Origin of the sequence: Mesorhizobium sp. M0140, assembly GCF_040322475.1 — a bacterium.
Classification (GTDB): domain Bacteria; phylum Pseudomonadota; class Alphaproteobacteria; order Rhizobiales; family Rhizobiaceae; genus Mesorhizobium.
Window position 1 is genome coordinate 56,837 of the sequence record NZ_JAMYTM010000007.1, and the last position, 55,970, is coordinate 112,806.

52 protein-coding genes, 2 tRNA genes and 2 pseudogenes (2 of these 56 running past the window's edge) are annotated in these 55,970 nt (G+C 62.5%); 34 read left to right on the forward strand and 22 right to left on the reverse strand.

Annotated elements, in window-relative coordinates; genetic code table 11:
- Positions 1-401, forward strand: partial view of a FecCD family ABC transporter permease gene (locus tag NKJ37_RS09300; protein ID WP_352773746.1) — the end only. 697 nt of this gene lie to the left of the window's left edge; 401 of the gene's 1,098 nt are visible here — the last part of the coding sequence; its start codon lies beyond the left edge, outside the window; its stop codon occupies positions 399-401.
- Positions 402-408: 7 nt separating this feature from the next.
- On the forward strand, positions 409-1,200 hold the full coding sequence (locus NKJ37_RS09305) for a heme ABC transporter ATP-binding protein (RefSeq protein ID WP_352773747.1): 792 nt from the start codon (positions 409-411) through the stop codon (positions 1,198-1,200).
- A 115-nt stretch (positions 1,201-1,315) separates the two neighbouring features.
- Here NKJ37_RS09305 and rirA read toward each other — a convergent pair whose 3' ends face one another.
- Positions 1,316-1,780 carry an iron-responsive transcriptional regulator RirA gene (gene rirA / locus NKJ37_RS09310; RefSeq protein ID WP_352627958.1) on the reverse strand — a complete coding sequence of 155 codons (465 nt, stop codon included), beginning with the start codon at positions 1,778-1,780 and terminating at the stop codon, positions 1,316-1,318.
- Between the two features lie 276 nt (positions 1,781-2,056).
- On the opposite strand from rirA, the gene NKJ37_RS09315 reads away from it, so the two are divergent.
- From NKJ37_RS09315 to NKJ37_RS09325, 3 genes are all read left to right on the forward strand, one after another.
- On the forward strand, positions 2,057-3,352 hold the full coding sequence (locus NKJ37_RS09315) for a DUF445 domain-containing protein (RefSeq protein WP_352773748.1): 1,296 nt from the start codon (positions 2,057-2,059) through the stop codon (positions 3,350-3,352).
- A 110-nt stretch (positions 3,353-3,462) separates the two neighbouring features.
- On the forward strand, positions 3,463-3,891 hold the full coding sequence (locus tag NKJ37_RS09320) for a phasin family protein (protein ID WP_352773749.1): 429 nt from the start codon (positions 3,463-3,465) through the stop codon (positions 3,889-3,891).
- 192 nt (positions 3,892-4,083) lie between these two features.
- Entirely contained in the window at positions 4,084-4,581 is a 498-nt protein-coding gene (locus tag NKJ37_RS09325) for a MaoC family dehydratase (RefSeq protein WP_352773750.1), read from the forward strand.
- Between the two features lie 25 nt (positions 4,582-4,606).
- Here NKJ37_RS09325 and NKJ37_RS09330 read toward each other — a convergent pair whose 3' ends face one another.
- On the reverse strand, positions 4,607-6,079 hold the full coding sequence (locus NKJ37_RS09330) for an MFS transporter (RefSeq protein WP_352773751.1): 1,473 nt from the start codon (positions 6,077-6,079) through the stop codon (positions 4,607-4,609).
- Between the two features lie 128 nt (positions 6,080-6,207).
- On the opposite strand from NKJ37_RS09330, the gene NKJ37_RS09335 reads away from it, so the two are divergent.
- Positions 6,208-7,101, forward strand: a complete 894-nt coding sequence (locus NKJ37_RS09335) for a LysR family transcriptional regulator (RefSeq protein WP_352552407.1) — start codon at positions 6,208-6,210, stop codon at positions 7,099-7,101.
- A 49-nt stretch (positions 7,102-7,150) separates the two neighbouring features.
- Here the strand turns inward: NKJ37_RS09335 and cml are convergent, their stop codons facing one another.
- Positions 7,151-8,347, reverse strand: a complete 1,197-nt coding sequence (gene cml, locus NKJ37_RS09340; protein ID WP_352773752.1) for a CmlA/FloR family chloramphenicol efflux MFS transporter — start codon at positions 8,345-8,347, stop codon at positions 7,151-7,153.
- A 232-nt stretch (positions 8,348-8,579) separates the two neighbouring features.
- The gene (locus NKJ37_RS09345; RefSeq protein ID WP_352773753.1) at positions 8,580-9,983 is read right to left on the reverse strand and encodes an aminotransferase-like domain-containing protein; all 1,404 of its coding nucleotides are present in this window, start codon (positions 9,981-9,983) and stop codon (positions 8,580-8,582) included.
- Positions 9,984-10,087: 104 nt separating this feature from the next.
- Between NKJ37_RS09345 and NKJ37_RS09350 the strand changes: the two genes are divergently transcribed.
- Positions 10,088-10,978, forward strand: a complete 891-nt coding sequence (locus tag NKJ37_RS09350; RefSeq protein ID WP_023812234.1) for a DMT family transporter — start codon at positions 10,088-10,090, stop codon at positions 10,976-10,978.
- A gap of 18 nt (positions 10,979-10,996) precedes the next feature.
- Here NKJ37_RS09350 and NKJ37_RS09355 read toward each other — a convergent pair whose 3' ends face one another.
- Positions 10,997-12,037, reverse strand: a complete 1,041-nt coding sequence (locus tag NKJ37_RS09355) for a zinc-dependent alcohol dehydrogenase family protein (RefSeq protein ID WP_352773754.1) — start codon at positions 12,035-12,037, stop codon at positions 10,997-10,999.
- Positions 12,038-12,135: 98 nt separating this feature from the next.
- Positions 12,136-12,597 carry a winged helix-turn-helix transcriptional regulator gene (locus NKJ37_RS09360; RefSeq protein ID WP_023812232.1) on the reverse strand — a complete coding sequence of 154 codons (462 nt, stop codon included), beginning with the start codon at positions 12,595-12,597 and terminating at the stop codon, positions 12,136-12,138.
- 99 nt (positions 12,598-12,696) lie between these two features.
- Here NKJ37_RS09360 and NKJ37_RS09365 point away from each other — a divergent pair, with 99 nt between their 5' ends.
- Positions 12,697-13,938, forward strand: coding sequence for an MFS transporter (locus NKJ37_RS09365; RefSeq protein WP_023812231.1), 1,242 nt, complete (start codon positions 12,697-12,699; stop codon positions 13,936-13,938).
- A gap of 2 nt (positions 13,939-13,940) precedes the next feature.
- Here the strand turns inward: NKJ37_RS09365 and NKJ37_RS09370 are convergent, their stop codons facing one another.
- Genes NKJ37_RS09370 through NKJ37_RS09380 form a run of 3 tightly spaced genes read right to left on the reverse strand, consistent with a single transcriptional unit; the run spans position 13,941 to position 15,754 of the window.
- Positions 13,941-14,414 carry a DUF4262 domain-containing protein gene (locus NKJ37_RS09370; RefSeq protein ID WP_023812230.1) on the reverse strand — a complete coding sequence of 158 codons (474 nt, stop codon included), beginning with the start codon at positions 14,412-14,414 and terminating at the stop codon, positions 13,941-13,943.
- Positions 14,404-15,054 (reverse strand): maleylacetoacetate isomerase, encoded by a 651-nt coding sequence (gene maiA, locus NKJ37_RS09375; protein ID WP_023812229.1) that lies wholly within the window; start codon positions 15,052-15,054, stop codon positions 14,404-14,406. Before maiA ends, NKJ37_RS09370 begins: the two co-directional genes overlap by 11 nt.
- Before the next feature lie 4 nt (positions 15,055-15,058).
- Positions 15,059-15,754, reverse strand: a complete 696-nt coding sequence (locus tag NKJ37_RS09380) for a fumarylacetoacetate hydrolase family protein (protein ID WP_023812228.1) — start codon at positions 15,752-15,754, stop codon at positions 15,059-15,061.
- Between the two features lie 175 nt (positions 15,755-15,929).
- Here NKJ37_RS09380 and NKJ37_RS09385 point away from each other — a divergent pair, with 175 nt between their 5' ends.
- Entirely contained in the window at positions 15,930-16,613 is a 684-nt protein-coding gene (locus tag NKJ37_RS09385) for a response regulator (RefSeq protein ID WP_023812226.1), read from the forward strand.
- A gap of 120 nt (positions 16,614-16,733) precedes the next feature.
- Here NKJ37_RS09385 and NKJ37_RS09390 read toward each other — a convergent pair whose 3' ends face one another.
- The 3 genes from NKJ37_RS09390 to NKJ37_RS09400 form a co-directional block, all read right to left on the reverse strand.
- Positions 16,734-17,288 carry a tetratricopeptide repeat protein gene (locus NKJ37_RS09390; protein WP_031213515.1) on the reverse strand — a complete coding sequence of 185 codons (555 nt, stop codon included), beginning with the start codon at positions 17,286-17,288 and terminating at the stop codon, positions 16,734-16,736.
- Between the two features lie 433 nt (positions 17,289-17,721).
- Positions 17,722-19,062 (reverse strand): hybrid sensor histidine kinase/response regulator, encoded by a 1,341-nt coding sequence (locus tag NKJ37_RS09395; RefSeq protein ID WP_023812224.1) that lies wholly within the window; start codon positions 19,060-19,062, stop codon positions 17,722-17,724.
- Between the two features lie 14 nt (positions 19,063-19,076).
- Positions 19,077-20,261, reverse strand: coding sequence for an FIST signal transduction protein (locus NKJ37_RS09400; protein ID WP_050592709.1), 1,185 nt, complete (start codon positions 20,259-20,261; stop codon positions 19,077-19,079).
- A gap of 264 nt (positions 20,262-20,525) precedes the next feature.
- Here NKJ37_RS09400 and NKJ37_RS09405 point away from each other — a divergent pair, with 264 nt between their 5' ends.
- The 5 genes and pseudogenes from NKJ37_RS09405 (at position 20,526) to NKJ37_RS09425 (ending at position 27,532) form a co-directional block, all read left to right on the forward strand.
- Positions 20,526-21,023 carry a (2Fe-2S)-binding protein gene (locus tag NKJ37_RS09405; protein ID WP_023812222.1) on the forward strand — a complete coding sequence of 166 codons (498 nt, stop codon included), beginning with the start codon at positions 20,526-20,528 and terminating at the stop codon, positions 21,021-21,023.
- Between the two features lie 125 nt (positions 21,024-21,148).
- The gene (locus tag NKJ37_RS09410) at positions 21,149-23,497 is read left to right on the forward strand and encodes a xanthine dehydrogenase family protein molybdopterin-binding subunit (protein ID WP_023812221.1); all 2,349 of its coding nucleotides are present in this window, start codon (positions 21,149-21,151) and stop codon (positions 23,495-23,497) included.
- A gap of 90 nt (positions 23,498-23,587) precedes the next feature.
- Positions 23,588-24,385: an FAD binding domain-containing protein gene (locus NKJ37_RS09415; protein ID WP_023812220.1), complete on the forward strand. Its 798-nt coding sequence runs from the start codon at positions 23,588-23,590 to the stop codon at positions 24,383-24,385.
- Positions 24,386-24,658: 273 nt separating this feature from the next.
- On the forward strand, positions 24,659-25,681 hold the full coding sequence (locus tag NKJ37_RS09420) for an acyltransferase family protein (RefSeq protein ID WP_023812219.1): 1,023 nt from the start codon (positions 24,659-24,661) through the stop codon (positions 25,679-25,681).
- 247 nt (positions 25,682-25,928) lie between these two features.
- Positions 25,929-27,532: pseudogene (locus NKJ37_RS09425) on the forward strand (L-lactate MFS transporter).
- A 28-nt stretch (positions 27,533-27,560) separates the two neighbouring features.
- Here NKJ37_RS09425 and NKJ37_RS09430 read toward each other — a convergent pair.
- The 3 genes and pseudogenes from NKJ37_RS09430 to NKJ37_RS09440 all read right to left on the reverse strand — a co-directional run.
- Complete coding sequence (locus NKJ37_RS09430; protein ID WP_023812216.1) at positions 27,561-28,058, reverse strand: GNAT family N-acetyltransferase; 498 nt, start codon at positions 28,056-28,058, stop codon at positions 27,561-27,563.
- Positions 28,055-28,813, reverse strand: a complete 759-nt coding sequence (locus NKJ37_RS09435) for a copper homeostasis protein CutC (protein ID WP_023812215.1) — start codon at positions 28,811-28,813, stop codon at positions 28,055-28,057. The genes NKJ37_RS09430 and NKJ37_RS09435 overlap by 4 nt, the downstream gene beginning before the upstream one ends.
- A gap of 130 nt (positions 28,814-28,943) precedes the next feature.
- Positions 28,944-29,294: pseudogene (locus NKJ37_RS09440) on the reverse strand (cupin domain-containing protein); the annotation flags it as partial.
- A 284-nt stretch (positions 29,295-29,578) separates the two neighbouring features.
- Here NKJ37_RS09440 and NKJ37_RS09445 point away from each other — a divergent pair.
- From NKJ37_RS09445 to NKJ37_RS09460, 4 genes are all read left to right on the forward strand, one after another.
- Positions 29,579-30,067: an Hsp20 family protein gene (locus NKJ37_RS09445; RefSeq protein ID WP_023812212.1), complete on the forward strand. Its 489-nt coding sequence runs from the start codon at positions 29,579-29,581 to the stop codon at positions 30,065-30,067.
- 69 nt (positions 30,068-30,136) lie between these two features.
- Positions 30,137-30,592, forward strand: a complete 456-nt coding sequence (locus NKJ37_RS09450) for a hypothetical protein (RefSeq protein ID WP_023812211.1) — start codon at positions 30,137-30,139, stop codon at positions 30,590-30,592.
- Positions 30,593-30,636: 44 nt separating this feature from the next.
- Complete coding sequence (locus NKJ37_RS09455; protein ID WP_023812210.1) at positions 30,637-30,933, forward strand: DUF982 domain-containing protein; 297 nt, start codon at positions 30,637-30,639, stop codon at positions 30,931-30,933.
- Positions 30,934-31,145: 212 nt separating this feature from the next.
- Positions 31,146-31,391, forward strand: a complete 246-nt coding sequence (locus NKJ37_RS09460) for a hypothetical protein (protein ID WP_023812209.1) — start codon at positions 31,146-31,148, stop codon at positions 31,389-31,391.
- A gap of 381 nt (positions 31,392-31,772) precedes the next feature.
- Here the strand turns inward: NKJ37_RS09460 and NKJ37_RS09465 are convergent, their stop codons facing one another.
- Positions 31,773-32,021: a hypothetical protein gene (locus NKJ37_RS09465; protein WP_023812208.1), complete on the reverse strand. Its 249-nt coding sequence runs from the start codon at positions 32,019-32,021 to the stop codon at positions 31,773-31,775.
- 443 nt (positions 32,022-32,464) lie between these two features.
- Positions 32,465-32,539: transfer RNA gene (locus NKJ37_RS09470), tRNA-Asn, on the reverse strand.
- Positions 32,540-32,762: 223 nt separating this feature from the next.
- Here NKJ37_RS09470 and NKJ37_RS09475 point away from each other — a divergent pair.
- Positions 32,763-33,020, forward strand: coding sequence for a hypothetical protein (locus NKJ37_RS09475; RefSeq protein ID WP_023812207.1), 258 nt, complete (start codon positions 32,763-32,765; stop codon positions 33,018-33,020).
- Positions 33,021-33,044: 24 nt separating this feature from the next.
- Here the strand turns inward: NKJ37_RS09475 and NKJ37_RS09480 are convergent, their stop codons facing one another.
- Positions 33,045-33,248: a hypothetical protein gene (locus NKJ37_RS09480; protein ID WP_128304002.1), complete on the reverse strand. Its 204-nt coding sequence runs from the start codon at positions 33,246-33,248 to the stop codon at positions 33,045-33,047.
- A 220-nt stretch (positions 33,249-33,468) separates the two neighbouring features.
- Between NKJ37_RS09480 and NKJ37_RS09485 the strand changes: the two genes are divergently transcribed.
- From NKJ37_RS09485 to NKJ37_RS09520, 8 genes are all read left to right on the forward strand, one after another.
- A tRNA-Cys gene (locus NKJ37_RS09485) sits at positions 33,469-33,542 on the forward strand.
- Positions 33,543-33,632: 90 nt separating this feature from the next.
- Complete coding sequence (locus tag NKJ37_RS09490; protein ID WP_023812205.1) at positions 33,633-34,301, forward strand: protein-L-isoaspartate O-methyltransferase family protein; 669 nt, start codon at positions 33,633-33,635, stop codon at positions 34,299-34,301.
- A 181-nt stretch (positions 34,302-34,482) separates the two neighbouring features.
- Entirely contained in the window at positions 34,483-35,874 is a 1,392-nt protein-coding gene (locus NKJ37_RS09495; protein WP_023812204.1) for a TolC family outer membrane protein, read from the forward strand.
- A gap of 214 nt (positions 35,875-36,088) precedes the next feature.
- On the forward strand, positions 36,089-36,907 hold the full coding sequence (locus NKJ37_RS09500) for a PopZ family protein (protein ID WP_128304003.1): 819 nt from the start codon (positions 36,089-36,091) through the stop codon (positions 36,905-36,907).
- Positions 36,908-37,127: 220 nt separating this feature from the next.
- Positions 37,128-39,911, forward strand: a complete 2,784-nt coding sequence (locus tag NKJ37_RS09505) for a valine--tRNA ligase (RefSeq protein WP_128304004.1) — start codon at positions 37,128-37,130, stop codon at positions 39,909-39,911.
- Positions 39,912-40,268: 357 nt separating this feature from the next.
- Entirely contained in the window at positions 40,269-41,489 is a 1,221-nt protein-coding gene (locus tag NKJ37_RS09510; protein WP_128304005.1) for an OmpP1/FadL family transporter, read from the forward strand.
- A gap of 307 nt (positions 41,490-41,796) precedes the next feature.
- Complete coding sequence (gene ilvD, locus NKJ37_RS09515; RefSeq protein WP_352773755.1) at positions 41,797-43,521, forward strand: dihydroxy-acid dehydratase; 1,725 nt, start codon at positions 41,797-41,799, stop codon at positions 43,519-43,521.
- Positions 43,508-44,368: a tetratricopeptide repeat protein gene (locus NKJ37_RS09520; RefSeq protein ID WP_031213511.1), complete on the forward strand. Its 861-nt coding sequence runs from the start codon at positions 43,508-43,510 to the stop codon at positions 44,366-44,368. Before ilvD ends, NKJ37_RS09520 begins: the two co-directional genes overlap by 14 nt.
- Before the next feature lie 49 nt (positions 44,369-44,417).
- Here NKJ37_RS09520 and NKJ37_RS09525 read toward each other — a convergent pair whose 3' ends face one another.
- The 4 genes from NKJ37_RS09525 to erpA all read right to left on the reverse strand — a co-directional run bounded on the left by NKJ37_RS09525 (position 44,418) and on the right by erpA (position 46,363).
- Positions 44,418-44,717, reverse strand: a complete 300-nt coding sequence (locus NKJ37_RS09525; protein WP_023812198.1) for a hypothetical protein — start codon at positions 44,715-44,717, stop codon at positions 44,418-44,420.
- A gap of 89 nt (positions 44,718-44,806) precedes the next feature.
- Entirely contained in the window at positions 44,807-45,601 is a 795-nt protein-coding gene (gene xth / locus NKJ37_RS09530) for an exodeoxyribonuclease III (protein ID WP_023812197.1), read from the reverse strand.
- 17 nt (positions 45,602-45,618) lie between these two features.
- Entirely contained in the window at positions 45,619-46,014 is a 396-nt protein-coding gene (locus NKJ37_RS09535; protein WP_128304007.1) for a VOC family protein, read from the reverse strand.
- 1 nt (position 46,015) lies between these two features.
- Complete coding sequence (erpA, locus tag NKJ37_RS09540; protein WP_013531288.1) at positions 46,016-46,363, reverse strand: iron-sulfur cluster insertion protein ErpA; 348 nt, start codon at positions 46,361-46,363, stop codon at positions 46,016-46,018.
- A 90-nt stretch (positions 46,364-46,453) separates the two neighbouring features.
- On the opposite strand from erpA, the gene NKJ37_RS09545 reads away from it, so the two are divergent.
- The 7 genes from NKJ37_RS09545 to NKJ37_RS09575 form a co-directional block, all read left to right on the forward strand.
- Positions 46,454-47,668, forward strand: coding sequence for a deoxyguanosinetriphosphate triphosphohydrolase (locus NKJ37_RS09545; protein WP_023812194.1), 1,215 nt, complete (start codon positions 46,454-46,456; stop codon positions 47,666-47,668).
- Between the two features lie 75 nt (positions 47,669-47,743).
- Positions 47,744-49,501 (forward strand): arginine--tRNA ligase, encoded by a 1,758-nt coding sequence (argS, locus tag NKJ37_RS09550; protein WP_352439903.1) that lies wholly within the window; start codon positions 47,744-47,746, stop codon positions 49,499-49,501.
- Positions 49,502-49,604: 103 nt separating this feature from the next.
- Entirely contained in the window at positions 49,605-52,961 is a 3,357-nt protein-coding gene (locus tag NKJ37_RS09555; protein WP_352629405.1) for an SPOR domain-containing protein, read from the forward strand.
- A 131-nt stretch (positions 52,962-53,092) separates the two neighbouring features.
- Entirely contained in the window at positions 53,093-54,112 is a 1,020-nt protein-coding gene (nagZ, locus tag NKJ37_RS09560; protein WP_128304010.1) for a beta-N-acetylhexosaminidase, read from the forward strand.
- 62 nt (positions 54,113-54,174) lie between these two features.
- On the forward strand, positions 54,175-54,975 hold the full coding sequence (locus tag NKJ37_RS09565; RefSeq protein WP_352773778.1) for a segregation and condensation protein A: 801 nt from the start codon (positions 54,175-54,177) through the stop codon (positions 54,973-54,975).
- On the forward strand, positions 54,972-55,739 hold the full coding sequence (scpB, locus tag NKJ37_RS09570; RefSeq protein WP_128304011.1) for an SMC-Scp complex subunit ScpB: 768 nt from the start codon (positions 54,972-54,974) through the stop codon (positions 55,737-55,739). Before NKJ37_RS09565 ends, scpB begins: the two co-directional genes overlap by 4 nt.
- A gap of 169 nt (positions 55,740-55,908) precedes the next feature.
- Positions 55,909-55,970 carry the start of a twin-arginine translocase TatA/TatE family subunit gene (locus NKJ37_RS09575; RefSeq protein WP_023812188.1) on the forward strand. 160 nt of this gene lie beyond the right edge of the window, so the window shows 62 of its 222 coding nt (coding positions 1-62); its start codon is at positions 55,909-55,911; the stop codon falls past the right edge of the window.

A 55,970-nucleotide genomic window follows, 5' to 3' on the forward strand; every position in this document is an offset into this window, starting at 1 on the left:
TGCTGGCGCTGGCGGCGATGCCGTTCCTGGCACGTGGACTCAACGCGCTGGCGCTTGGCGAGGCGACCGCCGGTCATCTCGGCATTCCGGTGCAGCGGCTGAAATACACGGCCATCATCGGCGTCTCCGCCGCGGTCGGCGCATCCGTCGCCGTCAGCGGCGGCATCGGCTTCGTCGGCATCGTGGTGCCGCATCTGCTGCGCCTGCTGATCGGTCCGGACAATCGCTATCTGCTGCCGGCGTCGGCGCTGCTCGGCGCCTCGCTGCTGCTGCTGGCCGATGCGGTCGCGCGTACCATCGTGGCGCCGGCCGAATTGCCGATCGGCATCGTCACCGCGATAGCAGGCGCGCCGTTCTTCCTTTGGATCCTGCTGCGCAAGCGCGGCATAGTCGACCTGTGAGGCTTGGATGATCGAGGCAAGGGACGTTTCGGTTGATATCGCCGGCAAGCCTATCGTCGCCGGTGTCGATTTCCACGCGCGGCCCGGCGAGATCGCTGCCATCGTCGGCCCCAATGGTTCGGGCAAGACGACCTTCCTCAAGGCAATTTCCGGCGAACTCGCCTACACCGGGCGTGTCGCGCTCAACGGCCACGATCTCTCGGCGATGAAGCCGGTCGAGACCGCGGTTCATCGGGCGGTGCTGCCGCAGGCGACGACGCTGTCGTTCCCGTTCACGGTGCGAGAGGTGGTCAAGCTTGGACTTGTCGGCGGCCGTTCGGGCGTCTTGCCGGGCGAGGATGCGCGGCTGCCGGAACGGGCGCTGGCACGTGTCGATCTCGACGGCTTTGCCGGACGTTTCTACCAGGAGCTTTCCGGCGGCGAGCAACAGCGCGTCCAACTCGCGCGCGTGCTGTGCCAGGTCTGGGCGCCGGTGCTTGAGGGCAAGCCGCGCTACCTTTTCCTCGACGAGCCGGTTTCCAGCCTCGACATCAAGCACCAGCTGATCATCATGAACATTGCCCGCGACTTCGCCAGAAGGGGCGGCGGCGTGGTCGCCATCCTGCACGACCTCAATCTGACGGCCATGTATGCCGACCGGATCTTCGTCATGCATCGCGGCCGGCTCGCCGCCACCGGGTCGCCGCGGGATGTGCTGAGCGATGACCTGATCGAAAAAGTGTTCGACTGCCGGCTAAAAGTCGGCGTCCTGCCGGCGGGGAACATGCCGTTCGTGCTGCCGCAATCTTCGGTCGGTTGATATTCAGGTGAGGCCGGCATTGCGCGCCAATTGTGGGCGCGCCAATTGTGGAAGTCGCCGCCGCCCCTCATTGCCCTGCCGGGCATTTCTCCCCGTAGAATGGGGAGAAAGACGCTCAGGCAGCTGGGGCGCGGCGCTCCATCAGCATGTCGATGCCGAGCAGGTTGCGCACATTCGGCCGCGCCGCCACCAGATCGGCGATCGTGTAGCGCTCCAGCACCGCGAAGAACGCGTTCAGCGCCTCGCGCAACGCCGAGTTCAGCGCACAGCTGTCGACAAGCGGGCATTCGGCGGCGTCGTTCTCGAAACACTCAGCCATGGCGAAGCTCTCTTCCGTCACGCGCACGACATCGAACAGGCTGATGGCTTCGGCGGCACGGCCAAGCTTGACGCCGCCATTCCTGCCTCGCACGGTCTGGACAAGGCCGTGCTCGACCAGGGGCTGCAGGATCTTGAACAGGAAAAGCTCCGACACCGAATACGCGGCCGCGATCTCCGGGATGCGGCTCAATCGGTCATCATTGGCCGCGCAATACATCAAGATGCGCATGGCATAATTGGTCTGGCGCGTAAGCCGCATTTTGTCCTCACAAGGTACTGGTGCGGTGCAACCACGCCAGATCTGGAAATTCTTGCTGATGCGGCTTTGACCCGAATTTCCGGATTCGCCACATTGGCTCGGGCGGAATATGGCCTATACCTTGGAATAATTCCAGACTAGCTTCGTGCGATAGATGAATTTTCTCCTCAACTTTGTGTGCGCAGCCGGAGAAGATGCCGGACGAAACCCGCTGTCGCGGGTATTTCGGCGCTCGGAACACTAAATAGGCTGAGATCGACGAGGAGCGGCTCACCCATGTCACAATCGGCTTCGCCCCTGGCGCCGGTCCGTTTCGATGCCGAAGCGGATGCCAAGCTTTCCGCGTTGCGGCGGACGAAATTCCTCGCGGCCGCCGCGCTGGCGCTTTGCGTGGCGGTGTTTGCGCTCGCCAAATCGTTCGAGCACATCCACCCGTGGCTCGGCTTCGTCGCTGCCTTTGCCGAGGCGGCGACCATCGGCGGGCTGGCCGACTGGTACGCGGTGGTGGCGCTGTTCAGGCGACCTCTGGGGCTGCCGATCCCGCACACCGCCATCATACCCGAGAACCAGAACCGCATCGCCGACAATCTCGGCCGCTTCATCGAGGTCAACTTCCTGGCGCCTGAACCGGTGCGCGAAAAGCTCGCCGAGGTGGATTTCTCGGCACTCGTCGCCGACTGGCTGGCCGATGCGGAGCGCGCCGCCGACCTGTCGCGCTTCGTCGTGCGGCTGGTGCCGCAGACGCTCGCCGCCGTCGAGCAATCCGGCCTGCGTGGCTTCGTCACCAGCCGCATGCTCGAACAGATCGAAAAGGTGCCGCTGGCGCCGCTCGCGGCCGAGCTGCTCTCCGCGCTCACCGACGACCGCCGCCACCAGAAACTGTTCGACGAGTTCACCAAGGTGATCGGCAGGTTCCTCAATGACGAACAGGCGCTGGCGACAATGCGCGAGAAGATCCGCGAGGAACTGCCGTCGCTGTTCAACCTGTTCCGCGCCGACGCCTATCTCCTGAAGAAGATCGTCGCCTCGGCCGGTTCGCTGCTCGACGAGGTGAGGGCCGATCCCGATCACCCGATGCGCGCCGAATTCGACCATTTCGCTCAAGGCTTCATCGAAAAGCTGAGGACATCGAAGCAATATGCCAAACGTGCCGAGAAGCTGAAGCGCGATTTCCTGGCCCGGCCGGAAGTCAGGGGACTGGCCGGCGACATGTGGGCAAGCCTCAGCCAGTTCATCGAGCAGGACGCCAAGGCGCCGAATTCGGTCATCCGCGCGCATCTTGCCAACATGTTCGTCGAGGTCGGGCGGCATCTTGCCGGCGATGCGCAGATCCGGGCCGACATGAACCAGGGGTTCGTGGTGGCGCTGGCGTCGTTCGTGGAGAGTCAGAAGAACGGCGTGTCGACATTCATCGCCGACCAGGTCAAGCGCTGGGACCTTGCCCAGCTGACGCGGCTGATCGAGATGAACATCGGCAAGGACCTGCAATACATCCGCTTCAACGGCATGATCATCGGCGGCCTCGCCGGTGTCGTGCTCTATGTGGCCGAGCGGCTGTTCCTCGTGAATTGATGCGCGGCCCGACTGGCGCTCATTCCTCCGCGTTCATGGACTCGCGGCATGCGAGTGCTATTCTCCCGCCGAGGGTGCCCGCATCATGCGGCAAAGGGGAGCAAACGAGCATGGCAAAACAACCGGAATCCGATTCCTTCATGGACATGTTCGGCAGGTTCGGCCGCGACCTGAAGGTGCCCAATGTCGATGTCGAGGCGATCCTCGCCCATCATCGCAAGAACATCGAAGCGCTGGAGAAATCGGCACGAGCCGGTGCCGCCGGCGCCACCTCGCTGTTGTCCCGGCAGCGCGAGATGCTGCAGGATACGCTGCGCGAGGTCACCGATATCGCGCAAAGCTACAGGGCGCCGGGCAATCCGCAGGAACTGATGGCCAAACAGACGGAGTTTGCCAGAAAGTCTTTCGAAGTCGCATTGAAGAATGCGGGCGAAGTGGCTGAACTGGTCAAGAAATCCGGCGCCGAATCGGTCGACATCCTGCGCACCCGCATCAAGGAGGCGATGGAGGAAATCCGCGCCGGCTACGAGAAGAAGTAGCGGATGTGGCCGGGGCCGGCTCATTGCTGCCGGCAGCGCCCTGAAGCCCGGAAAGCCCGATTTGACCTGCGACTGCGCCGGCGGCGTGGCACGATTGCGGCCGAAATCGACGGAACGGATTCGCGCAGAGCGAATTGACAGAGGCCGTCAGTTCGTGGTCCGGAGGCTCTGGAAGCGATCGGGAAACCAGGAATGAACGAAATACGGCCTAAAACGCCGCCTACCTACGAGCAGTTGAGGACGATGGCTGGGCTGGAACTCGGCGTGTCGGAGTGGACGACGGTCGACCAGAACCGCATCAACCAGTTCGCTGAATGCACCGGCGACCATCAATGGATTCATGTCGACCCTGAAAGGGCGCGGCGGCAAAGCCCGTTCCGCACGACGATCGCGCATGGCTATCTGACGCTGTCGATCATCGGCGCACTGGCGCTCGGCATGGGCATCGTGCCCGAGAATACGCAGGCCGCCTTCAATTATGGCTTCGACAAGGTACGCTTCCTGGCACCGGTCAAGGTCGGTGCCCGCATCAGACTGCGCATCACGCTGCTGTCCATGGAGGACAGGGGCCCCGGCCAGTATCTGATGAAGGCCGCCAACACGGTCGAGATCGAAGGCGAGGAAAAGCCTGCTTTGATGGCCGAAACGCTGGTCATGCTTTATGAACGCCGCAAGCGGGCAGGGGCGTGAGAGGCTGTTCACCTGGAGCGCAAAATCAGAGGTCTTGTGATACTTCCACCAGCCTCTGCCGCTTGAACTCGGCGCGGGCCGAGAGCAGTGCGAGGAACAGTGCAGCCAGCGCCAGCACCGTGGCCGTCTGAAATGTGACCTGCATTCCCCGTGCTGCGGCCTCGGAACTCAGAAGTCCAATGCCTTCCTGCCCTTTGGCCGATGCGACGGCGAATATGGCGCCCATCAACGAGGCGCCGGTGATCAGCCCGAGGTTGCGCGAAAGGTTGAGCAGGCCGGAAACGACGCCGCGCTGGCCGGCGCCGACACCGGTCATGACGGCTGCATTGTTGGATGTCTGGAACAGGGCATAGCCGATGCAGGTGACGGTGATCGCAACGACATAGCCGGCAATGCCGAATCTGATCACGGCGAGCGACAGCAGGAACGTGCCTGTCGCGAGGCTGAGCAGGCCTGCGACCATCATCCGGTGGGCGCCGAAGCGGTCGGCCAGGCGTCCGGCCACCAGCGCCGACAAGGTCGAGACGAGCGGCCCGGTCGACAGCGCGAGGCCGACCATTGCGGCATCGAGCCCAAGTCCTCGCGACAGGTAGAACGGGGCCACCACCAGGGTCGCCATCATCACCGTGGCGACAACGAGGCTCATGGCCAGACTGGCGCTCAGTTGGAGGTCGCGGAAGCTGGCAAGCTGGATCAAGGGGTTTTTCACTCTCGCCTGCGCGACGGCGAAGAGAAACACGCCGATGCCGGCAGCGATCAGCAGGCCGATGTTGAGTGCGCCGAAATTGCCTCTGCCCAGCGTCATGGCCAGTGCATAGGCGGCCAGCGTCAAGGCCAGCAAGGCGGTGCCCACGACATCGAACGTGCCTCGGTCGACCTGCTGCGCTGTCTTGCTGTGTGCCGGCAGGGCACGCCAGGCGAGAGCGAAGGTGAGCACACCCAGCGGGACATTGACGAGGAAGATCGCTCGCCAGCCGAAGCCGGCGATCAAAAGGCCGCCGAGCGAAGGGCCAAGTGTCGTGCCGATCGCGGACATGGCGCCGAGCAGGCCCATGGCGCTGCCAATTCTGTCTTTGGTCACGGTTTCGGCGACAAAGGCCAGCGTCAGCGCCATCATCAGCGCCGCGCCAAGTCCCTGCACGGCGCGTGCGGCGATCAGCAGCCACAGCGTCGGCGCCAGGCCGCAGAGCACCGATGCCGATGTGAACAGCGCGATGCCGGCAAGCAGCAACGGCCGGCGCCCGAACATGTCGGCCAGCCGACCGGCGCTGACGATCAGTGTGGTGATGGCGAGAAGATAGGCCAGAACAACCCATTGCACGGCCTGGAACGTCGCGCCGAAATTCTGCATCAGCGACGGCAGCCCGACGCTGGCAATGCTGGTTCCCAGCGACGACAGCAGCGTGGCGAGCGACAGGCTTGCCAGCGCCCAGCGGGCAGATTGGGTTTGTGGCTGCGCCGACACGTACTCATTTCGATTTTGCTCAGCGATTGCCACGGCGATCTCCTTCCATCAGTCCCACAACCGGAACTGCTGGAGATCTAGTTCCTTGGCCAATGTGGCGGAAGGCGCAGCATTTGCATCTTATTCGTGCGTTTGGCGCCATATCATGCCATGATCTGCCGATGACATCACCCGATCTCAACTTACTGTTCGCTCTCGACGTCCTGCTGACCGAAGGCAGCGTTGCGCGTGCCGCCAGCCGCCTGCGCCTCAGCCCCTCGGCGATGAGCCGGACGCTGGCGCGGCTGCGCGAGGCGACGGGCGATCCGCTGCTGGTTCGCGCCGGTCGAGGCCTGGTGGCGACGCCGCGTGCGGAAGAACTGCGACGACAGGCTGGTCGTGTCCTCCAGGATGCGGAGGCGCTGCTGCGTCCTGCCACCTTGCTCGATCTCCGGAGCCTGGACAGGGTCTTTACGCTGCGCACCAATGAGAGCTTCGTCGAAGAATTCGCACCTCGTCTCGTTGCCCGCATCCAGGCCGATGCGCCCGGCGTGCGGCTCCGCTTTGCACCGAAGTCCGATAGAGACGTCATGTCGCTGCGCGATGCGGCGATCGACCTGGACATAGGCGTCGCTGGCGAGACCGGACCGGAGGTGCGCATCCAGGCATTGCTTCGCGACTGCTTCATCGGCGCCGTGCGAATGGGCCATCCGTTGAGCGAGGGCGCGGTGACGCCAGAGCGCTATGCCGCAGGCGGGCACATCAGCGTTTCACGGCGTGGCCGCGAGAAAGGGCCGATCGACGAGGCTTTGAACCGGCTCGGGCTGCAGCGGACAATCGTGTGCATGGTGTCCGGGTTCTCGGCAGCCCTTGCCATGGCCCGCACATCAGACCTGATCGCCAGCGTTCCGGAGCGGCACACCGAGGGCGCACGCGTCGGCATGCACAGTTTTGCCCTGCCTGTTGCCACGGCTGGGGTCACCATCTCCATGCTGTGGCACCCGCGCCTGGATGCCGATCCGGCGCAACGCTGGCTGCGCGACTGCGTGCGGGAGATCTGCGCGGCGTCTCGCTGACAACGATGAGAAGCCTGCGCCAATCGCCCAGGCTTCTCATCCGTCCCGTTTATTCGGTTTGGCGTTTTCGCAAATATCTCAGCGCGCTCAGTGTGAGCGTCGCCATGACCGAACAGTAGCCCACCAATGGCCACGCCGTGTCTCCGCCGAGCACGATGACGAACAGCGTGCCGAGGGTGCCGACGACAAGACTCTGGATGCAGAAGTAGAGCGCGACGGCGGTTCCCGCGACATCGCCGAAGGCCTCGAGTGCGCCGTTCGCGGTGACCGAAACAGTGAAGACGATGCCCACGGCAATGATCCACATCGGGCCGACGAATGTCTCGAAGGACGGCGCCGCGAACAGTTGCCCGGCCGCCAGCAGAGCCGCGCCGAGCAGCAACATCGCCATGCCGCGCGCGACGCTGCCCGCGATGTCCCAGTGTGCAATGAACCTTTTGGCGAAGCGGGTGGTCACGATCATGACCAGTGCCGCGGTGGCAAAGGCAAGGCTGAAACCGAGTTGTGAAAAGCCGGCGCGATCCATGAGCACCCGTGGCGCTGTCGAAAAGAACACGAAGAAGGCGCCCATGGCGGCGCTGAAGCCGAGCGTATAGGTCCAGAAGGCTAAGCTGGAGAGAATGGGACGAAACGCCATTCGCCTGTCGTTGCCATTGATGGGCCGTGTTTCATGCCATCTCGGCCATGCGTTGAGGGTGGCGGCTACCGCCAGACCGCCGAGCGTCAGGAAGATCGCGCGCCAGCCGAGATTGTCGGCGATCAATGCACCGGCAACCGGCCCCAACGCCGGCACGAAGGCCAGCATCGAACTGAACAGGCCGTAGATGACGGCACTTTCAGGCCTCTGCGCATAAACGTCGCGAACCGTTGCAAAGGTCGCAACGAGAATGGCGGATACACCGATGGCCTGCACGACCCGCAAGGCGACGAACACCATGGCCAGCGAGGTGCAGGCGAGCAGGACGGAAGCGCCTGCAAATAAAAGCGCGCCGCCGATCAGCACCGGACGCCTGCCGATCCTGTCGGAAATCGGGCCGAAGACGATTTGGCCGAGCCCAAGACAGATCATGTAGAGGCTCAGCGTCAGCTGGATGACATCAGGCGATGTCTTGAGGATTCCCGGCATCGCCGGGACGATCGGGAGGTAGATATCCATGGCCAGCGAGGCCAGGATGTCGAAGGGCGCCATCAGCACCATGGCTGCTGGCAGGGAAGTGGTCCATGTCGGGTTTTTTGGACAAGGCATGATTGAACATCCGCTCAAATGGCTACATTTGGCGGCGATCTGCCGTTCTCACTGAAAATGGGAAATGACGGGCCGCCGCAACAACGAACTGCTGTTGCGGCCTACTTGTCTGCTGACTTGCTGGTTCCCATAACCACTATCCCGGAATGATTGCGCGGACATTCTCTCGAGTGCGCTCGCGGTTCCCTAGCAGCCGAAGGTTGCCCAGGCAACAGGATCAGCTTGATGGGCATCAACGCGCCATCGCAGCTTCGATCACCGTGAAAATCCGCTCGTCCGTGCATTGGGCGACGTTGAAGCGCAGGAAGCGGCTGGCCGTTCCGGACAGGCTGAATGCGTTGCCGGGCGCCAGCACGATGTTGTCGGCCAAAGCGCGGCGGGCCACTTCAGCCGCATCGACGCCATCCGGCAGGCTGCACCACAGGAACAGGCCGGCCGGCTGGTCGATCCAGGGTGAGATACCGATCGCCTTCAGACGAACGCTGGTCTCGCCCATGGCGCGGGCAAGCTTCGCGCGCAGCAAATCCATATGCTTGCGGTAGCTGCCGTCCTTGAGCAGCGTCAGCACCAGTTCGGCCGCGAGCCGGCCGCCGCCGAAGGTAGTGGCGATCTTGAGGTCGGTCAGGGGCTCGATCCAGTCGCGCGGTGCAGCGATGAAGCCGCAGCGAACCGACGCCGAAAGCGTTTTGGAGAAGCTGCCGATGTGGACAACGCGGTTGAGACCATCGAACGCCGCCAGCCTGGGGGCGGGCGCATGTTCGAAATCGGCGAAGATGTCGTCTTCGACGATGGTCAGATCCGATTGGTCGGCGAGCTTGAGCAGCCGATGGGCGGTGACTGGCGACAGCACCGCGCCGGTCGGGTTGTGGATGGCGGAATTGGTGATGTAGAGGCGCGGCCGGTGCTCGGCCAACGCTTGCGCGAACAGATCGATATCCGGCCCCGACGGCGTGTAGGGAACGCTGACGACCTTGGCCCGGTGGGCGCGCAACAGAGCGTGGAAGTTGAAGTAGCAGGGGTCGTCGACCAGCACGGTGTCGCCGGGCTCGATCAGGAACCGGCACAACAGGTCGATGGCCTGCGTGCCTGATTCCGTCAGCATGATCTGCTCGGGAGAGGCCTCGATGCCGTGCCCGGCCATACGCCGCGCCAGCAATTGCCGTAGCGGTGGCAGGCCGAGCGGCGTGCCGTAATCGGCCAGTGCGATATCGTCGGCACGCGCTACCGTGCGCAGTGCCCGGCGCAGACCTGCCTGCGGCATCCACGAGGCCGGCAGCCAGCCGCAGCCGGGTTTCAGCATGTCGTCGCCGGCCTCCAGGGACTGGCGTGAGATCCAGAGGGGGTCGACCGCGCGGTCGAGGCGGGGACCAATCTCGGCCAGCGACAGCGGCGCCAGCGATCCGGCGGCATAGAATCCGGAGCCCGGCCGCGAGCGGATCGCACCTTCGGCGGCGAGCCGCTCATAGGCTTCGACCACGGTGGATTTGGACACTCGCATGGATTTGGCAAAGGTGCGGATCGACGGCAATTGCGCTCCCGGCGTCAGGCTGCGCGCCGCGATCCGCTGGCGGATCGTCGCCATGACGCCTTCGACCAGCGTTCCGCTGCTCTCGCTTCCTGTTGTCTGTTTGTCCATCCGTACTGCTCTTCTAAGCATGACAGTTGTGTGTAATTGTACCGCATTGTCTCTGGCGATACTACCGGCTCCGCGCGATACGGAGCCGACAAACGGAGCATACGATGGACAAGACCGCGAGCGGCTGGATGAATGGATTCATCGGCGTGTTGATCTTCAGCGGCTCGCTGCCGGCAACGCGCGTGGCGGTCAGGGATTTCGATCCGACATTCCTGACTTCGGCCCGAGCGGCGATTGCCGGACTGCTTGGCCTGGCACTGCTGCTCCTGTTTCGGCAAAAGCGTCCGGAGCGCGGCGACCTGCTGTCGCTGGTGATCGTCGCGCTTGGCGTGGTGGTCGGCTTTCCCTTGCTGACCGCACTGGCGCTCAAGCACGTAACCACGGCCCATTCCATCATCTTCGTCGGCCTGCTGCCGCTGGCCACTGCGATTTTCGGCGTGCTGCGCGGCGGCGATCGGCCGCGCCCGGCGTTCTGGCTGTTTTCATGCATCGGCAGCGCGCTGGTCGCGGGTTTTGCCCTGACGCAGGGCGTGACGGCCTCGCCGGTGGGTGATGGTTTGATGCTGGCCGCCATCATCGCCTGCGGTCTGGGCTATGCCGAGGGTGCCGCGCTGTCACGCAAGCTTGGCGGCTGGCAAGTGATCTGCTGGGCGCTGGTGCTGTCGCTGCCGATCATGCTGGTGCTGACGCTGATGACCATGCCGCCGTCGTTCGACGGCGTCGGCGTCAGTGCGTGGATAGGGCTTGCCTATGTCTCGCTGTTCAGCATGCTGATCGGCTTCGTGTTCTGGTATCGCGGGCTGGCGCAAGGCGGCATCGCCGCGGTCGGGCAGTTGCAGCTGCTGCAGCCATTTTTCGGACTGGCACTGGCAGCGACGCTGCTGCACGAGCAGGTCAGCCCGCTGATGGTGGTCGTCACGCTTGGCGTCGTGCTTTGCGTCGTCGGCGCCAAGCGATTCGCGAAGCAGGAATTGCCACGACGCGCGATCGCCTGACGACGGTACCGTCCTGGCCTAAAACTTCGTGACCACCCCAATACCAATGCCCTCGAAGCCGCCCATCGCCATCAGGGCCGCGGGCGCCTCGTCGAGGCTGATCCTCTTGCCGACCAGCAGTTCGGGCTTCAGCTTGCCGTTGCGGATCATGTCCATCATCGCCTGGTAGCGGTAGGCCTGCATGCCGTGGCTGCCGAGGATTTCGAGTTCAAAGGCGATCACCTTGTCCATCGGCACCTGCGGCCGGGCATGCTCGCCCAGCATCAGGCCGACCTGCACATGGCGGCCGCGCCGGCGCAGATTGGATATCGAATTGAACGAGGTGGTGGGGTGGCCGAGCGCGTCCATCGACATGTGCGCGCCGCCATTGGTGATCTGCTTGACCGCCTTGACCACGTTCGGTGTCGTGGATGCATTGATGGTGGCGACGGCGCCGATCTTTTTGGCGAAATCCAGTTTCTCGTCGGTGAGATCGATGGCGATGACATTGGCGCCCATTGAACTGGCGATCATGATCGCCGACAGGCCGACGCCGCCGCAGCCATGCACCGCGACCCATTCGCCCGGCTTCACCCGGCCCTGGTCGACGATGGCTCGAAACGAGGTGACGAAGCGGCAGCCGAGGCTGGCGGCGGTGGCGAATTCCATCTCGTCGGGCAAGCGCACGAGATTGGTATCGGCGTGTTCGATGGCGACATATTCGGCGAACGAGCCCCAGCCGGTGAAGCCAGGCTGTGTCTGGTGTTCGCAGACCTGGTGATTGCCCGAATTGCACTCGAAGCAGCGGCCGCAGCCGACGGCGAACGGCACGGTGACGGGCTCGCCGGCTTTCCAGCGGGTGACCTGCTTGCCGGCGGCAACAACGACGCCGGCCAGCTCGTGGCCCGGCACATGCGGCAGCGTGATGCCGTCGTCATGACCCATCCAGCCATGCCAGTCGCTGCGGCACAGACCGGTCGCCTCGACCTTGATGACGACGCCATCAGCGGCCGGCTTCGGATCAGGAACGGTCTGGATCCTCGGCGCTTCGCCGAATTTCTCGAAGACGACGGCTTTCATCGGTCACTCCACCCTCTGTGCTGCAGGAAACGATAGCCGATTCCCTGTCTGGTCGAGCAGAAATCGATTCCGCCAGGCCTGTTGGCAGGCAGCAGCTCTTAACCGGTTCCGCGGTTGCGAAAGTCGGCAAGCCGGGTTTCGCCGGGGGCAAGCTGCCGCCCGTCCTCGGCATGTACTTCCAGTCGCTTGATCGGCCGGCTGGTGAGATTGTCGACCATGAAGGTATAGGGTTCGCCCGGTCCGGCGAAGTAGGTCTCGCCCCATTGCCGCAGGGCAACCAGGACATAGAACAGGCCGCGTCCCTTTTGCGTCAGCACATATTCATGATGCGCGCTGCCGTCGGGTGCCGGGACCGTTTCGAGGATGCCATGCGCGACGAGATTGCGCAGCCGCGACGACAGGATGTTCTTGGCGACGCCGAGGCTCTTCTGGAATTCGCCGAAGCGCCGCAAGCCGTCGAAGGCGTCACGCACGATGAGCAGCGACCACCAGTCGCCAATCGCGTCCAGTGGTCGCGCTATGAAGCAATCCGCTTCGTGGTGGCTCGTTCGTTTCACCATGGCAGTCGTCGGTCCAATGCTCTAATTTCGGTTGCAACATAAAACTGTTCCGCCTATCCAGCAAGAGGTTTCAAGTTGAAACCTTTTGTGGAGAGAGACATGAACATGCAGGTGGCGAACAGCGGTGCAACAAGCCTCGAGCAATCCGATGGGCCGCATCGGGTGGCGCCGCCGCCTACGGGATTGTCACGATTGACCGCGCTGATCTTCGCCATCGCCTGCGGCCTGAGCGTCGCCAATATCTATTTCGCTCATCCGCTGCTCGACGCCATAGCGCATGATTTTGCTATCGCGCCGGCCTCGGTCGGCATCGTGGTGACGGTCACGCAGATCGGCTATGGGCTCGGCCTGTTCTTCATCGTGCCGCTGGGCGACCTGTTCGATCGCCGCAAGCTGATTGCCGGGCAGGCGATTCTGTCTGCCGTGGCGCTGGTGGCGGTCGGGATCGCGCCCAACGCGGCGATGCTGCTGGCGAGCCTCGCGGTCGTCGGGCTGCTGGCGGTGGTGGTGCAGGTGCTGGTCGCCTTCGCTGCCGACCTCGCTGTAGCATCGGAGCGGGGGCGGGCGGTCGGCACCGTCACCAGCGGCGTCATCCTGGGCATCCTGCTTGCCCGCTTCGCTTCGGGGGTCGTCGCCGATTTCGCCGGCTGGCGCTGGGTTTATCTTGTCTCGGCCATGTTGACGCTCGTCATGGCGATGGTTCTCTACCTGATCCTGCCGCGCCACGAGGCGGAGCGGCCACGCACATCCTATCCACGCCTGCTCGCTTCGGTGCTGCTGCTGTTCGCGCAGGAGCCGCTGCTGCGCGTGCGGGCGGTGCTGGCCATGCTGATCTTCGCCAGCTTCAACGTGCTGTGGGCGCCGCTGGTACTGCCGTTCAGCGTCGCGCCATTTTCACTTTCGCATACCGAGATCGGGCTTTTCGGCCTTGCGGGCGTCGCCGGCGCGCTCGGTGCGCGCTGGACCGGCGGCCTCGTCGATCGTGGATGCGGCCAGTTGGTCACCGGCCTCAGCCTGCTGCTGATGATGGCGGCTTGGCTGCCGATCGCCTTCATGGGCATGTCTCTGTGGTTGCTCGTCGCCGGCATAGTCATGCTGGATCTGGCGATCCAGGCCGTCCACGTCACCAACCAGAGCCTGATCTTCGCCCGGCGGCCGGATGCGCGCAGCCGACTGGTTGGCGGCTACATGATCTTCTACTCGGTCGGCAGCGCCCTGGGCTCCATCGCCTCGACCATGGCTTATGGTGCAATGGGCTGGAATGGCGTCTGTGTGCTTGGCGCCGGCATCGGCCTGTTGGCGCTGCTGTTCTGGGCGTTGACGCTGCGCGTCGGCAGATAAGCCTATGGCCACGGCGCGGTGTCGAGAAGCGGCTGCCAGGCTCGGAACCAGTCGCTCGCCTCGGCCTGCCACGGCCAGATGCCGTCCACAGTGGGATAGATCAGCTGGAGAACACCGAAATCCAGGCCGTCGTAGAACCAGAGGTCCCAGCCGAAATGCTCGCGATAGTGTTCGATATGAACGGCGCCGAATTGACAGTCGAAACCTTCGATAAAACCGGACGATCGCTGCCCTGGTTGGAAAACCTCGCCGGAGCGGACGCGGCTGCAATACTCGTTGATGATGAACTGGGAGATTTCCGGCTTCAGGCCGATGACGATGAGTTCCGGCGCCTTGAAGTTGTGCTCTATTCCAACCGAATAGGTGAAAGGCGGATCGTCGCCTTCCTCCAGCACATGCAAGATGTGGCAGCCATAAGCCTCTATATCGGCCAGCGCCTTGGCTTCACCTGGGTCGGTGGCTTTTCTACTCGGCATCGATCTGGTTCCGGGGCGCGGCTTTCTGGAAGGCCGGCAGCGCCATGCAGGCGGCATTGATGCGCGCGATCGTCGGGTAGGGGGTCAAGTCGACGCCGAAGCGGGCGTTGCTGGCAATCTGCGCGGCGAGGCAGATGTCGGCCAGGCCCGGCGCGTCGCCATGGCAGAATGTACCCCTCTCCGCCGCCGACGCCATGATCTTTTCAAGCGGCTGAAAGCCCTCGTTCACCCAATGGCGGAACCAGTTGGCGATGTCTTCGTCGCCGGCGCCGAACAGCGTGCGCAGCGAGGTCAGCACGCGCAGATTGTTCACCGGGTGGATGTCGCAGGCGATCATCTGCGCCAGCATTCTCACGCGTGCCCGGCCGGCCGGGTCCTTCGGCAGCAGCGGTGGTTCCGGTTTGGTCTCGTCGAGGAACTCGATGATCGCCAGCGATTGCGTCAGCAGCGTGCCGTCGCCGAGCACCAGCGCCGGCACCAGGCCTTGCGGATTGACCGCGAGATAGGCTGGTTCCAGATGTTCGCCATGGCGCAGATGATGCGGGACATAGTCGTAGCTCAGCCCCTTCATCTCCAGCGCGATCCGCACCCGGTAGGAGGTGGAGGAACGGTAGTAATTATGCAGGACGAGGCCGCTCATGCGCTCACTTCGGCTGGCCGATGGTCACTTCGATGGTGCCGATGCCGTCGACGCCGCCGGTCATCGTGTCGCCGGGGCCAACCGCGCCGACGCCTGCCGGCGTACCGGTGAAGATCAGGTCGCCGGGCTCGAGCTCCATCGCCTCGCTGCAGATCGACACGATATCCGATATTGGCCAGATCAGTTCAGCGAGGTCGGCATCCTGCCTGACCTTGCCGTTGACGGCGAGCCAGATGCGGCCCTTCTGTGGGTGGCCGGATTTCGCCGCGGGGATCAGCGGGCCGCAAGGCGCGGAGCGGTCGAAGGCCTTCGACCAGTCCCACGGACGGGCGGCCTTCTTGGCCTCGTCCTGCAGATCGCGGCGAGTGAGGTCGATGCCGACGCCGTAGCCCCAGACGTGGTCCAGCGCCTTGTCGCGGGCAATGCGGAAGCCGGCTTTGCCGATCGCAGCCACCAATTCGATCTCGTGGTGTAGATCGGCCGTCAGCGGCGGGTAGGGGATAGCGGTGCCGGAATCGACCACCGCGTCGGCCGGCTTGGTAAAGAAGAAGGGCGGATCACGCTCGTCATTGCCGAATTCGCGGGCATGCGCCGCGTAGTTGCGGCCGACGCAGTAGATACGGCGCACCGCGAAACGATCGGACGAGCCCGCAATGGCCACCGATGCGGTTGCGGGCAAGGGAAGGACGAATTCTGTCATGTGGGTCTCTGCTTGGTTGCCGGAACATTCGACCGATTTGGGGGCCTGGACAAGGCGATTTGGTCGAGAAAGTGCCGGCGGCACTTTCCGCCGGAGATGGCGATATACTATTTGGCAATAATCTGGCCATGCTGACGAGGCTATTCTAATCGCCCACGAACTGAAATGAACCCCTATGACCGCAACCCACGATCGCGCCCGGTTCCTGATCATCGACGATCACCCGCTGTTTCGCGAGGCGCTGCACAGCGCCGTGCAGATGGCCTACCCGGAAGTCGACACCGTGGAGGCGCGCTCGATCACCGAGGCGCTGGACCTTCTGGCCGGCGCCAAGCCGTTCGATCTCGCGCTGCTCGACCTCAACATGCCCGACGTGCATGGCTTTGAAGGCCTGCTGCAGCTCCGGACCCGCTATCCGCGCCTGCCGGTGGTCATCGTCTCGGGCTATGAGGAGCCGAAGATCATTTCCGAGGCGCTGTCCTATGGTGTCGCCGGCTTTATCCCGAAATCGGCGCGCAAGAGCGACCTCGCCGCCGCCATACGCTCGGTGATGGAAGGCGCGATCTATGTGCCGGAAACTTATGAAGGCCGCACACCCGACGCTGAAAGCGTCGACCGCGCCGACATGGTGCAGCGCCTGTCGACGCTGACGCCCCAGCAACTGCGCGTGCTGCAGATGCTGCGCCAGGGCCTGCTCAACAAGCAGATCGCCTACGAGCTGCAGGTGGGAGAGACCACCGTGAAAGCGCATGTCTCGGAGATATTGCGCAAGCTCAATGTCTACAGCCGCACGCAGGCGGTGATCGAGGTTTCGAAGCTGGACAATGCGGAGCTGTTTCGGGATCAGGCTGGGTTTTGAGGCTCGCCGTCCCTCATCCAAGTAGGGTTGTCACCACCACGCTCAACACTGGCTGGGCGAACGTGGTAAAAGTGCACTGTCACCGTAATTCGAAAATCGCAACAATTTCGGCCTCTACATCTATTGGTACAGTAGCTCATCCCTCGCCGCATATGCAGCCATCGTTTCTCTAAATAGTCTTATCATACCAAACGCGCCGATAACCATTTGAGCAGCGCCTCGCCTTCCTTTCAGTTTCTCCATTAATATATCCCTCTTCGCAAGAATGTGGCCTTGAGATGCAGCGCTTTTTAGAAATATTTCAGCATCCGGATCAGTCGGTTCATTTTTCTGTATCAAGCGATAGCACCAGTAGGCGGCGGACGGGTTCCGGGTGGAGATTTTTTTAAACAGCTCTAAAGATTCAATATTGTCGCCAATTCTTTGTTTCAACCCAGCAATTCTATAAGTTGCCATTTCGATTCCGCCACTTTCTGCAATCGAATAGTAACTTACCGCCAGATCATCATCGTGACAATCGGTATTACTGTCATAAACTATCCCCAGAGAATACGCCGCCGCCGCTTTCTTGCTCTCATAGTTCATTGCGTCTAAGAGAATTGATATTGCTTTCTCCACTTCACCCTTGTGGAGGGCTTCCTTGGCTTGAACTAAATGCGTGTCGTCATCGGACATAGGTAGCTCCTCTTTCAATCATCACCTTTGCGCTATCAAATGCGTTGACAGTATGCACTATCGGCCGGGAGGACATATTAAGAGTGCACTGTCACCGTAATTGCCGGATCTCACAGTCGCGCCTGGACGATGCCCCTCATAATCACGGCACCGCGTCAGCGCGCATGAGCGTTACCTTCCTTATCCCATCTGCCGTGCCGCTTTTTATGGGGACGCCAAAATTATCAAGCACGTCCTTGCGACTGGATGAAAAGGAATGTCCAAGAGGTCTCGATCCAAATTGTCAAACTACTGCGTGCGGATACGTAATGTATGCGGACTTCCGGAAGATCATCGTCAACTTTTTTTCGGAATTTCCAATATTTAAACGGTGGCGATCTCAAAAGTGACGCCTCCGTCTTTCCAAGTAGTTAAGCATCGAATTGGTTATTGTCTAAGCCAGCAAATGTGCCAGCAGCGCCCTTAGCTGTGCCGGCTTCAGCGGCTTGCGCATCAGTTCGATGCCGCCGGAGCGGGCGGCTTTGGCGACCGCTTCCGAACTGTCGGCGGTGACGATCAGCGCCGGCACGGCGCGGCCGAGATAATCGCGGACTTCGGCGATGGTCGTGGTGCCGAGATCGCCGCCGTCGAGATGCTGGTCGGCAATGACGATGTCGGGCACCCAGTCGGTGTCGCCAAGCATGTCGAGCGCATCGTCGGTCGAGGTCGCGGCCCGCACCAGGCATTGCCAGCGTTCGAGCAGGAAGGTCATGGCCTGCAGCACTTCGATATCGTTCTCGACCAGCAGCACCTTGGTGCCGAACAGGCCATAGCCGCGCGGCCGTTCCATATCGGCAACGCTAGCGATGGCATCGGCTGGCGCACCGATGCCGACGGGAACATCGATGTGGAAGATCGTGCCGCGTCCGACCTTCGACGAGAATGTCACGGGATGGCCGAGCGCGCTGGCCATGCGGCGCACGATGGCAAGCCCGAGCCCGAGACCGCCACCGTCCAGTTCGGCATTGGCCGGCGAGGTGCCGCGATGGAACTCCTCGAATACCGCCTCGCGCTGGTCGTCGGGAATGCCGCAGCCCGTATCGGCGACGTCGATGCGGATGGTGTCGCCGCGATGTCTGGTGCCGACAAGCACGCCGCCCGAGCGTGTATAGCCCAGCGCGTTGGAAAGAATGTTCTGCAGGATGCGGCGCAGCAGCGTGCGGTCGGAGCGGACCACCGCATGGACCGGCCGGAATTTCAGCGACAGGCCTTTCATCTCCGCCACCGGCAGGAAATCCGAGCGAAGCGACGAGAACAGCGCCTCCAGGCTGACATCGCTTATGTCGGGCTGCACCACGCCGGCATCGAGCTTGGAGATGTCGAGCAGGGTTCGCAGCAGGTCCTCCATCGTTTCCAGCGAGCGCTCGACCTGCCGCACCAGTTTCTTGCCCTCGTCACTGGTCTGAACTTCGGCGAGCGCCGAAACCGAGAGATGGGCCGCGTTCAGCGGCTGCAGCACGTCGTGGCTGGCAGCGGCGAGGAAACGGGTTTTCGACAGGTTCGCCAGTTCGGCGTTTTCCTTGGCGGCGCTGAGGTCGATGTTCGACTGCTCCAGCCGGCGCAAGGTCGAGTGCAGTTCCTCGGTGCGGGTGCGCACCCGGTTTTCCAGCGAAATCGCGGTCTGGAACAGCGAAAAGGCGTTGCCTTGCTGGTCCATAGAGCGCTCGACGCGGCTGACCAGTGCCGCGTTGATCTTCTTCAGCTTTTCAAGATCGTTTATGTCCCTCAGCGGCATCTTGTTGCGCCGTCCTATTCCGCCGCCTGGCGCTCGCCGAAGGCGATGCCGGTAAAAGTCTGATTCAGATGCATCGACCGGTACTGTTCGCCATAGGTGCCGAAGCCGATGACATTGTTGACCCGGTAGAGTTCCGAAATCTCGCGAAACACCTGCCGATTGCGCGCGTCGAGCCGGCGCAGCACGCAGTCGAAGCCGAGGATCATGTCGATGCCGCCAAGCCTCTCCTCGACATCGCGCAGGGCGGCGCGCGTCGATTCGACCATGTCCTTTGGTTGGGCGATCGACAGCACGACGCCATCGTCTATGGCGCAGAAGAACGACAGCGAGCCGTCGGCATGCATCTTCTGGATCGATCGGCAATAATATTGGCCGCCCACCTTCACCACCACGGGATGCGAGGCGAAGCTCAGTGGCGTCAGCATCTGCGCGACGATGCCGACGGACGCGGCATATTCCTGCGCTGCATTGGTGGCGTTGAATTCGCGCACGATGCGGTGATCGGGATCGGAAGCCGTCACCACCAGTTTTTCATCGGTGGGAACGAAGTTGTCGGTCTTGAAGACATGGAAGGGAATTTCGGTCGATATCAGCACGATGATGGCGCTGTCGGAGGTGACCTTGCCGTTCGAGATCAGGCGCGTCGTCTCGAATTTCAGATCGTCGCCGGCGGAGCCGCCAAGCAGCGGTATGTCATCGAGGCCCCAGTGGATGGCTGAACTCACCGCTTCTTCGGCATAAGAGAGCCCGTCGATGAAGCAGAGCGCGAAAGTGCCTTTGGTCCGATCGCAACCGAGGCGCGCGCGCAGCGATCGCCGCAGGGTCTCCACCTCGCCGGTGATCCTGTCCATACCCGACGAGGACAGATTTTCGACCATCACGCTAACGGCGGTGAACGCGGTGGACGGAAGCAGCATGGCCAGCACATGACCATCCTCGAGACCTTGCGGCGTGATCTCGCCGGCAGTCGAACAGCCGGCGTGGTGGAGCGCCGGTGCGTGGGTCATGAGCGCCTGGGAAAGGGCGCTGGCTTCGACTAGGCTCTGGGAAAAGAACAGCAGGGCAAAGCCTGCGTCGATGGCGGCTGCTTCCAGTGCGATCGCCTTGGCGAACGCCTCCATGTCGGGCTCGTCCGTGGTGAGCGCCGACAGGCCGCATGCATAGCGCGTCTGTGAATTGGCCAGCGATGTTCTCCGCATTTCCTCCGACGCTTTTTTGTGCGCGGCTGTTTTTAAATGCTTCTGGCGCGCGGGCGTCGACCGACATTGTTGCCTTCAATCGGCGGTTTGGCAATGGGGCCACCGGCACCGCATGTTTGGGCGCGGCCATGACCGAAAGTACAATGTTCCGCGTTTGCGACGTGCTGTTTTTTGTCCGATGTGCGGTGTACGAATAATGCACCACCGAAGCGCGAATACCGCGTCGGCAGCGTGGATACCAAGGTTGATACCCAGGGAGGGACCATGTCGGACGTTTCGTTGATGGTGAACGGAAAGCGGGTCAGCGGTGCTGCCGAGGACCGAACACTTCTGGTTCACTTCCTACGGGAAAATCTCGGTCTTACCGGCACGCATGTCGGTTGCGACACCTCGCAATGCGGTGCCTGCGTCGTCCACGTTGATGGCAAGGCGGTCAAATCCTGTACGATGCTTGCGGTGCAGGCCTCCGGCTCCACCGTGTTGACGATCGAGGGCCTGGCCAATGGCGCCGACCTGCATCCGGTGCAGGCCGCCTTCAAGGAACATCACGGGCTGCAGTGCGGCTTCTGCACGCCGGGCATGATCATGACGGCGACCGACATGATCAGCCGCCACCCCGAAGGGCTCGACGAGGCGACGGTGCGCGCCGAGCTCGACGGCAACATCTGCCGCTGTACCGGCTACCACAACATCGTCAAGGCGATCCTCGCCGCATCGACGACGATGAAGGGGTCGAAGGGTAAGGCGAAACAAGCTGCTTAGGCAAGGGAATAAGGGAGTAGGGCAGTAGGGGAGTAGGGCAAAAAGGCCAACGCAACGAGGCCTCTTTTTCCCTACTCCCTTACTCCCCTACTGCCCTACTCCCATAAATTCCGGAGGAATTTCTGATGGGCATTGAAGGTGTTGGCGCTCGGGTCGCGCGCAAGGAAGACAAACGGTTCATCACGGGCGCCGGCCGCTATGTCGACGACATGGTGGTTCCCGGCATGAAGCACGCCGCGTTCGTGCGCAGTCCGCACGCGCATGCGCAGATCAAGAAGATCGATGTGAAGAAGGCCCAGGGCATGCCCGGGGTCATCGGCGTGCTGACCGGCAAGGAACTCAAGGCCGACGGCATCGGCAATCTCATCTGTGGCTGGATGATCCACTCCAAGGACGGCTCGCCGATGAAGATGGGGGCATGGTCGCCACTGGCGTTCGACCGGGTCCGTTATGTCGGCGACGCCGTCGTCATCGTCGTCGCCGAGACCAAGGGGCAGGCGCGTGATGCCGCCGAGGCGGTCGAGATCACCTACAAGGAGTTGAAGGCCGTCGTCGATGCCTCCAAGGCGATGGACAAGGGTGCGCCGCAGATCCACCCCGAAGCCGACAACAATCTGATCTTCGACTGGGACATCGGCAATGCCGACGACACCGCGGCGGCCTTCGGGAAGGCGGCCCATGTCGTCAAGATGGACATCATCAACAACCGGCTGGTGCCCAACGCCATGGAGCCGCGCGCCGCACTTGGCCATTACGACAAGGCCGAGGATCACTATACCTGCTGGACGACCTCGCAGAATCCGCATGTGGCGCGGCTGGTGATGAGCGCCTTCTACAATGTCGCGCCGGAAAACAAGCTGCGCGTGATCGCGCCCGATGTCGGCGGCGGCTTCGGCTCGAAGATCTACATCTATCCCGAAGAGATCGTCTGCCTGTGGGCGTCAAAGAAGACCGGCGTGCCGGTCAAATGGGTGGCCGACCGGACCGAAAGTTTTCTGACCGACGCGCATGGCCGCGACCATCACACCCATGCTGAAATGGCCTTCGACAAGGACCACAGGATCCTCGGCCTGAAGGTGGAAACCCAAGCCAATCTTGGCGCCTATATGTCGCTGTTTTCATCGGCGACGCCGACCTATCTCTATGCGACGCTGCTGTCGGGCCAGTACAACATCCCGGCCATCCACGCCAATGTGAAGGCGATCTACACCAACACCGCGCCCGTCGATGCCTATCGCGGGGCGGGGCGGCCGGAAGCGACCTTCGTCATGGAGCGCATGATGGAGACGGCGGCCCGCCAGTTCGGCGTTTCGCCGGCTGAGCTGCGGCGCAAGAACTTCGTCACAGCGTTTCCGCATCAGACGCCGGTCATCATGTGCTATGACGCCGGCGACTATGCCGCTTCGCTCGATGCGGCAATGCAGGCGTCGGATTATGCCGGCTTCGCCAAGCGCAAGGCCGCCGCCGCCAACAAGGGGTTGCTGCGCGGCATCGGCATGAGCTGCTACATCGAGGCCTGCGGCATCGCGCCGTCTGCGGCCGTCGGCTCGCTCGGCGCCGGTGTCGGCCTTTGGGAATCGGCGGAAGTGCGCGTCAACGCGGTCGGTACGATCGAGGTGCTGACCGGCTCTCACAGCCACGGCCAGGGCCATGAGACGACCTTCGCGCAACTGGTCAATGAGCGCTTCGGCGTGCCGCTCGATTCGGTCTCGATCGTCCATGGCGACACCGACAAGGTGCAGATGGGCATGGGCACCTATGGCTCGCGCTCGGGTGCGGTCGGCATGTCGGCCATCGTCAAGGCGCTCGACAAGGTCGAGGCCAAGGCCAAGAAGATCGCGGCGCACCTGCTCGAGGCCGACGAAGGCGACATCATCATCGAGAACGGCGCGCTGAAGGTGGCCGGCACCGACAAGAACGTGCCGTGGTTCCAGATGGCGCTGGCCGCCTACACTGCCCACAACCTGCCGGGCGGCATGGAGCCCGGGCTCAAGGAGACGGCGTTCTACGATCCGTCGAATTTCACCTTCCCGGCGGGCTGCTATATCTGCGAGGTCGAGGTCGACCCGGAAACCGGCGTCACCGAGATCGTCCAGTTCGTCGCCGCTGACGATTTCGGCAACATCATCAACCCGATGATCGTCGAGGGCCAGGTGCATGGCGGGCTGGCGCAAGGCATTGGCCAGGCACTGCTCGAAGGCGCCTATTACGACAACAGCGGACAATTGCTGACCGCGAGCTACATGGATTACACCATGCCGCGCGCCGGCGATCTGCCGTCGTTCAAGGTCTCGACCTCGAACACGCCTTGCCCGGGCAATCCGTTGGGGATCAAGGGCTGCGGCGAGGCCGGCGCCATCGGCTCACCGCCGGCGGTGATCAACGCCATCACCGATGCCATCGGCAGCAACGATCTTGCCATGCCGGCTTCGCCGTCCACCGTGTGGGCCGCGATCCGCGCGACGAAACATTGAACGCGAATGGCGAATAGGGAGTAGCGAATAGGGGGAGAACGCGATGTTCGCTACTTCCTGTTCGCTCTTTCACCCAGGGGAGAAAGACAAATGTACGCAGTCAACTATCACCGCGCCGCCTCGGTCGCCGATGCCGCCAAGCTGATCAAGACCGGCGACGCCAAGCTGCTTTCGGGCGGCATGACGCTGATCCCGGCGATGAAGACGCGGCTTGCCGCGCCGTCCGACCTTGTCGACCTGTCGCGGATCACGGAGCTGCAGGGCGTCACGGTGTCGGGCAAGACCGTCGCCATCGGCGCCGCCACCACGCATCACGCTGTTGCCAATGACGAGAAGCTGAAGAAGGTCTGTCCGGCGCTTTCTCATCTGGCATCGCTGATCGGTGATCCGGCGGTGCGCCACAAGGGGACGATCGGCGGCTCGATCGCCAACAACGATCCGGCGGCCGATTATCCGGCGGCGCTGCTGGCGCTGGGCGCCACCATCATCACCAACAAGCGCCAGATATCAGCCGACAAATTCTTCAAAGGCCTGTTCGAAACGTCGTTGAAGGATGGCGAAATCGTCACCGCCGTCACCTTCACCGCGCCGGCCAAGGCGGCCTATGAAAAATTCCGCAATCCGGCATCGCGCTACGCCATCGTCGGCGTGTTCGTGGCCAAGGGCAAGGATGGCGTCAGCGTCGCCGTCACCGGTGCCGGCGACGACGGCGTTTTTCGTTCGAAGGAGATCGAGGCAGCATTAGCCGGGAACTTCGCGGCCTCGGCACTCGAAGGGGTAAAAGTGCCGGCGAAGAATTTGATGACCGACATCCATGCCTCGGCCGACTATCGCGCCAATCTGATCGCGGTGATGGCCAAGCGCGCGGTGGCTGCCGCCAACGCCTGATACGGTCAGTTGTGAACACGGGAGAAGGGGTCATGCGGCCCCTTTTCCTTTTTGGGACGACCTGTAGTTGTCCAATTTTGATGGAATCGCCCCCCGCACCAATCGTTTGCCTGAGCAATTTCTTCCGCCGACACTTCACCTGGAACTGCACCGGCGGCAATCTCGCACTTGCACAAATCCATATTGCACTGCAATATGGATTTGGGCGGGAATGCGAGCTGGGTTCGAAATGTACCGTCGTACCCTTCGCATACCTATTGCGAGAGGATCGGTATGACCGACATTTCCGCGACGCATGTCGTTCCGTCCCGATCCGCCGCCGACAGATCAACCAGAACAAGACTGGCCTATCTCGACGGCTGGCGCGGCCTTTCGATCGCGCTGGTGCTGATCGGCCATTTCTTTCCGGTTCCGGGAATCAATCTTGGCGTGCTGGGCGTCGAATTCTTCTTCGTGCTCAGCGGCCGGCTGATGGGCGAGATCCTGTTCATCGAACGCTACCCGCTGAAAAAATTCTTCAAACGCCGCTTCTCCCGCATCTATCCAGCTCTTCTGGTCTTCGTAGTCGTCGCGATGATCGCGCTGGCCGGCACGTTCATCGCCTTCAAATGGAAGGCGGCGCTGACGGCGCTGACATTCACCTACAACTATGCCGGCATTCTCCTGACGCGGGCAGGGGCGCTCGACCATATCTGGTCGCTCTGCATCGAGGAGCACGCCTACATCATCCTGGCGCTGATCAGCGTCATCGTCTCAAGTCGCTCTCGCGTGGTCGTGCTGCTCCTGGCGCTGGCCTTGCTGGCCATGGCCAATGGCGCGGTTTCGTACTGGGTCTTCGGGATGGACTACGAAACCACTTATTGGCGCACCGACGTGCACATCGCGTCGATCCTGCTGTCGGCTTCGATCTGCCTGCTCAAGGCCGATGGCAGGCTGCCTGCGTTTTTGAGAGGCAAGCATGTGGCCCTGGTGGCAACGTTCTGTGCCGTTGTCCTGTTCCTGGATCAGGTGCCGACGCCGATCCACTATCTCTTCGCGGTGCCGCTGCTGGCGCTGGCCGTCAACGCACTCGATTTCAGCCCACGGTATTTTTCCGGATTGCTGTCCTCCTGGCCGATGGCGACGCTGGGCCTGTGGTCGTACTCGCTCTATCTGTGGCAGCAGCCGTTCTACAAATTCGTCTATGAACAAGGCAGCGCGCCGATCCCGATGCTGGCCGGCGTTTTTGCCTGCGCGCTCTGCAGCTACTACCTCATCGAGCGCCCGGCGCGCGAATGGCTCAACCGCAACTGGTGAATGCCGTCGTGCCCGGCCAGATGATCGCGAGTGCAGGTGGAGTGGATCGCGCTTCATAAGCAGACAATCAATTAATTATCTCTAATATAATTTTTTGGAAAGTAATGACCTGCTTTCGATATAGGCCAGTCTCATTAGACATTGGTCTTATGACGGGCATTCCTTATTGCCTCACCGGCTCACCCTCCTAGTTTGTTCGCAGGACACATCTGAGAAGATGGTTCGAAGACGCATCTGGGAGGATGGAATGGACACGACCGGGGAGAGGGCGGGCGGCTGGCTCGACCGCTCACGCACCGTCGCCGAACCTGGCTTCAGCAGGTGGATGGTGCCGCCAGCGGCGCTCTGCATACACCTTTGCATCGGCCAGGCCTATGCGTTCAGCGTTTTCAACCTGCCGATGTCGAAGTTGGTCGGCATCACCGACTCGGCGCCCGACGACTGGAAGCTGACCGGCCTTGGCTGGATTTTCTCGATCGCGATCCTGTTCCTGGGCATTGCGGCGGCGTTCGGCGGCGGCTGGCTGGATCGTGTCGGGCCGCGCAAAGCCATGGTCGCTTCTGCCTGCTGTTTCGGTGGCGGCTTCATTGTCTCGGCGCTCGGCGTCTATCTGCACCAGTTGTGGATCATCTATCTCGGCTACGGCGTGCTGGGCGGCATCGGTCTCGGCCTCGGCTACATCTCGCCGGTCAAGACGCTGATCACCTGGTTTCCGGACCGGCCGGGCATGGCAACCGGCATGGCGATCATGGGCTTCGGCGGCGGCGCCTTCATCGCCTCGCCGCTGTCGGTTTATCTGATGAAGCTGTTCGACGCCTGAGCATATCGGCGTCGCTGAAACCTTCCTCGTGCTGGGCATCGTCTATTTCGTCTTCATGCTGATTGGGGCTGTTATCGTCAGGGTGCCGCCGGAGGGCTGGCGGCCCGCCGGATGGACGCCGCCGGCGGCACAGGATGCGATGGTGACGACGTCCAATGTCCATCTCGACGATGCGTTGAAGACGCCGCAGTTCTGGCTGCTTTGGGGTGTGCTGTGCCTTAACGTCACGGCAGGCATTGGCGTGCTCGGGCAAGCCTCGGCCATGAGCCAGGAGATGTTCCCGGGACGCATCTCGCCGGCCGCTGCTGCCGGTTTCGTCGGCCTGTTGTCGATCTTCAACATGCTCGGCCGCTTCTTCTGGGCCTCGACCAGCGATTATATCGGCCGCAAGACAACCTATGCCATCTTCTTCGCGCTGGGCGTCGTCCTCTATGCGGCGGTGCCTTGGACCGGCCAGACCGGCAGCGTCTTCCTGTTCGTGCTGTTCTACGGGATCATCCTCAGCATGTATGGCGGCGGCTTCGCCACCATTCCCGCCTACCTGCGCGACGTCTTCGGCGTGCGTTACGTCGGCGCCATCCACGGCCGATTGCTGACCGCGTGGTCGGTGGCGGGCGTGCTTGGCCCGGTGCTGGTGAATTATATCAGGCAGTCCCAGATCGACAGCGGCGTGGCGAAGGCCGACGCCTACACGGTCACCATGTACATCATGGCCGGCCTGCTGGTCATCGGCCTCCTGCTCAACCTGATGATGCGGCCGGTCAATGCGCGCTTCCACATGAAGACCGAACCAGCGGTGGCTTAGAGCCAGTTCCATCCCGATAGAATCGGGATGGGCTCTATCGTATTGTTTGAGCATGATCTTTTCCGAAACCGGAGCCCAATTTCGGGATCATGCTCTGAGGAGACCGACCATGGCGCAAGACAACGGCAATTCGATCAAACTGACGCTGGCCTGGCTGCTGGTCGGCATCCCGTTGGTCTGGGGGTTCTGGATGACGCTGGTGAGTGCGACAGCCTTGTTCCAGTAGCCCTGTCTTCAGTTCGATCCGCCTGGCCTCAGACGGAGGTTCGTCTGATGTAATAGCGGACCGCTTTCTTGCCGCCATGGATGACGGCGTCGCCGGCCTCAGTGAAGCCAAGGGCGGCGTGAAAGGCATCCGAGGCAGGGTTCGGCGGGGCGGTGTTGACTTCGCAGGTGACCAGATTGTAGCCGGCGCGCTCAACATGGCCGAACAGATCCTGATAGAGCCGGCGGGCATGGCCGCGGCCGCGCGCATGCGCCGCCACGACGACGCGGTCGACATAGACGAAGCGCTTATAGCGCTCGCGGAACCACAGGAAATTCGGGCTGTCGTAGCGGGCGTCCTGGTCGAAGGTCATGATGAAGGCTTCGAGATCGCCGATGCGCCTGGTGTAAAACGCTTCGCCAAGCAGGAAAGACAGCCGCTCAGCCTCCAGCCACGACAGTTCGGCGGCATGCTCGTTGTTGAGCGCCAGGATCGCCGCTTCGTCTGCGGCCGATACACGGGCTATCGGGGCAGGGGTAGAGGTCATGCCTTGGCTGCCGCAATCGTTGCCGCCACCAGCGGTGTGTCGGTCAGCGTGTTGCGATACTCGCGATCGAGATCGGAACCACCCATGCCGACATGGGGATTGCGGTAGTCCATGGCACTCGGCACATCCTTGAGGGCGGCAAAATGCATTTCGGACAGGCCGGTTTTGCTGCGCACTTCGGCAATGTTGTGCAAATCCAGGCCGCCGCAGCCGAGGATGACGATGCGGTCGCCGGCCTGCCGCACCAGATCCGCCAACAGCGGCAAGCCTTCGACGGCAGTGTCACGCTGGCCGCTGGTCAGCACGCGGCCGACCTTGCTGCGGATCAGCGATTCGAGCGCCTCGGCCGGATCGCGCGTCATGTCGAAGGCGCGATGGCAGGTGACGTTCAAGGGGCCAGCGGCTTGTGTCAGTTCGCTCATGCGCGCCTCATCCATGGTGCCATCGGCGTTCAGGCAGCCAAACACCACGCCGGGCACGCCGAGTTCGCGCAGTGCCGAGACATCGGCCAGCATCGAGGCGTATTCGGTCTCACTGTAGAGAAAATCGCCGCCGCGCGGCCGCACCATGACGTGAAACGGCACGCTTGCCTGCTCGATGGCGGCGCGGACCGTGCCGAGGCTCGGCGTGATGCCGCCTTCGATGAGGCTGGCGCATAATTCGACCCGGTCGGCGCCAGCGGCTTGCGCCGCGAGCAGGCCGTCAATGCCTTCGACACAGATTTCGATCAGCGGCAGGCGGAGAGCTTTGGTCAAGGGGCGATCCAGTCCATGATTTCCCGGCCAGCCCTAGCACCGGGCCGGCTGCTGCGAAAGCGCGAACAGCCTTCCGCCTTCGGGCACAGACTTCGCGGTTATTGGCGCAATTCCGTATTCTTGGCGCCTTGGTGGCCTGATGCCACTGGCCGATCATTTCGATGATGAAATCGCCAGCCTTGTAGGTGTTGCTGATGCCGGTCTCGACATTGGTGACCTTCAGCGTGCCGGCCTGGACATAGGCGTAGCGCGGAAAGGGGTGCCTGTGGACCGGCAAGGTCGCGCCCGACGCGATGTCGTAGCTCGAGACCAGCACCTGCACGTTCTTCTGCGGCAGCGTGATCGGCTGGCCGGACGCGGTCGTCGTGCGCGACGCAAGAGGGGTCACGACGACAGGCGTGCCGCTGCTGTCCAGCGCGTGGGCCGGGTTCGCGGAAAAGGCCACCGCGAGCAGCAGTCCGGACATCAAAATTTTTCGCATGATTCGCTCCACCCCGCCGCCAACATCGCGCAGTGACCGCCAGCACGCAAGGCAGCGCCTTGGGCACCCGCTTCAGCGGACCTCGTACGGTGTGGCGGAATTCCCCGCCGAAGAGCATGGCTCGCTGGATCTGCCTGCCGGCCAGAAAATTTTTTACGCCCCTCTTGACGGAAAAAAACACGATTACCAGATCGTTTTCCGTCGAGGCTTCGGCTCGACATATTGGCGTCGCAGCGGCGCTGCGACAGCCTCGTAACCCATGTTGCTTCACGGAGGATATGGCTATGAGAAGCTTTGATTATACCCCTCTTTACCGCACAACGGTCGGCTTCGACCGTCTCTTCGATATGCTCGAGAAAAGCGGGCGCTCCGACTGGCCTCCCTACAATATCGAGAAGATTGGCGAGAACGACTATCGCATTACGATGGCTATCGCCGGCTTCGCTCTCGATGAAGTCGAACTCATACAGAACGGCCCCGAATTGTCTGTCATCGGCCAAAGGAAACCCGACCAGGAAAATCGGGAGGTCCTTCATCGCGGCTTGGCGACGAGCAACTTCAAGCAGGTGTTCAAACTTGCCGATCACGTAAAGGTCAAGGCGGCCAACCTCGAGAATGGCTTGCTGTCGGTGGACCTGATCCGCGAAGTGCCCAAGGAACTCAAGCCTCGGCGCATTGAGATAGGGTCCGAAGCCAAGGCGGTTTCGCTCGAGCAACCCGGCAAGAAGCAGTTGATCGATTCCGATGCGGAGCCTCAGCGCGAGGTCGCCTGATTCCCTGGAACCTAGATCTACGGTCCGCCTCCCGGTTCGGCCGGGAGGCACAGCTCGCGGAGAATGGAGATGAGAACCGAAGCTTACAGTTTTTACCAACCCGAACCGAAAAATCTTGCCGCGGAATCCGCTGAGTTGCGGACGCCAGATGACGTCCTGAACGAGGAGACGATGACAATCGGCGCAAAGCGGGCTTTGCTCGCTTTCTGGGCTTCCGACGTTCATGCGGTTCCTGACAATCCCGCGTTGCGGCAATTGGACAACGGCGCCATCGTGGAAGTCAGCGACATACTTCGCGCCCTCCACCTCCTGGACGAATCCGGGCGGGAACCGCGTATTTCAAAGATGCCGGGCACCGTCAGCCCGTCTTTCGACCGGCGCCGCAGGAAGAGCCGCCTCGGTTGGATGCGGCACCCCTGGCGAGATGACGACGATGATCCGCCGCCAATCCCGGCCATTGCAACGGTACCGCCTGGGCGTGGAGGTGGCGGCATGTTGGCCGAGCCGGAGCATGCAATCGCATGATGACCCGAACCAGCAACAACCCACCGTGCCGAATGGAGGATTACATGAGTGACAGGACGTTCGACCAACCGGTCCTGGTCAAGAATGGCGAGTTCATTCAAGAAATAGGGTGCCTCGACGACGCCTTTGACTTCTTTGACGAGTGGCCAAGGGAAAGGCGGGGTCCGATTTTCGAAACGGCCTTTCGAGCCTGCCAGCGTGCTTACGACGGCCAGGTTCCGCTGACGGTGGCGCGCGATGCCGTCGCCGGCTTCGCAAGATCCGTCAAGATCCTGCAGGACCCGCTTGCTCAGTTCCCTTGGATGGACACAAGGTCAGGTCGCGGTGGGATTACCGCTTAGCCTTGATAAAAGGGGCGGCGCTACCAGGACGGCTGGGCCTGCATCGTCGTTTTCACATCGCTGCAAGGTGAGCTGCCCTACCAGTTCACCTTGTAGCGGGGCGGCTCGATCTTTTGTTCGAACTCCCTGGTGCGGTTTTTGGCGACTGGCTAGGTCAGCCTCGCAACAGTCAACGCTAATATAATGTTCGAAGCGTCGCCACAGGAGGTTCAATGGTTTCCGCTATCGTAAGTCAACATCCGCATGTCCCGGAAAAACAAACGGCAGTGGGGAAGCCGCAAACCGGGGAAGGATTTTCGCCGGGCCGCAGCGCGGACGCCGTGGGACATCTGGCCAAAATCATGGTTGCCGCAGGCGGCGATATGGATGCTGGCGCGCAAGGCCGCGCGGCATCCAAGATCGCCAGGATGGACATCACGGTTCTGGCCGCACCACCCGTAGAAACACCAACAGAGTAAAATATGCTCGTTCGGGCGCCTCCGCGCCGTCATCAGCGGCATGCGCGGCTCTCGCAGATTACGCCACGGCTCTCAGCGGAGGCTCCGCCATCGTCCCCAGGCCGTCGCATTCCGCGCAGGCGCCCGTCTTTCCAGGGCAGCCACCCCGATGGGTTCCCTGCGGGCAGCAGTGCCCGTTTGACGCATACCACTTGGAGCAGTCGAAAACCCTGCCGCTGCCATGACAGCGCGGGCATTCCATATTCGATGAAATCATACTAATTCTTGCCCAACCCAAACGCACTCGCCCTACGTCGCAAGTAACAGGAATCATTGTGCTTTCAAGCACATTGCCCTGACTTAAATTGGGGGGATCGACGGATGGCCGGCATCGATGGCGAGCTATTGTTGCGCCGTAATTACGTTCCTCGTGAAGACCTTGCTCGCCACAAGCCGCGTTGGACATTGGCCGGCAACAATAGGTTGCGCCGCCTTGTCCCGTTCGTTCTCAATGGTGACGGCGACTGCGTCGCCGGGCTTCGCGTCGGCGGCCTGTGTGGCCGTGGACGCGAAGAGGACCGTCTGGGTGATGAGAGCCGAAAACGCGGCAACCTGGACCAGCACGGCGGCGAGGGCGATCTTCTTCAGCATGCGAGAAAACGCTCTTCGATGTTCCCGGTTCCCCACGCATTCAGGTTTTCTGCTCGCTACGGAACAAGAGACCGGCAGGGCGGTTAACTCGATTATGCCGAGCAAGATCAAAGAGCCACCATCGAAGCCCGCACCGGAGAAGATACCTGTGCAACGCCGGGACAAAGAAGTCCCGCCAGAGCTTAAGCATGTCGACCCGCCACCGCGAGATGTGCGAGAGGCACCGGCACCCAACCCGAACGGCGACAAGAGATGAGATCGCCGAGATCGAAGCAAGGCCTTATGCCTGCTCCCGCGAACCGTCCCGATGCCGCGGCGTCATCGACGGCGCTGGACAGCGGGGCCAGGTCAAGTTGAGAATCAACCTGCTGACCGCGATTTTGCAGACATGCCATAGATCAGCCCCTATGGGCGACCTGACCGTCTCAAGGCTTTGAAAAGATTGGCTCCCCGGGCCGGATTCGAACCAGCGACCAACCGGTTAACAGCCGGTTGCTCTACCACTGAGCTACCGGGGAACGGATGCTCTTATGTGAGTGGCGCAGCCTATAGCTGCCCTTTTCGGCTTTGCAAAGAAGCTTTTCACATTTTTCCGAGGCTTTTTCGCGCAGGCGTTTCTCGCAATCGTCGAAGGAAGCCCTCATATTAGCCGTCTTGGCGGGGATATGGAACCGAAAGCGCGGCGGCTGCTTTGGTTCAAGCATGCTTGCGAACAATCAAACGGGTCAATCTTTCGAGACGATGACAGCACAAGACAACCAGATGCCGGCGCGGAAAATCTCCGTTTTCGGGCGCGAGTTCAAAATGCCGCGCTCGCGCGGGCTCAGAATCACGATCGGCATCCTGCTGACCGTTGGCGGCGTCCTCGGTTTCCTGCCGATCCTCGGCTTCTGGATGGTTCCGCTCGGATTGCTGGTGCTGTCCTATGAATTCGCCATGGTTCGCCGTCACCGGCGTCGCTTTGTCGTCTGGTGGGAACGGCGTCGCCGGCCCGATTGACCGCCGATAGCGCAAGGCGGGTGTTCAGCGGGCGGCGTGCTCTTCCAGCGCCTCACGGATCTGCTTGAGAATCGCCGCGGCCGAGGCAAGCCTTGCCCTGTCATGCGGCGACAGGCTGTCCGCACCTTCGATGGACAGACGGTCGATTGCGTAATGCAGAGGCTCTCCGCATTGTGGCAGGGACAGGCCGGACGAGGCACTTGTATTTGCTGCCACTGTCCGGTGCATGGCTCTTCCTCCTGCCATGTCCAACGCACGGCCGCCGATGAGTTTCTTCTCCGGGCAGGCTATGCTTAATTGTCCGCTAATGGAGCGGTCAGGCCCGATCCGACGATTTGCCGGGTGCCGTCCGGACTGACGCGAGGAAACCGTTCGGAATGCACGGTGGCCGCTTGACGTCATTTTCGCCGCAACCTATTGGAACCGGGTGGAACGCCGGGAGCAATGAGGCCTCGTGGCGGAGTGGTTACGCAGAGGACTGCAAATCCTTGCACCCCGGTTCGATTCCGGGCGAGGCCTCCAATGCCCGGGCCCCCGCGCGGCAGCGCAGGGGCCTGAAGTTCCTGACACAATGGACCGCGGTTCTGGCGCGGCAAGCGGATTGGTTGGGACATGAGCGCTGATTTCTCCGAACTACGCGTCAAGATGGTCGACGGCCAGGTCCGCACCACCGATGTGACCAGCGCGCCGCTGCTCGATGCAATGCTTGTCGTCCCAAGAGAGATGTTTGTCGGCGCCGCCCAGCGCGATCTGGCCTATATCGACGAGGACATCCGCATTGCCGCCGGCGCGGACGGCGCGCGCTACCTGATGGAAGCATCGCCGTTGGCCAAGCTTATCCAGCTGGCGGAGATCAACCCGACCGATTCGGCGCTCGATGTCGGTTGCGGAACCGGCTACGCCTCGGCCATCCTGTCGCGACTGGCCAGGTCCGTGGTGGCGCTCGAAAGTGATTCGGCGCTGGCGGAAACCGCCAGATCGACGCTTTCGTCGCTGGGCTGCGGCAATGTGACCGTCGTCCAGGGCGCGTTGCCGCAGGGGCATGCCGCTAAGGCGCCTTATAACGTCATCTTCGTCGGTGGCAGCGTCGCGGAAGTGCCGGTGGCGCTGCTGGACCAACTCGCCGAAGGCGGCCGCCTTGTCGCCGTCGAAGGGCAGGGCAATTCCGGCGTGGCCCGTCTCTTTTTCAAGGCCGGGGGGGTTGTAACCGGAAGACGTGCATTTAATGCGGCAATTAAGCCACTACCGGGGTTTGAACGCATTCGTGCTTTCGAATTCTGAATGATTTGGCCTTGCAGGAGAGGCTGTGTCATGGTCGCTTGCATTTGAACGATCGCTGCGGATCCCAGACTGGGGGCACTTTGGGGTGAGCAGCAGGGAACATCGAACACGCGGCGCCGGCTGATCTATGAGAGAAGCAGGCGCGGCGCGGTTCCCATGGAAAACGAATGAGGGTTTAACCGTGCCGTCTTTACGCAAGTCACTTTTCACCGCCGTCCTCGTTTCGGCGACCATGCTGTCCCCACTGGCGGCTTCAGCCGAAAGCATCTCCGGCGCGCTTGCAAAGGCCTATCAGTACAATTCTTCGCTGAATGCATCCCGCGCCGGCGTTCGTGTCACCGACGAGGGTGTCGCCATCGCCAAGTCGGGCTACCGCCCGATTGTCACCGGCTCGGCGGATATTGATTATTCGAGCAGCCATCTCAATGGCACCAATTCAAGCGTGAGGCTGACCACCGGAAATTTTGGCGTCCAGATAAACCAGATGCTGTTCGATGGCTTTCAGACCAGGAACAATGTCGCTGCCGCCGAAGCGCAGGTCCGCGCTTCCGTCGAAAGCCTGCGCAACACCGAAGAGGGTATCCTGTTCAGCGCGGCCCAAGCCTATATGAACGTGATTCGCGACCGGCAGGTCGCCGTGCTGACTGAGCAGAACCTTCAGTTCCTTACCGAAACGGCGCGCGCGGCGCGTTCGCGTTTCGAAGTTGGCGAAGGCACGCGCACCGATGTCGCCCAGGCCGATGCTTCGCGGGCCGCCGCCGTGGCATCGCTGAGTGCCGCCCGGGCGCAGGCGCTGGCAAGTGCGGCGATCTACCGCCAGATCGTCGGCGACGAGCCGGGCAAGCTCAAGGGCGCTTCGCCGGTGGCAAAGCTGTTGCCGTCGAGCCTCGCCGCCGCCGTCGGGGTGGCCTCGAACGAGCATCCGGCCATCCTTGCCACGCAGCATCTGGTCGACGCGGCCGCGTTTTCGGTGAAGTCGGCCGAAGGCGCGCTGTTGCCGCAGCTGTCGGCTTCCGCCGGCGTTTCGAGCGCCTATCGCAATACCTCGCCTTTGCCGGGCGTCGGTTCGCAGGATGGCACGACCAATTCGGCCAGTGTCGGGGCAACGCTGACCATCCCGATCTATTCGGGTGGCCGCACCTCGGCGATCGTGCGCCAGGACAAGGAATCGCTCAGCCAGGCCCGCATCCAGGTCGACGTCAGCCGCGACCAGGTGCGCCAGGCCGTCACCGCCGCCTGGACCGAGTACACCGCCGCGCAGCAGCAGCTGACGGCCAACAGGCAGGTGATCGAGGCCGCGAAGCTGGCACTGAACGGTGTCATCGAAGAGCGCAATGTCGGCCAGCGCACCACGCTCGACGTCCTCAACGCGCAGGCGACGGTCATCACCGCCCAGATCAACCAGGCCGGTTACGAACATGATGTGGTGGTGGCGAGCTACGCCATCCTGCAGGCGACCGGCCGTCTGTCCGTCGACCGCCTTGGCTTGCAGGTAGCGAAATACAAGCCTGAAGAGCATTACAACGCGGTCAAGGACAAGTGGTACGGCCTGCGCACGCCGGACGGCCGCTGAAGCGTTCGGCCAGGACTGGCCGTGCTCCTCGTTTGAGCAGGATCTTTCGTACTGCGCTCTCGGGTTCAGATCGCGCTAATCTGTTGAAATCCCACAAGTCCCCAGATTGGGGATTCTCGTGCGGCGATCCGTCGGTTACGCTGTCGCCATGATTCGATCCGGCTCTGCCGGATCGGAAAACCCAACAGGGGTCACAAGGGCGGCGGATGTGACGATGGCAACGGCAAGCAGCGCACAGCGCGAACCTTCCATGGAAGAGATACTGGCTTCCATCAGGCGGATCATCGAGGACAGCGACGGCGGCCGCAAGCAGCCGGGCGACGCCGATGAGTTGAGCCAGGATCTGGAGCGCGCGTCGAGCGCCTATGCAGCCCCCGACGTGGAAGCATTCCGTGCCGACCTGCATGCCGCCCCCGACGGCAGGAAGCCGGTCACGCTGGCGGAAGTCCAGGCACAGTTGCCGGCGGCCGAGCCGGTGGCCGCACGCATGGAAACGCCGGTGCGCCCCGATCCCGGCCCGGCAAAGCCATCGATGACACTTGCCGAGGTCAGCGCCCGCGTCGCCGCCGAGCCAATCACGGTTGAAGCGCCGGGATCGCGTCCTGTCGCCGACGCTTCCATCGCCGATTGGCGTCGCGAGATCGCCGCGGTCGGTGAGCAGGCGAGGGCGGTGTCGGACCGGAGCGAAGCCCCCAAGACCGCTGCCCAGCCGTCCGTGGAGACTCCAAGTGACGAACCGACCGCGAAAGCAGCCGTCGAGCCGTCTCGTCCGGATGCAAGCGTGGTGCGACCGGTGGCGGCCAGCGACGCGCCGCGTCCGGCGATCGTTTCCGAGCACACCGGCCGGCAGGTCGCGGCTGCCTTTGGCGAGCTTTCCGACGCGTTTGCCAGCCGCAGCAAGAAGACATTCGACGAAATGGCCGAAGAGATGCTGCGGCCGATGCTGCAGGATTGGCTCGACAACAATCTGCCGACACTGGTCGAAAGGCTGGTGCGCGAGGAGATCGAGCGCGTGGCGCGCGGGGCGCAGTAGTTCCCCATGCCGATCACCAAAGGAAGCGGCGCCCTCGTGGCGCCGTTTCCTTTGGTGAGGTCAGCTTGTTGGCAGGACGACGGATCGCTTTCCGTTGAAATGACCAAGGCCGCGCCTATCTGGTTGTGAGGGTCCGAGACAGCCCTTGCGGTTGACTTGGTCAAAGCCTTCCGATTTACAGCGGACCAGCAAAACTCCCGACAGCGCGGACCATTTTCCCATGCTTGAAAAGACCTACGACGCCAAAACCGTCGAGCCGAAGATCGCCAAAGTCTGGGAAGAGGCCGACGCGTTTCGCGCCGGTGCCGGGGCCGAGGAGGGGGCGGAAGCCTTCACCATCGTCATCCCGCCGCCGAACGTCACCGGCTCGCTGCATATGGGACACGCGCTCAACAACACGCTGCAGGATATACTGGTGCGCTTCGAGCGCATGCGCGGCAAGAATGTCCTGTGGCAGCCGGGCATGGACCATGCCGGTATCGCCACGCAGATGGTGGTCGAGCGGCAGCTGATGGAAAAGCAGATCCATCGCCGCGACCTGACCCGCGAGCAGTTCATCGAGAAAGTGTGGGAGTGGAAGGCCGAATCCGGCGGCGCGATCTTCAACCAGTTAAAGCGGCTCGGCGCCTCGGCCGATTGGTCACGCGAACGCTTCACCATGGACGAAGGCCTGTCCAAGGCCGTGCTCGAAGTGTTCGTCACGCTCTACAAGGAAGGGCTGATCTACAAGGATAAGCGCCTTGTGAACTGGGATCCCAAGCTGCTCACCGCGATCTCCGATCTCGAGGTCGAGCAGCAGGAGGTCAACGGCAATCTCTGGCACTTCCGCTACCCCGTAGAGGGCCAGGTCTTCGACCCGGAAAACCCAACAACCTTCATCACCGTGGCGACGACGCGCCCGGAGACGATGCTGGGCGATACGGCCGTCGCCGTGCACCCTGACGACGAGCGCTTCCGGCATCTGGTCGGCAAGAACATCGTCCTGCCGATCGTCGGTCGCAGGATTCCTGTGGTGGCGGACGAGTACTCCGATCCGGAAAAGGGTTCGGGCGCGGTCAAGATCACGCCCGCGCACGATTTCAATGACTTCGAGGTCGGCAAGCGCCACAAGCTGCCGGCGATCAGCATCCTGACCACGGAGGCGGCGGTAAGTCTCAGGGATAATGAGGATTTCCTTGCCGGCCTCGAGGTGACGCCGGAGCGCCAAATTGTCTGGGACGAACTCGACGGCCTCGACCGCTTCGTCGCGCGCAAGAAGATCGTCGAGCTGATGGAAGAGGGCGGCTTCCTCGAAAAGGTCGAGCCGCATCGCCACGCCGTCCCGCATGGCGATCGCGGGGGCGTGCCGATCGAGCCGTTCCTGACCGAGCAATGGTATGCCAATGCGGCGGAACTGGCCAAGCCAGCGATCGCTTCGGTGCGCGAGGGGCGCACCAAGATCATACCCGGGAATTGGGAAAAGACTTATTTCCAGTGGATGGAAAATATCGAACCCTGGTGCATCTCACGCCAACTGTGGTGGGGTCATCAGATCCCGGCATGGTACGGGCCGGATGGGCGCGTCTTCGTCGAGAAGACCGAGGAAGAGGCGCTCGGCGCCGCGATCGAATACTACCTGGCTCTGGAAGGACCCTGGAAGGGCTGGGTCGAGGACAAGTTGGAGAATTTCCAGCCGGGCGAGATCCTGACCCGCGACGAGGATGTACTCGACACCTGGTTTTCGTCGGCGCTGTGGCCGTTCTCGACATTGGGATGGCCTGATGAGACGCCGGAGCTGAAGACCTACTACCAGACCGACGTGCTGGTGACCGGCTTCGACCTCATCTTCTTCTGGGTTGCCCGTATGATGATGATGGGCCTGCACTTCATGGACGAGGAGCCGTTCCACACCGTCTACATGCACGCGTTGGTGCGCGACAAGAACGGGCAGAAGATGTCGAAGTCGAAAGGCAACGTCGTCGACCCCCTCGACCTGATCGACGAATACGGGGCCGATGCGCTGCGCTTCACCCTGACGGTGATGGCGGCGCAAGGCCGCGACGTGAAGCTCGACCCGGCGCGCATCGCCGGCTATCGCAATTTCGGCACCAAGCTGTGGAACGCCACGCGCTTCGCCGAAATGAACGAGGTCGCGCGCAATGACGAGTTCTGGCTGAATGACGCGAAGCTGGCGGTCAACCGCTGGATCCTGACCGAACTGACGCGCGCGGCGCGCGAAATCACGGACGGCATCACCTCATACCGCTTCAACGAGGCGGCGGGTGCCGCCTACCGCTTCGTCTGGAACCTGTTCTGCGACTGGTATCTGGAATTGCTGAAGCCGGTGTTCATGGGCGCCGACGAGGCGGCCAAGGCCGAAAGCCGCGCCTGCGTCGCCTTCGTACTCGACGAGATCTACAAGCTGCTGCACCCGATGATGCCGTTCATGACCGAGGAACTGTGGGCGCAGACCGCTGGCGAAGGCAAGCAACGCCTCTCGCTGCTGTGTCATGCGGCATGGCCGTCACCGGATTTCGAAGACGCCGAGGCCGCAGCGGACATCAATTGGCTGGTCGAACTCGTCTCCGGCATTCGCTCCGTGCGTTCGGAGATGAACGTGCCGCCGGCAGCCATTGCACCGCTCGTCGTGGTCGGCGCCAATAATGTGACACGCGAGCGCCTCGTTCGCGAGGATTCGGCGATCAAGCGGCTGGCGCGGGTCGGCGACATCTCGCTTGCCGATGTCGCGCCCAAGGGCTCGGCGCAGATCGTGCTCAATGAGGCGACGGTCTGCCTGCCGCTTGGCAGCCTGATCGACCTCGCCGCCGAGGCGGCACGGCTGCAGAAGGAACTGGCCAAGGTGACCGAGGAGATCGCGCGCCTGCACAAGAAACTGTCGAACGAAAGGTTCGTCGCCAGCGCGCCGGCCGAGATCGTCGATGCCGAGCGTGAAAAGCTCGCCGAATACCGCGATGCGCAGGGCAAGCTGTCAGTCGCGTTGGCCAGGGTTCGCGACGCCGGCTAAGGATAGATTCGCGAGACTTTAGCCCTCTCTAAACTGCTGGTTTTCCGCCTCGAAAATCAGCATGCCGTTGCGTTAATTTTGACGTAAACGGAAGTTTTAGCCCCATTGTTGCCATAATGTAACAATGGGGCTCCCGGACCGCAAAAAACGCTGTTTTCGAACCTTTTTGGATGGGTTTCCTCTGTTTTTTGGAAGCAGATCCGCCATCACGGACCGTTTTCGGCCTTGCCGCATCCGGTTGCATTTCCTCGAAAATGCGCCTGGCGAATGTGTACATGTACGCTCTTGAATTCGTTGTTGCACCGTTAACCCGAATTGGTTCTAGCTTGATGCACTCGAATTCGGGGAGGACATTTCATGACTATTCTGCGACTGAAAGCGCTGCTTGGGGCGGGCTGCTTTTCGCTGGCTTTGATCGGGACGGCGATGAACCCGGCACATGCCGGCGGCCTGGAGCGTGCTGGCTACGATATCGACCTGTTGTTTGATCCGGCTCCGTTCGCGACCGAAGCGGAAGCGACCTATGTGATGCCGGACCGCAAGTACAAGAATGCGCGCGGCCCGGGCGGAGCCGATCTCGGTTTGGGCACCTCGGCCGACGGAGCCGAGGGCTATTGGGTTCCACGCATTGGAGCCAAGGTCCAGGTCGTGCAAGGCGTGGATTGCATGGTCGATTATTCGCAGCCCTGGGGTGCACATACCGCGCCGGGAAATGCGTGGAACGGCGCGTTTTCGAATATCGAAACCGACATCAAGAGCGACAACTACGCGGCTACCTGCTCCTACAAGATGGACGCCGGCAAAGGCCAGCTTCGGTTCATAGGCGGTGTTTTCTACCAGAAGATCTATGGCTTCAAGGAGAACTACACAGATATTGGCTTCGGCACGATGGTCGGTCGTGTCGATCTGGAGGCCGATGGCTGGGGCTGGCGTGCGGGCGTCGCTTATGAAATTCCAGATATCGCGCTGCGCGCCAGCCTTGTCTACAATTCGCAAGTGAAGCTCGACAATATCTCTGGTACTCTGAACATCGGCGGCGTCGTCTCTGTACCGATTTATGGTGCGACGGAGTCAATGCCGGATTCGCTCGAATTGAAACTGCAGTCGGGCATCGCACCTGGCTGGCTCGCTTTCGGTTCGATCAAGTGGGTCAATTGGAGCGTCCTGCAAAGCGTTCCGATCTGTGCCCAGGGTACACCCTCCTCATTCTGCGTCACGAATGGTCTGGGCCAACTAACTTCACTCGACCTGATGTATCGTGATGGCTGGACTGTCACGGGCGGTATCGGTCACAAGTTCAATGATCAGTGGAGTGCCGCTGGGCAGCTTTCCTGGGATCGTGGCACGTCGCATGGCTATGGTGCACAGACCGATACCTGGACGCTGGGTGGTGGCGTTGCCTATACGCCCAGGCCGAATATCGAGGTTCGTCTGGCAGGTGCGGTCGGTGTGCTGACCAGCGGCCATTCAGGGGAGTTGGCTGGCGAGAACGGCTATATCGCGGGCACCGATGACAGCTATGACTTCGGCAACGATCTGGTCACGGCAATTTCCGGCGGTATCAAGATCAAGTTCTAAGCAACTGAAAATTCTAAGCAAAAGGCCGGGCGTTGCTCGGCCTTTTTCGTTTGAGCCGGCATCGCCCGTGCGCCCCGTATCCAAGCTGCGTTGCATATTAGCCGCACCTCTTTCGCCCCGTGCGATTGTGACGTTTTGGCAACACTTTCTGAACAACCCCTGCGCTGGAAGCCGGGCTGAGGAAATTGCCCATTTCCCGCCATAAACCCGGCGCACCTCGATCTTGTCTCGGGACACGCGCCAAAAGGCTCGGCGAGGGGGCAGGCCGCTCCGCCCCATTTGCAGGGAAGATGGGGCAAGGAAGAGTATGGACGCCAAAGTCATCTCCAAGGCTAAGCTCCCCAGCCGCCATGTGACCGTCGGTCCGGCGCGTGCGCCGCATCGTTCCTATCTCTATGCGATGGGTTTGTCGGCGGCCGAGATTGCGCAGCCGCTGGTCGGGGTCGCCTCCTGCTGGAACGAGGCGGCGCCCTGCAACATCTCGCTGATGCGCCAGGCGCAGGTGGTCAAGAAGGGCGTCGCTGCGGCCAGCGGCACGCCGCGCGAATTCTGCACCATCACCGTCACCGACGGCATCGCCATGGGTCACCAGGGCATGAAGTCATCGCTGGTGTCGCGCGAGGTCATCGCCGATTCGGTCGAACTCACCATGCGCGGCCATTGCTACGACGCGCTGGTCGGGCTGGCCGGCTGCGACAAGTCGCTGCCCGGCATGATGATGGCCATGGTGCGGCTCAACGTGCCGTCGATCTTCATCTATGGCGGTTCGATCCTGCCCGGCAGCTATCGCGGCCGCCAGATCACCGTGCAGGATGTTTTCGAGGCGGTCGGCCAGCACTCGGTCGGCACGATCAGCGACGACGAACTGATTGAGATCGAGCAGGTCGCGTGTCCCTCGGCCGGTTCCTGCGGCGCCCAGTTCACCGCCAACACCATGGCCACCGTCGCCGAGGCGATCGGCCTGGCGCTGCCCTATTCCTGCGGCGCGCCGGCTCCCTATGAAATGCGCGACCGGTTCAATTTCGCCTCCGGCGAAAAGATCATGGAACTGATCGCGAAAAACATCCGGCCGCGCGACATCGTCACGCTGAAGGCGCTGGAGAATGCGGCGACCGTGGTCTCGGCCACCGGCGGTTCGACCAACGCGGCACTGCATCTGCCGGCGATCGCCCACGAGGCCGGCATCAAGTTCGACCTGTTCGACGTGGCCAAGATCTTCGAGAAGACGCCTTACATCGCCGACCTCAAGCCGGGCGGCAAATATGTCGCCAAGGACATGTTCGAGGCCGGCGGCATTCCGCTGCTGATGAAGACGCTGCTCGACCACGGCTATCTGCATGGCGACTGCATGACCGTGACTGGCCGCACTTTGGCCGAAAACATGCAGCACGTTGTCTGGAATGAGCATCAGGACGTGGTCCGCCCGGCCAACACACCCATTACCCAAACCGGCGGTGTCGTGGGCTTGAAGGGAAACCTTGCCCCCGAAGGCGCGATCGTGAAGGTCGCGGGCATGGCGGAGTTGAAGTTCTCCGGCCCGGCACGCTGCTTCGATTCGGAAGAGGAATGTTTCGAGGCGGTGACGCAGCGCAGCTACAGGGAAGGCGAGGTTCTCGTCATTCGCTACGAGGGGCCGCGCGGCGGCCCCGGCATGCGCGAGATGCTGTCGACGACGGCAGCACTTTACGGCCAGGGCATGGGCGGCAAGGTGGCGCTGATCACCGACGGGCGCTTCTCGGGCGCGACGCGCGGTTTCTGCATCGGCCATGTCGGCCCCGAAGCAGCCGTAGGCGGCCCGATCGGACTGCTCAGGGATGGTGACGTGATCTCGATCGACGCGGTGAACGGCACGATCGACGTGGCGTTGTCCGATAGCGAACTGGCGGCGAGGGCAAAGACATGGAAGGCGCGCGCGACCGATTATCAGTCGGGCGCGATATGGAAATATGCACAGACGGTAGGGCCGGCGCGCGATGGCGCGGTGACCCATCCGGGCGGTGCGAAAGAAACACACTGTTATGCGGACATCTGAGTTGTTGAAGTCAACACCAGAGTTGTTGAGGTCGTCTGTCTTTTCGGCACTGGTCGTGATCGCCACTTTTGGCGCGACCTTTGGCGCCGTGGGCCAGGCCATGGCCTTCGACGACAAGGTGTTCGACGACAAGACCGGGGTGAAGCCGCAATCCAGCCCATGGGCGGTCTTCCAGTTCGGCTTCTCCGCCTACAAGAACGGCCACAAGGAACAGGCTGCCGAGGCCTACAAATACGCCGCCGAAAACGGCCAGATCGGCGCCACCTGGAAGCTTGCCCGCATGTATGCCGAGGGCGACGGCGTGGCGCGTGACGACTACGAGGCGTTCAAGTTCTTCTCCGAGATCGTCGATCAGGACGTCGAGCCCGGCTCGCCTGAGGAAAGCTATGTCTCCGACGCGCTGGTGGCGCTTGGCGACTATTTGCGCACGGGCATTCCCGGCAGCCCGGTCGCCGAGAACGAGGTGGCGGCCCAGGAATATTACATGCGCGCCGCCGCCAACTACCGCAATCCGAACGCGCAGTTCGAAATGGGGCAGATGTTCCTGAAGGGCGAGGGCGGCGTGAAGGCCAGCGTCAAGCAGGCCGGGCGCTGGTTCCAACTCGCCGCCGAGAAAGGCCATGCCGGCGCACAGGCGACACTGGGCCATTTGTTGTTCCAGAGCGGCAAGATCGTTCGTGGCCTGGCGATGATGACGGCAGCGCTCGAACGCGCTTCGCCGGCTGACCAGCCCTGGATCCGCGGCATGCAGGAAGAGGCATTTGCCACCGCCGGCGAGGCCGACCGCCGCACCGCCATCTCGCTGGCCGATGATATCCTCACCAAGGGCAACAACGCGGATCAGTAGTCTGGCGGCCGCGTCAGCTTCACCAGCAGCACTCGATTTTCGATCGTGATCAGTTCTCGATCGGCTCCGTCGGCACCATGCTGGGCGCCGGCGTCGAGATCGGCGTGACATGGGGTTGTGGCGCCAGCGTGTTTTCCGGGCAGCTATCCCCGATCTTCGTCCACGATGTGTTGTTGAGCACCATGTCGCAGCGAGCCAGATGGCTCCGGTCGGCAAGCGTCAGGCAGGCGACCTGGCCAAGCTGGTAGGATTTTCCATTGGCCAGGCATTCCTGGTCGGCAAATGCCGCACCGGGAGCGGCCATGGCAAATGCCAGGCCGATCGGACAAAGATGAAATCGTGTGCTCATGGAACCCCAGCCGCCATGCTGGCCCGCAATGAGCGGCGCGAAATGTGGCGATATGAGGTCCAGCGCAGACGTGCCCGGCGAGGGTTCTCTCAGGCCGGCTGAAGTGCGAGATCGATCGCCACCGGCACGTGATCGGACGGTTTTTCCCAGGCGCGCACGTGCTTTTCGATCGACGCGGAAGAAAACCGGTTGGCGGCTTCCGGCGACAAGAGCAGGTGGTCGATGCGGATGCCGTTGTTCTTCTGCCACGCGCCGGCTTGATAGTCCCAGAATGTGTAGGTGTCGGGTGCGTCGGTGACCGCGCGCACCGCCTCGGTGAAACCAAGGTTGAGCAGCCGCCGGAAGGATTGTCGCGTCTGCGGCTGGAACAGCGCGTCGCCCAGCCAGTTCTCCGGAAACCGCGCGTCGATCCGCTCGGGAATCACGTTGTAGTCGCCGGCGAGCACCAGAGCCTCCTCCAGTCTCAGCCGTTCTTCGGCCCAGCGCTCCAGCCGCGCCATCCAGGACAGCTTGTAAGGAAACTTCTTCTCGTCATCGATCGGATTGCCGTTCGGCAGATAGAGCGAGGCGACGCGCAGCGCGCCCTTGTCAGTCGAGAAAACCCCTTCGATGAAACGCGCCTGTTCATCGGCATCGTCGCCGGGCAGGCCTCGGATCACCTCGTCGAAGCGCAGCTTCGACAGCAGGGCGACGCCGTTGAAACCCTTTTGGCCGTGGGTTTCGACATTGTAGCCAAGCGCCTCGATCTCGGCGCGCGGGAATTGCTCGTCGACCGACTTGATCTCCTGCAGGCAGACGATGTCGGGTGCGCTCTCGGTCAGCCAATGGGTGAGGTTGCCAATGCGGGCGCGGACACCGTTGATGTTCCAGGTGACGATTTTCATGGCGGTCTCGATGCTGTTCAGTTGGATTCTTGCGGCGGATGGCGTTCGACGAGGCCAATCGTATTGCCAGCCGGGTCCTTTAGGAAGGCCATCCATTCGCTTTCCCCCGCTGGACCGAACTGGCCCTCTGTGTCGCGATGGACAAGTGTTGGCGGCGCGGTGAAGGGTACGCCTGCCGCGACCGCAGAGGCATGGAAGTCATCGAGGCCCGATATGTCGAGATAGACGGTTCCGGCCGGTATGCCGTCGGTGAACAGCAGCCTGATATCGCCGGCCATGATGAAGGCGATGCCCGGCGGGTCGAAGCGCGCATGAACCGCCATGCCGAGCACGTCGCGCCAGAAAGCCAGCGTGGCGTCGAGATCACGGCCAGCCGACAGCGCGATCTGACGGACCGCACCGATAGCAGGCATTCTATATGGAGAAACTCGTGCCGCAGCCGCAGGAGGCGACGGCGTTCGGATTGCGGATCTGGAACGACTGGCCCATCAGATCGTCGACGAAATCGATCACAGAGCCGCCCATATAGACCAGCGACAGATCGTCGATCAGCACGGTGGCACCGTCCTTCTCGATGGCGACGTCGTCGTCATTGCGCGTATCGACCAGATCGAACTTGTAGGAGAAGCCCGAGCAGCCGCCGCCTTCGACCGACACGCGCAGCGCCGTCTTGCCGGCCTCGTTCGAGACAATCCTGGCGATCCGCTTGGCGGCGGCCTCGGTCATATCGACTTTCATGGCAGTCTTGGCATCAGCGCCCATGGGCGTCACCTTGCTTTCGGTTTCACATGATAGGTATGAAGCGCGAGGGGCCAAGTCAACCTGGCTAAGTCAAACGCGGCAGCATCAGCCATGACCAATGAGTTGGGCGACATCGGATTCGGCTATCGGCCGCGCGCCGCCTATGCCTGCGACCCGGCAAAGTCGCGCGGACGGCTGTTCGACGAGGTGGAAAGCCCGACCCGCACGCCATTCCAGCGTGACCGTGACCGCATCATCCATTCGACGGCCTTCCGGCGCCTGAAGCACAAGACGCAGGTCTTCATCGCGCATGAAGGCGACCACTATCGCACCCGGCTGACCCATTCGATCGAAGTGGCGCAGATCGCGCGCGCCCTGGCACGGGCGCTGCGCGGCGACGAGGATCTCGCTGAGGCGGTGGCGCTGGTGCATGATTTCGGCCACACGCCCTTCGGCCACACCGGCGAGGACGCGCTGAACGAAAAGATGGCCACCTGGGGCGGCTTTGACCACAACGCGCAATCGCTGCGCATCGTGACGAGGCTGGAGGCGCGCTACGCCGAGTTCGATGGGCTCAACCTGACCTGGGAAACGCTGGAAGGCCTGGTCAAGCACAATGGACCGCTGACGGACGCCAACGGCAAGGGTCTGAAAGGGCCGGTGCCGCAGGCGATCCGTGATTACTCTGAACTGCACGATCTCGAACTCGACCGGTTCGCCGGCATCGAGGCGCAATGCGCGGCGATCGCCGACGATATAGCCTACAACACGCATGACATCGATGACGGCTTGAGGGCAGGGCTACTGACGCTGGACATGCTGGAGACGGTTTCGCTGCCGGGAACGATCCTGAAAGGCGTTCGCTCACGCTATCCCTCCCTCGATGATGTGCGCACCGGCCACGAGCTGATGCGGCGGCAGATAACCGCCATGGTCGAGGACGTGATCAAGTCGACGACCGCCAATCTCGATCGCATCAAGCCGCGGAGCGCCGATGCAGTGAGGGCAGCTGGCGAGACGATGGTAGTTTTCTCGGCCGAAATGGCTGCCTTGGAGAAAGAACTGAAGGCCTTCCTGTACAAGCACCTCTACCGGCACGCGGAGGTTATGCGGGTGCGCGCGGACGCCGAGCAGATCGTCAAAAATCTGTTCGACGCCTATTTCGCCGATCCGCGCGCCATGCCGGACGGCTGGCGCGAGGGGCTGGATCGGGCCGACGACCGCATCAAGGCGCGCAGCGTCGCCGACTTCCTGGCGGGTATGACCGACACCTACGCGCTCAAGGAACACCGGCGTTTGTTTGACCATACGCCTGAATTGGGCTAGGGCGGGCTCGATTTTGCCGGCCAACGAGCCGGATTCGCTGCAAAGCCGCCAGAGCCAGACCCCAGAGTCACACAAATGAACATCTTCGCCGATTTCACCGCGCGAATCATAAAAGCCGTCGAAGCGCTTGATCTGAAAGACAAAGACGGCGTTTCGCCTGACCTGTCGCGCATTGCCGTCGAGCCGCCGCGCGACGCCAGCCACGGCGACCTGGCGACCAATGCGGCGATGGTGCTGGCCAAGCCGACCGGCCAGAACCCGCGCGCGCTGGCCGAAAGACTGGCGCAGGCGCTGCGTGACGACAAGGATGTCGCGGCGACGGAAGTGGCAGGGCCCGGTTTCGTCAATCTCAGGCTCAAGGACGGCTTCTGGCAGACACATCTGACCGCACTGCTCGGCGAGGGCCGCAACTATGGCCGCTCGACGGTTGGCGGCGGCAGGAAGACCAATGTCGAATATGTCTCGGCCAATCCGACCGGGCCGATGCATGTCGGCCATTGCCGGGGTGCTGTCGTCGGCGACGCGCTTGCCAATCTGATGGCCTTCGCCGGCTACGATGTGACCAAGGAATATGTCATCAACGATGCCGGCTCGCAGATCGACGTGCTCGGCCGTTCCGCATTCCTGCGCTACCGCGAAGCGCTGGGCGACGATATCGGCGAAATACCCGCCGGTCTCTATCCCGGCGATTACCTGGTGCCCGTCGGCCAGGCGCTGGTCGCGGAATTCGGCCGCTCGCTTCTGCAGATGCCCGATGACGAGGCGCTCGCCATCGTCAAGGATCGCACCATCGATGCGATGATGGCGATGATCCGCGAGGACCTGGCGATGCTCAACGTGCATCACGACGTGTTCTTCTCCGAGCGCACGCTGCACGCCGACAATGCCAGGAAGATCCGCTCGGCGATCAACGATTTGACGCTGAAGGGCCATATCTACAAGGGCAAGCTGCCGCCGCCCAAGGGCGAGAAACCCGACGATTGGGAGGACCGCGAGCAGACGCTGTTCCGCTCGACCGCGGTCGGCGACGACATGGACCGGGCGCTGGTCAAGTCCGATGGCTCGTTCACCTATTTCGCCGCCGACGTCGCCTATCTCAAGGACAAGGTCGATCGCGGCTTCGTCGACCTGATCTATGTGCTCGGCGCCGACCATGGCGGCTACGTAAAGCGGCTGGAGGCCTTGGCGCGGGCGATTGCCGGCGACGAGGTGAAGCTCACTGTCCTGCTGTGCAATCTGGTCAAGCTGTTTCGCGAGGGCGAACCGGTGCGTATGTCGAAGCGGTCGGGCGATTTCGTGACGCTGCGCGAAGTGGTGGAGGAGGTCGGCCGCGACGCGATCCGCTTCATGATGCTCTACCGCAAGAACGATGCGCCGCTGGATTTCGATTTCGTCAAGGTGACCGAGCAGTCCAAGGACAATCCGGTGTTCTATGTCCAGTACGCCTCGGCGCGCTGTCATTCGGTGTTCCGGCAGGCGAGCGAGCAACTGGGCGAAGCCAATTTCGACCGCAACAGCCTGGCGTCGGCCGCGGCATTGCTGACCGATGAGGGCGAGATCGGCCTGATCCGCAAGCTCGCCGAATACCCGCGGCTGATCGAGTCCGCCGCCCTTGCGCTCGAGCCGCATCGGCTGGCATTTTACCTCTATGATCTGGCTTCCAGCTTCCACGGACACTGGAACCGTGGCACGGATAATCCGGACTTACGTTTTGTTAAGGTTAACGACCGACAATTGACGCATGCCAGACTAGGGCTGGTGCAGGCTGTTTCGGACGTTTTGACGTCCGGCCTGACGTTGATCGGGGCCGCCGCGCCCACCGAAATGCGTTAGGTTTGACTAAATAACCTGTCACCTTTTGCCCACATTGCGCTGGTAAGGGCCAACCCTACGCGACGTCCATGGCGTCCGAATGAGTGCGAGTTCGGGAACAATAATGGCAGACAGAACCCAGCTGAGAGTAGCCGACAACAACGACATCGCTGACGATGATCCGTTCGCGGAACTGACCAGGATCATGGGATTCGACCCGCGCCAGCCGGTCAGGCCGCAATCGCCCGCCCAGCCGCAGGCCCCAGCCGCCGATCGCGGGCTCGAAGAGGGCGATTTCGATATCGATCTCGAGAAAGAAATGATGGGCGAGTTCGGCGCTGACGACAGCGACGCCGCTCCGGTTGTCCAGGCTCATGAGCCGACCTTCGAGCATGAGCCGGCATTCCAAGCGGCTGACGCCAGCGCGATGGACGACGAGCTTTCGGTGTCGCTCGACGACGATTTCCAACTGGACATGGCTGAGATCGACGGCCACGTCGCCGGCACCAGCCATGCGGTCGCAGCTGAAGCCGCGCCGTCCGTCGAGCCGGCTTTCGCGTCTGATTTTGACGATGCCGTCGCCGGTTCGCTTGAGGACGTCTCCCCCTTCGAGGACGATCAGTCGATGGCGGACGAGCTTGCCACTTCGCTCGACCAGGACCTCCGGATCGATGAGGAAGCCGAAGAGGCCCAATACGCCGTTGCCGACACGCACGCTTCTGTCGAGCCAGTTGCCTCAGATGACGAATTCGACGATGCGGTGGCAGTCTCGCTTGAAGACGAGCTGGTGCTCGACGACCATTCGGCGGCCGAACAGTCATTCGTGGTCGCCGAGCCCGTCGAGTATCCCATGCCGGAGCAAGCGGCGGCGCGTGACGGCCATGCAATCTCCGATGAAAGCTTTGCCGGCCATTTCGACGACGCCATGGCTGATGTCGACATGGATTTCGACGTTCGCGCGGATGAGCCGAATGCCTTCGACGAGCCGCCAACGCATGATGCGTTTGCCGATGTCGCTGACGCGAAGGGCGAGCTTCCCAGCCCTGAGAGCGTGCCGGACGATGCTTTTGACCTGAATTTGGACGACGCGTTTGCCGAAACGGTCGAAGAGCCGGTCACAGAGGTTGCCGCCGTTGCCGCCCAGCCGGCGGCGCCGGAAGCCTACATCGCAGCCGCGGTGCATGCCCCGACCGCGGACGAACGGAGCCTGGAAGACGAGTTGAATGCGCTGCTGGGTGCCATGACGGCGCGCACAGTGCCGGTGGCCAGTGAGCCCGTCACGGCTCAGCCGGCTGTCGCTGCCCTGCCGCCTGTTGCCGAGCCCGCCGAGGAACCGGCCGACCTTGTCGGCGACCTCGACTGGGATCTTGACGAACCCGCGCCTGAGCAGGACCGGCATGTTGGCACGGCCCAAGCGGCCGATGCGGATATTGACGACCTTATGCTTGATGAACTCCAGGATACGACCTGGAACACGGTTGGCGATGTCGATTTCGACGATGATGCGTTCGACGCGGCTTTGCCCAAGGATCTTGATCCGCGTGACGAAGCCGCTGACCGGGACAATTCGGCGGATTCTCTCGATTGGCTTGCGGAGCGTTCCCAACCGGCAGAGCCGCCGCGTTCGTGGAGCCGCGTGACGCCGGTTCCGCAGCAGCCGTCATTCAGCGCTCAGCCTGCGTTTGGTGCTCAGCCGGCCGCTTCGGTGGCATCCGTGGCCGCCGGGCCGGCAGTCGCCGCCATGACATCCTACCGTTCGTCCGAGCCGGTCGAGGCCGTGGCTCCCGCTGCCCCGGTATCGGCGCCGCAATCGCGCCAGCCGGCGCATTACGAAGACATGCCCGACGTCGAAACGGTCGATGTACCCGAGCGTGTCGTCGCGCTGGCGGACGATCTCGATATTCCCGAACTGCACTTCGAGGAAGACCAGCCAGCGTCGCCTGGCTACGACGATCTCGATGCGGAGTTCTCCAGCCTTCTCTCCGAGATGAACGCGGTGGAGGTCGCTGCCGCTCCCACAGGCAATTTGGCCGGCGCGTCTTACGATGATGACTCCTATGCCGCGGGCTTCAAGCCGGGCTATGACAGCCTCAAGCCGGCATATGACGGGGTCAAGCCGGGCTATGATGGGATCAAGCCGGGCTATGAGCCGGAAGCGCGGACCTATGCCGCGCGGCCGATGGACATGTCCGCCCGCGCGGCGGCGCCCACGGGTTATGCCGACGCCTCTGGTTTCGACCTTGACAGTCTGCCAGGGAGCCAGCCGGTTTCCCAAGCCGATGATTTCACCGTCGATGAACTCGACTACGATCCCGAACTCGACGAGGCTATGGCTGTCCCGGGGCTCGGCGAGCGTGAGGCCGCGAGGCCGTCGCGCGGACGCGGCCTGTTCATCGCCGCGATTGTCGGCGCGGTCGCCGTCGCGGGCGGTCTCGGTGCCTTTGCGCTGTCCTTTGGCGGCAAGGGCGGCAGCGAAGCGCCTGTCATCGTCAAGGCCGACAACGCGCCGATCAAGGTTAAGCCGGAGAATCCGGGCGGCGCCGTGGTGCCCAACCAGGACAACAAGGTCTACGACGCGGTCAGGGGCGCAAAGCCAGCCGAGCCGGTCCAGGAAAAGCTGGTCACCAACGTCGAAGAGCCGGTTGACGTGCAGGCGAAGGACCCGGCCCGCGCCATCGATCTTTCGCCGGACCAAAATGCAGCCGCCGCTGGAACCGATGTCGGCAATGCCGCGCCGATGTCCGGCGCCGCTTCGGCCGACAACGCTTCTGCCGATAGCACTGCGCCGGCGCCCAAGTCCGAGGATCGCATCGCGCAGGTGCTGCAGGATGCCGACAAGGGCACCAATGCCGATGTCGTCGCCGTTGCGCCGCGCAAGGTGAGGACCATGGTGGTCAAGTCGGACGGTTCGCTGGTGCCGCGTGAAGATCCGGCAGCGCCCGCCGCTCCGCAAATGGCCGCTACCGAGCCGGTCGATCCGGCGCCGCAGCATGTCGCCCCGGCGGCGCAAGCCGATGCGGACCAGACCGGCACCGTGGCGCCTGCCGCCGCCCAGGCGGACGACGAGCCGGCCCTCAAGCCGGTCGCCAAGCCGAAAGCCGAGGCCCAATCGGCGAACACGCCGGCAAAGGTTCCGCTCGCGCCGCAGCGTCCGTCCGACCAGCCGGTCGATGTTGTCGGCGAGGTCAAGCCCGATCAGGTTGCGTCCATAGATCCGGCATCGACCGCGGCCGGCGGTGGCTCGTGGTCGATGCAGATCGCCTCGCAGCCGACCGTCGAAAGCGCCCAGTCCAGCTATCAGGATCTGCAGCGCCGCTATGGCAGCGTGCTTGCCGGGCGTACCGCCAACATCGTCAAGGCCGAGATCGCCGGCAAAGGCACGTTCTACCGCGTGCGCGTTCCGGCCCAGTCACGCAATGACGCGATCAATTTGTGCACCAGTTACAAGGCCGCCGGCGGCAACTGCTTCGTCTCGCGCTAAAGCCGGAGCCAACCATCAAAAGCCGGCGCGGTCCACCGCGCCGGCTTTTTCATGGGGAAAGCAGATCCGGCATTGTCCCGGATGAATCCCTGGCGATTCCCTTTGATCGCACAAAGCCCTAAACTGCCGACATGACCGAATCAAAATCCATGATCCTCGGCTGTGCCGGGAAATCGCTTACCCGCGAAGAAATCAATTTCTATCGCAATGAATGCCCGTGGGCCTTCATCCTGTTTGCGCGCAACATTGGCGAGACCGAACAGATCCGCGATCTGGTCGCCGAGATGCGGGACTGCCTAGGGCGTCCGGACGCGCTGGTGTTCATCGATCAGGAAGGCGGCCGTGTGCAGCGCTTGCGACCGCCGCTGGCACCGAACTATCCCGCCGGCGGCGCGCTCGGCGCGCTGTGGCGCGACGATCATGATGCCGGCGCCCGAGCGGCCTGGCTGATGGCGCGGCTGCATGCCTTCGACCTGCTGCGCTACGGCATCACAGCCGATTGCCTGCCGGTGCTCGATGTGCCGATCGAAGGCGCCAGCGATGTCATCGGCGCGCGGGCCTATGGCAAGGATCCGCGACCGGTGATCGAGCTCGGCCGCGCAGCCGCGGAAGGGCTGATGTCGGGCGGCGTGCTGCCGGTCATGAAGCATATTCCGGGTCATGGACGTGCCTTTGCCGACACGCATTTCGAACTGCCGGTGGTCAATGCCTCGCTCAGCGATCTGCAGCGGCATGATTTCGCCCCGTTCAAGGAGCTTAGCCATCTGCCGATGGCGATGACAGCCCATGTCGTCTACAGCGCGATCGACCCCAACAATCCGGCGACCACCTCCGGCAAGGTCATCGACGAGATCATCCGGCGCGAAATCGGCTTCGACGGACTGCTGATGAGCGACGACACCTCGATGAAGGCACTTTCTGGGGATTTCCCGACAAAGGCGGCCTCGATCCTTGCGGCGGGCTGCGATCTGGTCCTTCACTGCAACGGGGTTTTTGAGGAGATGGCCGGCATCGCATCGCGCACCATGGGGCTTGAGGGCACGTCGCTGGAGCGCGCAAAGCGGGCGCTGACCTATATAAAGAACCGTGACACGGTTGAAGAAACCGAAATACGTGCCGAATTCGCCACCTACTTCGATGCGGTGGCATAGCAAAGGGAAAGCGACAGGCAGTGGCGGAAACATTGGAAAGCAAGGCCGCGAAGGCCGCACCGATGGACCGTCTGTGGGCCGAGAATGACGATTCACGCGTTACCGGCGACCCGTCGCTGGTCGTCGACGTGGCCGGCTTCGAAGGTCCGCTCGATCTTCTGCTGCATCTTGCCCGCACCCAGAAGGTCGATCTGGCTCGCATTTCGATCCTGGCGCTGGTCGAGCAATATCTGACCTTTGTCGAGACGGCGAGGGCGCTCAGGCTGGAGCTTGCCGCCGACTATCTGGTGATGGCGGCGTGGCTGGCCTTCCTCAAGTCCAAGCTCCTGGTCCCCAAGCAGCCCGGCGACGAGGGCGAAAGCGGCGAGGAACTGGCGGCGGTGCTGCAGTTCCGCCTGAAGCGGCTGGAAGCCATGCGCGACGCCTCGGCGCGTCTGGTCAACCGCAACCGGCTCGGCCGAGACGTGTTTGCGCGCGGCATGCCGGAAATGGTCATCGTCGAAAAGCGTAACGCATATTCGGCCTCGCTCTACGATCTCTTGACCGCCTATGCCCAGCAGCGCCAGAAGCAGGCGATCAACAATGTGACCATCGCCAGGCGCGGTGTCTGGTCGCTCAAGGACGCGCGCGACATCCTGACCCGCCTGGTCGGGGCTGCAAGCGACTGGACGGCGCTGGAGAGTTTTCTGATCGCATACATGACCAGTCCCGAGGAGCGGCGCACGGCGATCGCCAGTTCGTTTGCGGCCACGCTGGAGCTGGTGCGCGACGGCACGATGGACGTGCGGCAGGATCAGACGTTCGCGCCGATCTACCTGCGCGGCCGCACGCAGGCAATCAAGGCAGTCGAGGTGGCATCATGAGCGAACGCTTCAACGCTTCGGTTGTCCCGTTCAAGGTCGGCGATGAACCCGAAGAGGAGTTGCTTTCCCAGGATCCGGCCGAGCAGCAGCTACAGAACCCGGCCGAACGGCTGCATCTGGCCGAGGCCGTGCGCATGGCCGAGGCGATCGTGTTCGCCAGCGCTGAACCCGTCAGCGAAAAGCAGCTTGCGGCCCGCCTCCCTGACGGCATCAACATTGCCCTGGCCATGGCCGAGCTGCAGCAGATCTATGCGCGGCGCGGCGTCAATCTGGTGCGTGTGGGCGACGCCTGGGCGTTCCGCACCGCCGGCGACCTGGCTTTCCTGATGAGCCGCGATACCGTCCAGCAAAGGAAGCTCTCCCGCGCGGCTCTCGAAGTGCTGGCGATCATTGCCTATCACCAGCCGGTGACGCGTGCCGAGATCGAGGACATCAGGGGCGTGGAGACCTCAAAAGGTACGCTCGACACGCTGCTGGAAACGGAATGGGTGCGCATGCGCGGCCGGCGAAAGACGCCCGGACGCCCTGTGACCTACGGCACGACGGAGACCTTCCTCGACCATTTCGCGCTGGAAGAGATTCGCGATCTTCCTGGCATGGAGGAACTGAAGGGGGCCGGACTGCTTTCGGGCCGCATGCCGTCGAATTTCTCCATTCCGCAGCCGCCGGCCGATCCCGACGCATTGACCGACGACGAGGATGCGCTGACCGATATCGATCTCGAGGAACTCGGCCTGCTGACGCCGCGCGTCACGGAAGATTGACTGGCATTGGCGGCGAACTTGATGAGGATGCGCGGATTCGTAGCGGGCGTTCCCGTCGAAAATGCGTGACATCCGTCACCCTTTCATAAACTCTGTCGCAGTTGTGTTTGAATCCCAACGCGAAAACGCATAGATCATCGCCAGGGAAAACATTCGAGAGAGATTTGCTATGGGTTCATTTTCGATTTGGCATTGGCTGATCGTGCTGGTGATCGTGCTTTTGGTGTTTGG

Bases quoted from the DNA above. Each gene is read 5' to 3' on its own strand.
- NKJ37_RS09505 (WP_128304004.1), top strand. From the start codon at position 37,128: ATGCTTGAAAAGACCTACGACGCCAAAACCGTCGAGCCGAAGATCGCC.
- NKJ37_RS09420 (WP_023812219.1), top strand. From the start codon at position 24,659: ATGACCGACATTTCCGCGACGCATGTCGTTCCGTCCCGATCCGCCGCC.
- NKJ37_RS09385 (WP_023812226.1), top strand. From the start codon at position 15,930: ATGACCGCAACCCACGATCGCGCCCGGTTCCTGATCATCGACGATCAC.
- NKJ37_RS09525 (WP_023812198.1), bottom strand. From the start codon at position 44,717: ATGAGCACACGATTTCATCTTTGTCCGATCGGCCTGGCATTTGCCATG.
- NKJ37_RS09325 (WP_352773750.1), top strand. From the start codon at position 4,084: ATGAACGAAATACGGCCTAAAACGCCGCCTACCTACGAGCAGTTGAGG.
- NKJ37_RS09365 (WP_023812231.1), top strand. From the start codon at position 12,697: ATGAACATGCAGGTGGCGAACAGCGGTGCAACAAGCCTCGAGCAATCC.
- NKJ37_RS09410 (WP_023812221.1), top strand. From the start codon at position 21,149: ATGGGCATTGAAGGTGTTGGCGCTCGGGTCGCGCGCAAGGAAGACAAA.
- NKJ37_RS09490 (WP_023812205.1), top strand. From the start codon at position 33,633: ATGAGCGCTGATTTCTCCGAACTACGCGTCAAGATGGTCGACGGCCAG.
- xth (WP_023812197.1), bottom strand. From the start codon at position 45,601: ATGAAAATCGTCACCTGGAACATCAACGGTGTCCGCGCCCGCATTGGC.
- NKJ37_RS09390 (WP_031213515.1), bottom strand. From the start codon at position 17,288: ATGTCCGATGACGACACGCATTTAGTTCAAGCCAAGGAAGCCCTCCAC.
- NKJ37_RS09535 (WP_128304007.1), bottom strand. From the start codon at position 46,014: ATGCCTGCTATCGGTGCGGTCCGTCAGATCGCGCTGTCGGCTGGCCGT.
- NKJ37_RS09520 (WP_031213511.1), top strand. From the start codon at position 43,508: ATGCGGACATCTGAGTTGTTGAAGTCAACACCAGAGTTGTTGAGGTCG.
- NKJ37_RS09380 (WP_023812228.1), bottom strand. From the start codon at position 15,754: ATGACAGAATTCGTCCTTCCCTTGCCCGCAACCGCATCGGTGGCCATT.
- rirA (WP_352627958.1), bottom strand. From the start codon at position 1,780: ATGCGGCTTACGCGCCAGACCAATTATGCCATGCGCATCTTGATGTAT.
- maiA (WP_023812229.1), bottom strand. From the start codon at position 15,054: ATGAGCGGCCTCGTCCTGCATAATTACTACCGTTCCTCCACCTCCTAC.
- NKJ37_RS09555 (WP_352629405.1), top strand. From the start codon at position 49,605: ATGGCAGACAGAACCCAGCTGAGAGTAGCCGACAACAACGACATCGCT.
- NKJ37_RS09360 (WP_023812232.1), bottom strand. From the start codon at position 12,597: ATGGTGAAACGAACGAGCCACCACGAAGCGGATTGCTTCATAGCGCGA.
- NKJ37_RS09500 (WP_128304003.1), top strand. From the start codon at position 36,089: ATGGCAACGGCAAGCAGCGCACAGCGCGAACCTTCCATGGAAGAGATA.
- erpA (WP_013531288.1), bottom strand. From the start codon at position 46,363: ATGGGCGCTGATGCCAAGACTGCCATGAAAGTCGATATGACCGAGGCC.
- ilvD (WP_352773755.1), top strand. From the start codon at position 41,797: ATGGACGCCAAAGTCATCTCCAAGGCTAAGCTCCCCAGCCGCCATGTG.
- NKJ37_RS09450 (WP_023812211.1), top strand. From the start codon at position 30,137: ATGAGAACCGAAGCTTACAGTTTTTACCAACCCGAACCGAAAAATCTT.
- NKJ37_RS09455 (WP_023812210.1), top strand. From the start codon at position 30,637: ATGAGTGACAGGACGTTCGACCAACCGGTCCTGGTCAAGAATGGCGAG.
- NKJ37_RS09305 (WP_352773747.1), top strand. From the start codon at position 409: ATGATCGAGGCAAGGGACGTTTCGGTTGATATCGCCGGCAAGCCTATC.
- argS (WP_352439903.1), top strand. From the start codon at position 47,744: ATGAACATCTTCGCCGATTTCACCGCGCGAATCATAAAAGCCGTCGAA.
- NKJ37_RS09565 (WP_352773778.1), top strand. From the start codon at position 54,175: ATGGACCGTCTGTGGGCCGAGAATGACGATTCACGCGTTACCGGCGAC.
- NKJ37_RS09395 (WP_023812224.1), bottom strand. From the start codon at position 19,062: ATGCCGCTGAGGGACATAAACGATCTTGAAAAGCTGAAGAAGATCAAC.
- NKJ37_RS09415 (WP_023812220.1), top strand. From the start codon at position 23,588: ATGTACGCAGTCAACTATCACCGCGCCGCCTCGGTCGCCGATGCCGCC.
- NKJ37_RS09510 (WP_128304005.1), top strand. From the start codon at position 40,269: ATGACTATTCTGCGACTGAAAGCGCTGCTTGGGGCGGGCTGCTTTTCG.
- NKJ37_RS09355 (WP_352773754.1), bottom strand. From the start codon at position 12,037: ATGAAAGCCGTCGTCTTCGAGAAATTCGGCGAAGCGCCGAGGATCCAG.
- nagZ (WP_128304010.1), top strand. From the start codon at position 53,093: ATGACCGAATCAAAATCCATGATCCTCGGCTGTGCCGGGAAATCGCTT.
- NKJ37_RS09445 (WP_023812212.1), top strand. From the start codon at position 29,579: ATGAGAAGCTTTGATTATACCCCTCTTTACCGCACAACGGTCGGCTTC.
- NKJ37_RS09335 (WP_352552407.1), top strand. From the start codon at position 6,208: ATGACATCACCCGATCTCAACTTACTGTTCGCTCTCGACGTCCTGCTG.
- NKJ37_RS09430 (WP_023812216.1), bottom strand. From the start codon at position 28,058: ATGACCTCTACCCCTGCCCCGATAGCCCGTGTATCGGCCGCAGACGAA.
- NKJ37_RS09315 (WP_352773748.1), top strand. From the start codon at position 2,057: ATGTCACAATCGGCTTCGCCCCTGGCGCCGGTCCGTTTCGATGCCGAA.
- NKJ37_RS09370 (WP_023812230.1), bottom strand. From the start codon at position 14,414: ATGCCGAGTAGAAAAGCCACCGACCCAGGTGAAGCCAAGGCGCTGGCC.
- scpB (WP_128304011.1), top strand. From the start codon at position 54,972: ATGAGCGAACGCTTCAACGCTTCGGTTGTCCCGTTCAAGGTCGGCGAT.
- NKJ37_RS09465 (WP_023812208.1), bottom strand. From the start codon at position 32,021: ATGCTGAAGAAGATCGCCCTCGCCGCCGTGCTGGTCCAGGTTGCCGCG.
- NKJ37_RS09475 (WP_023812207.1), top strand. From the start codon at position 32,763: ATGACAGCACAAGACAACCAGATGCCGGCGCGGAAAATCTCCGTTTTC.
- NKJ37_RS09320 (WP_352773749.1), top strand. From the start codon at position 3,463: ATGGCAAAACAACCGGAATCCGATTCCTTCATGGACATGTTCGGCAGG.
- NKJ37_RS09345 (WP_352773753.1), bottom strand. From the start codon at position 9,983: ATGGACAAACAGACAACAGGAAGCGAGAGCAGCGGAACGCTGGTCGAA.
- NKJ37_RS09400 (WP_050592709.1), bottom strand. From the start codon at position 20,261: ATGCGGAGAACATCGCTGGCCAATTCACAGACGCGCTATGCATGCGGC.
- NKJ37_RS09480 (WP_128304002.1), bottom strand. From the start codon at position 33,248: ATGCACCGGACAGTGGCAGCAAATACAAGTGCCTCGTCCGGCCTGTCC.
- cml (WP_352773752.1), bottom strand. From the start codon at position 8,347: ATGCCTTGTCCAAAAAACCCGACATGGACCACTTCCCTGCCAGCAGCC.
- NKJ37_RS09405 (WP_023812222.1), top strand. From the start codon at position 20,526: ATGTCGGACGTTTCGTTGATGGTGAACGGAAAGCGGGTCAGCGGTGCT.
- NKJ37_RS09545 (WP_023812194.1), top strand. From the start codon at position 46,454: ATGACCAATGAGTTGGGCGACATCGGATTCGGCTATCGGCCGCGCGCC.
- NKJ37_RS09460 (WP_023812209.1), top strand. From the start codon at position 31,146: ATGGTTTCCGCTATCGTAAGTCAACATCCGCATGTCCCGGAAAAACAA.
- NKJ37_RS09350 (WP_023812234.1), top strand. From the start codon at position 10,088: ATGGACAAGACCGCGAGCGGCTGGATGAATGGATTCATCGGCGTGTTG.